Origin of the sequence: Methylobacterium marchantiae, assembly GCF_042679825.1 — a bacterium.
Taxonomy (GTDB): Bacteria; Pseudomonadota; Alphaproteobacteria; order Rhizobiales; family Beijerinckiaceae; genus Methylobacterium; species Methylobacterium marchantiae.
In genome coordinates this window covers 1-54271 of sequence record NZ_JBHTND010000025.1, presented here as the reverse complement: position 1 = coordinate 54271, position 54271 = coordinate 1, and the positions used below count along the sequence as shown (strand labels likewise).

The 54271-nt window shown below is 65.9% G+C and carries 56 protein-coding genes, 1 tRNA gene and 1 pseudogene; 28 read left to right on the top strand and 30 right to left on the bottom strand.

Annotated features, from left to right (window positions below):
- Positions 1 to 9: 9 nt before the first annotated feature.
- The 5 genes from ACFQ4G_RS16870 to ACFQ4G_RS16850 all read right to left on the bottom strand — a co-directional run bounded on the left by ACFQ4G_RS16870 (position 10) and on the right by ACFQ4G_RS16850 (position 4658).
- Complete coding sequence (locus tag ACFQ4G_RS16870; RefSeq protein ID WP_238208984.1) at positions 10 to 663, bottom strand: L,D-transpeptidase; 654 nt, start codon at positions 661 to 663, stop codon at positions 10 to 12.
- A gap of 110 nt (positions 664 to 773) precedes the next feature.
- Complete coding sequence (locus ACFQ4G_RS16865) at positions 774 to 1580, bottom strand: transglutaminase-like domain-containing protein (RefSeq protein ID WP_238208985.1); 807 nt, start codon at positions 1578 to 1580, stop codon at positions 774 to 776.
- Between the two features lie 73 nt (positions 1581 to 1653).
- Positions 1654 to 2574 carry a transglutaminase family protein gene (locus tag ACFQ4G_RS16860; RefSeq protein WP_238208986.1) on the bottom strand — a complete coding sequence of 307 codons (921 nt, stop codon included), beginning with the start codon at positions 2572 to 2574 and terminating at the stop codon, positions 1654 to 1656.
- Between the two features lie 121 nt (positions 2575 to 2695).
- Positions 2696 to 3289, bottom strand: coding sequence for a response regulator (locus ACFQ4G_RS16855; protein ID WP_379040667.1), 594 nt, complete (start codon positions 3287 to 3289; stop codon positions 2696 to 2698).
- 226 nt (positions 3290 to 3515) lie between these two features.
- Positions 3516 to 4658, bottom strand: coding sequence for a transglycosylase SLT domain-containing protein (locus ACFQ4G_RS16850; protein ID WP_238208987.1), 1143 nt, complete (start codon positions 4656 to 4658; stop codon positions 3516 to 3518).
- 259 nt (positions 4659 to 4917) lie between these two features.
- On the opposite strand from ACFQ4G_RS16850, the pseudogene ACFQ4G_RS16845 reads away from it, so the two are divergent.
- A pseudogene (locus ACFQ4G_RS16845) lies at positions 4918 to 5121 on the top strand (HEAT repeat domain-containing protein); the annotation flags it as partial.
- 107 nt (positions 5122 to 5228) lie between these two features.
- Here the strand turns inward: ACFQ4G_RS16845 and ACFQ4G_RS16840 are convergent.
- Entirely contained in the window at positions 5229 to 5480 is a 252-nt protein-coding gene (locus tag ACFQ4G_RS16840) for a hypothetical protein (protein ID WP_238208988.1), read from the bottom strand.
- Positions 5481 to 5735: 255 nt separating this feature from the next.
- Positions 5736 to 5812: transfer RNA gene (locus ACFQ4G_RS16835), tRNA-His, on the bottom strand.
- Positions 5813 to 6039: 227 nt separating this feature from the next.
- Between ACFQ4G_RS16835 and ACFQ4G_RS16830 the strand changes: the two genes are divergently transcribed.
- Positions 6040 to 7872 (top strand): chloride channel protein, encoded by a 1833-nt coding sequence (locus tag ACFQ4G_RS16830; RefSeq protein ID WP_379040659.1) that lies wholly within the window; start codon positions 6040 to 6042, stop codon positions 7870 to 7872.
- Positions 7873 to 7887: 15 nt separating this feature from the next.
- On the opposite strand, the gene ACFQ4G_RS16825 is transcribed toward ACFQ4G_RS16830, so the two are convergent.
- The 3 genes from ACFQ4G_RS16825 to ACFQ4G_RS16815 all read right to left on the bottom strand — a co-directional run bounded on the left by ACFQ4G_RS16825 (position 7888) and on the right by ACFQ4G_RS16815 (position 10629).
- Entirely contained in the window at positions 7888 to 8088 is a 201-nt protein-coding gene (locus ACFQ4G_RS16825; protein ID WP_238208990.1) for a hypothetical protein, read from the bottom strand.
- 120 nt (positions 8089 to 8208) lie between these two features.
- Positions 8209 to 9003 (bottom strand): YfdX family protein, encoded by a 795-nt coding sequence (locus ACFQ4G_RS16820; RefSeq protein WP_238208991.1) that lies wholly within the window; start codon positions 9001 to 9003, stop codon positions 8209 to 8211.
- Between the two features lie 264 nt (positions 9004 to 9267).
- Positions 9268 to 10629 carry an MFS family transporter gene (locus ACFQ4G_RS16815; RefSeq protein WP_238208992.1) on the bottom strand — a complete coding sequence of 454 codons (1362 nt, stop codon included), beginning with the start codon at positions 10627 to 10629 and terminating at the stop codon, positions 9268 to 9270.
- 415 nt (positions 10630 to 11044) lie between these two features.
- On the opposite strand from ACFQ4G_RS16815, the gene ACFQ4G_RS16810 reads away from it, so the two are divergent.
- Together ACFQ4G_RS16810 and ACFQ4G_RS16805 are read left to right on the top strand one after the other, a co-directional pair.
- Positions 11045 to 11512 (top strand): hypothetical protein, encoded by a 468-nt coding sequence (locus ACFQ4G_RS16810; RefSeq protein WP_379040656.1) that lies wholly within the window; start codon positions 11045 to 11047, stop codon positions 11510 to 11512.
- Complete coding sequence (locus ACFQ4G_RS16805) at positions 11509 to 11895, top strand: DUF1236 domain-containing protein (protein WP_379040654.1); 387 nt, start codon at positions 11509 to 11511, stop codon at positions 11893 to 11895. The genes ACFQ4G_RS16810 and ACFQ4G_RS16805 overlap by 4 nt, the downstream gene beginning before the upstream one ends.
- Before the next feature lie 191 nt (positions 11896 to 12086).
- Here ACFQ4G_RS16805 and ACFQ4G_RS16800 read toward each other — a convergent pair whose 3' ends face one another.
- Entirely contained in the window at positions 12087 to 12377 is a 291-nt protein-coding gene (locus tag ACFQ4G_RS16800) for a hypothetical protein (protein ID WP_238208994.1), read from the bottom strand.
- 244 nt (positions 12378 to 12621) lie between these two features.
- Between ACFQ4G_RS16800 and ACFQ4G_RS16795 the strand changes: the two genes are divergently transcribed.
- On the top strand, positions 12622 to 13623 hold the full coding sequence (locus ACFQ4G_RS16795) for an AraC family transcriptional regulator (protein WP_238208995.1): 1002 nt from the start codon (positions 12622 to 12624) through the stop codon (positions 13621 to 13623).
- Between the two features lie 21 nt (positions 13624 to 13644).
- Here the strand turns inward: ACFQ4G_RS16795 and hrcA are convergent, their stop codons facing one another.
- Positions 13645 to 14742, bottom strand: coding sequence for a heat-inducible transcriptional repressor HrcA (gene hrcA, locus ACFQ4G_RS16790; RefSeq protein ID WP_238208996.1), 1098 nt, complete (start codon positions 14740 to 14742; stop codon positions 13645 to 13647).
- A gap of 203 nt (positions 14743 to 14945) precedes the next feature.
- On the opposite strand from hrcA, the gene ACFQ4G_RS16785 reads away from it, so the two are divergent.
- On the top strand, positions 14946 to 15875 hold the full coding sequence (locus ACFQ4G_RS16785) for a glutaminase (RefSeq protein WP_238208997.1): 930 nt from the start codon (positions 14946 to 14948) through the stop codon (positions 15873 to 15875).
- Between the two features lie 21 nt (positions 15876 to 15896).
- Here the strand turns inward: ACFQ4G_RS16785 and ACFQ4G_RS16780 are convergent, their stop codons facing one another.
- Positions 15897 to 16601 carry a helix-turn-helix transcriptional regulator gene (locus ACFQ4G_RS16780; protein WP_238208998.1) on the bottom strand — a complete coding sequence of 235 codons (705 nt, stop codon included), beginning with the start codon at positions 16599 to 16601 and terminating at the stop codon, positions 15897 to 15899.
- A gap of 77 nt (positions 16602 to 16678) precedes the next feature.
- Here ACFQ4G_RS16780 and ACFQ4G_RS16775 point away from each other — a divergent pair, with 77 nt between their 5' ends.
- Positions 16679 to 17281 (top strand): glutathione S-transferase family protein, encoded by a 603-nt coding sequence (locus ACFQ4G_RS16775; protein WP_238208999.1) that lies wholly within the window; start codon positions 16679 to 16681, stop codon positions 17279 to 17281.
- 130 nt (positions 17282 to 17411) lie between these two features.
- Here ACFQ4G_RS16775 and ACFQ4G_RS16770 read toward each other — a convergent pair whose 3' ends face one another.
- Positions 17412 to 18452 carry a glutamine synthetase beta-grasp domain-containing protein gene (locus tag ACFQ4G_RS16770; protein WP_238209000.1) on the bottom strand — a complete coding sequence of 347 codons (1041 nt, stop codon included), beginning with the start codon at positions 18450 to 18452 and terminating at the stop codon, positions 17412 to 17414.
- A gap of 490 nt (positions 18453 to 18942) precedes the next feature.
- Between ACFQ4G_RS16770 and ACFQ4G_RS16765 the strand changes: the two genes are divergently transcribed.
- The 4 genes from ACFQ4G_RS16765 (at position 18943) to hemW (ending at position 22108) form a co-directional block, all read left to right on the top strand.
- Positions 18943 to 19260, top strand: coding sequence for a hypothetical protein (locus ACFQ4G_RS16765; protein WP_238209001.1), 318 nt, complete (start codon positions 18943 to 18945; stop codon positions 19258 to 19260).
- Between the two features lie 116 nt (positions 19261 to 19376).
- Complete coding sequence (gene rph / locus ACFQ4G_RS16760; RefSeq protein WP_238209002.1) at positions 19377 to 20090, top strand: ribonuclease PH; 714 nt, start codon at positions 19377 to 19379, stop codon at positions 20088 to 20090.
- Entirely contained in the window at positions 20087 to 20722 is a 636-nt protein-coding gene (gene rdgB / locus ACFQ4G_RS16755) for an RdgB/HAM1 family non-canonical purine NTP pyrophosphatase (protein WP_238209003.1), read from the top strand. The genes rph and rdgB overlap by 4 nt, the downstream gene beginning before the upstream one ends.
- A 207-nt stretch (positions 20723 to 20929) precedes the next feature.
- A complete protein-coding gene (gene hemW / locus ACFQ4G_RS16750; RefSeq protein ID WP_238209004.1) occupies positions 20930 to 22108 on the top strand; it encodes a radical SAM family heme chaperone HemW in 1179 nt (392 codons plus the stop codon).
- Between the two features lie 25 nt (positions 22109 to 22133).
- Here the strand turns inward: hemW and ACFQ4G_RS16745 are convergent, their stop codons facing one another.
- Positions 22134 to 23375, bottom strand: a complete 1242-nt coding sequence (locus ACFQ4G_RS16745; RefSeq protein ID WP_238209005.1) for a penicillin-binding protein activator — start codon at positions 23373 to 23375, stop codon at positions 22134 to 22136.
- Positions 23376 to 23513: 138 nt separating this feature from the next.
- On the opposite strand from ACFQ4G_RS16745, the gene rsmI reads away from it, so the two are divergent.
- Positions 23514 to 24476 (top strand): 16S rRNA (cytidine(1402)-2'-O)-methyltransferase, encoded by a 963-nt coding sequence (gene rsmI / locus ACFQ4G_RS16740; RefSeq protein WP_238209006.1) that lies wholly within the window; start codon positions 23514 to 23516, stop codon positions 24474 to 24476.
- On the top strand, positions 24463 to 24855 hold the full coding sequence (locus ACFQ4G_RS16735; protein WP_238209007.1) for a YraN family protein: 393 nt from the start codon (positions 24463 to 24465) through the stop codon (positions 24853 to 24855). The genes rsmI and ACFQ4G_RS16735 overlap by 14 nt, the downstream gene beginning before the upstream one ends.
- A 225-nt stretch (positions 24856 to 25080) precedes the next feature.
- Here the strand turns inward: ACFQ4G_RS16735 and ACFQ4G_RS16730 are convergent, their stop codons facing one another.
- Positions 25081 to 25470: a response regulator gene (locus ACFQ4G_RS16730; protein ID WP_027172092.1), complete on the bottom strand. Its 390-nt coding sequence runs from the start codon at positions 25468 to 25470 to the stop codon at positions 25081 to 25083.
- Positions 25471 to 25756: 286 nt separating this feature from the next.
- On the opposite strand from ACFQ4G_RS16730, the gene ACFQ4G_RS16725 reads away from it, so the two are divergent.
- Genes ACFQ4G_RS16725 through ACFQ4G_RS16715 form a run of 3 tightly spaced genes read left to right on the top strand, consistent with a single transcriptional unit; the run spans position 25757 to position 28565 of the window.
- Positions 25757 to 26650, top strand: coding sequence for a glycine betaine ABC transporter substrate-binding protein (locus tag ACFQ4G_RS16725; protein WP_379040647.1), 894 nt, complete (start codon positions 25757 to 25759; stop codon positions 26648 to 26650).
- Positions 26647 to 27831 (top strand): ABC transporter permease, encoded by a 1185-nt coding sequence (locus tag ACFQ4G_RS16720; protein ID WP_238209008.1) that lies wholly within the window; start codon positions 26647 to 26649, stop codon positions 27829 to 27831. Before ACFQ4G_RS16725 ends, ACFQ4G_RS16720 begins: the two co-directional genes overlap by 4 nt.
- Positions 27828 to 28565 carry an ABC transporter permease gene (locus tag ACFQ4G_RS16715; RefSeq protein ID WP_238209009.1) on the top strand — a complete coding sequence of 246 codons (738 nt, stop codon included), beginning with the start codon at positions 27828 to 27830 and terminating at the stop codon, positions 28563 to 28565. Before ACFQ4G_RS16720 ends, ACFQ4G_RS16715 begins: the two co-directional genes overlap by 4 nt.
- Before the next feature lie 8 nt (positions 28566 to 28573).
- On the opposite strand, the gene ACFQ4G_RS16710 is transcribed toward ACFQ4G_RS16715, so the two are convergent.
- The 6 genes from ACFQ4G_RS16710 to ACFQ4G_RS16685 form a co-directional block, all read right to left on the bottom strand.
- Positions 28574 to 29779 carry a L,D-transpeptidase family protein gene (locus ACFQ4G_RS16710; protein WP_238209010.1) on the bottom strand — a complete coding sequence of 402 codons (1206 nt, stop codon included), beginning with the start codon at positions 29777 to 29779 and terminating at the stop codon, positions 28574 to 28576.
- A gap of 77 nt (positions 29780 to 29856) precedes the next feature.
- Positions 29857 to 30789, bottom strand: a complete 933-nt coding sequence (locus ACFQ4G_RS16705; protein ID WP_238209011.1) for an extensin-like domain-containing protein — start codon at positions 30787 to 30789, stop codon at positions 29857 to 29859.
- 78 nt (positions 30790 to 30867) lie between these two features.
- The gene (locus ACFQ4G_RS16700) at positions 30868 to 31059 is read right to left on the bottom strand and encodes a hypothetical protein (RefSeq protein ID WP_238209012.1); all 192 of its coding nucleotides are present in this window, start codon (positions 31057 to 31059) and stop codon (positions 30868 to 30870) included.
- A gap of 123 nt (positions 31060 to 31182) precedes the next feature.
- Positions 31183 to 32508, bottom strand: a complete 1326-nt coding sequence (locus tag ACFQ4G_RS16695; protein ID WP_238209037.1) for an ATP-binding protein — start codon at positions 32506 to 32508, stop codon at positions 31183 to 31185.
- 181 nt (positions 32509 to 32689) lie between these two features.
- Positions 32690 to 33415, bottom strand: a complete 726-nt coding sequence (locus tag ACFQ4G_RS16690; RefSeq protein WP_238209013.1) for a response regulator — start codon at positions 33413 to 33415, stop codon at positions 32690 to 32692.
- A gap of 1 nt (position 33416) precedes the next feature.
- Entirely contained in the window at positions 33417 to 33938 is a 522-nt protein-coding gene (locus tag ACFQ4G_RS16685) for a MarR family winged helix-turn-helix transcriptional regulator (protein WP_238209014.1), read from the bottom strand.
- 303 nt (positions 33939 to 34241) lie between these two features.
- Between ACFQ4G_RS16685 and ACFQ4G_RS16680 the strand changes: the two genes are divergently transcribed.
- From ACFQ4G_RS16680 to ACFQ4G_RS16670, 3 genes are all read left to right on the top strand, one after another.
- Positions 34242 to 35129 (top strand): branched-chain amino acid aminotransferase, encoded by an 888-nt coding sequence (locus ACFQ4G_RS16680; protein WP_238209038.1) that lies wholly within the window; start codon positions 34242 to 34244, stop codon positions 35127 to 35129.
- A gap of 100 nt (positions 35130 to 35229) precedes the next feature.
- Positions 35230 to 35475: a DUF3072 domain-containing protein gene (locus ACFQ4G_RS16675; RefSeq protein ID WP_238209015.1), complete on the top strand. Its 246-nt coding sequence runs from the start codon at positions 35230 to 35232 to the stop codon at positions 35473 to 35475.
- Positions 35476 to 35758: 283 nt separating this feature from the next.
- Entirely contained in the window at positions 35759 to 35884 is a 126-nt protein-coding gene (locus ACFQ4G_RS16670; protein WP_379040642.1) for a hypothetical protein, read from the top strand.
- A gap of 117 nt (positions 35885 to 36001) precedes the next feature.
- Here the strand turns inward: ACFQ4G_RS16670 and ACFQ4G_RS16665 are convergent, their stop codons facing one another.
- From ACFQ4G_RS16665 to ACFQ4G_RS16645, 5 genes are all read right to left on the bottom strand, one after another.
- A complete protein-coding gene (locus ACFQ4G_RS16665; protein ID WP_238209017.1) occupies positions 36002 to 36787 on the bottom strand; it encodes a DUF937 domain-containing protein in 786 nt (261 codons plus the stop codon).
- A 118-nt stretch (positions 36788 to 36905) separates the two neighbouring features.
- Complete coding sequence (locus ACFQ4G_RS16660; RefSeq protein ID WP_238209018.1) at positions 36906 to 38363, bottom strand: MATE family efflux transporter; 1458 nt, start codon at positions 38361 to 38363, stop codon at positions 36906 to 36908.
- The gene (locus ACFQ4G_RS16655) at positions 38356 to 40248 is read right to left on the bottom strand and encodes a monovalent cation:proton antiporter-2 (CPA2) family protein (protein ID WP_238209019.1); all 1893 of its coding nucleotides are present in this window, start codon (positions 40246 to 40248) and stop codon (positions 38356 to 38358) included. Before ACFQ4G_RS16655 ends, ACFQ4G_RS16660 begins: the two co-directional genes overlap by 8 nt.
- A gap of 152 nt (positions 40249 to 40400) precedes the next feature.
- The gene (locus ACFQ4G_RS16650) at positions 40401 to 40730 is read right to left on the bottom strand and encodes a DUF1127 domain-containing protein (protein ID WP_238209020.1); all 330 of its coding nucleotides are present in this window, start codon (positions 40728 to 40730) and stop codon (positions 40401 to 40403) included.
- A 159-nt stretch (positions 40731 to 40889) separates the two neighbouring features.
- Positions 40890 to 41186 carry a DUF1127 domain-containing protein gene (locus tag ACFQ4G_RS16645; RefSeq protein ID WP_238209021.1) on the bottom strand — a complete coding sequence of 99 codons (297 nt, stop codon included), beginning with the start codon at positions 41184 to 41186 and terminating at the stop codon, positions 40890 to 40892.
- A gap of 112 nt (positions 41187 to 41298) precedes the next feature.
- On the opposite strand from ACFQ4G_RS16645, the gene ACFQ4G_RS16640 reads away from it, so the two are divergent.
- The 4 genes from ACFQ4G_RS16640 (at position 41299) to ACFQ4G_RS16625 (ending at position 45269) form a co-directional block, all read left to right on the top strand.
- On the top strand, positions 41299 to 42711 hold the full coding sequence (locus tag ACFQ4G_RS16640; RefSeq protein ID WP_238209022.1) for an aminotransferase-like domain-containing protein: 1413 nt from the start codon (positions 41299 to 41301) through the stop codon (positions 42709 to 42711).
- Between the two features lie 105 nt (positions 42712 to 42816).
- On the top strand, positions 42817 to 44043 hold the full coding sequence (locus ACFQ4G_RS16635; RefSeq protein WP_238209023.1) for an acyl-CoA dehydrogenase family protein: 1227 nt from the start codon (positions 42817 to 42819) through the stop codon (positions 44041 to 44043).
- Between the two features lie 269 nt (positions 44044 to 44312).
- A complete protein-coding gene (locus ACFQ4G_RS16630) occupies positions 44313 to 44780 on the top strand; it encodes a hypothetical protein (protein ID WP_238209024.1) in 468 nt (155 codons plus the stop codon).
- Between the two features lie 36 nt (positions 44781 to 44816).
- Positions 44817 to 45269, top strand: a complete 453-nt coding sequence (locus ACFQ4G_RS16625) for a GNAT family N-acetyltransferase (protein ID WP_238209025.1) — start codon at positions 44817 to 44819, stop codon at positions 45267 to 45269.
- A 39-nt stretch (positions 45270 to 45308) separates the two neighbouring features.
- Here the strand turns inward: ACFQ4G_RS16625 and ACFQ4G_RS16620 are convergent, their stop codons facing one another.
- Positions 45309 to 45848 carry a GrpB family protein gene (locus ACFQ4G_RS16620; RefSeq protein WP_238209026.1) on the bottom strand — a complete coding sequence of 180 codons (540 nt, stop codon included), beginning with the start codon at positions 45846 to 45848 and terminating at the stop codon, positions 45309 to 45311.
- Between the two features lie 1027 nt (positions 45849 to 46875).
- On the opposite strand from ACFQ4G_RS16620, the gene ACFQ4G_RS16615 reads away from it, so the two are divergent.
- Positions 46876 to 47076: a hypothetical protein gene (locus tag ACFQ4G_RS16615; protein ID WP_238209027.1), complete on the top strand. Its 201-nt coding sequence runs from the start codon at positions 46876 to 46878 to the stop codon at positions 47074 to 47076.
- Between the two features lie 44 nt (positions 47077 to 47120).
- Here the strand turns inward: ACFQ4G_RS16615 and ACFQ4G_RS16610 are convergent, their stop codons facing one another.
- Positions 47121 to 47786 (bottom strand): metallophosphoesterase family protein, encoded by a 666-nt coding sequence (locus tag ACFQ4G_RS16610; RefSeq protein ID WP_238209028.1) that lies wholly within the window; start codon positions 47784 to 47786, stop codon positions 47121 to 47123.
- Positions 47783 to 49924, bottom strand: coding sequence for a helicase-related protein (locus ACFQ4G_RS16605; RefSeq protein WP_238209029.1), 2142 nt, complete (start codon positions 49922 to 49924; stop codon positions 47783 to 47785). Before ACFQ4G_RS16605 ends, ACFQ4G_RS16610 begins: the two co-directional genes overlap by 4 nt.
- Positions 49925 to 50390: 466 nt before the next feature.
- On the opposite strand from ACFQ4G_RS16605, the gene ACFQ4G_RS16600 reads away from it, so the two are divergent.
- The 4 genes from ACFQ4G_RS16600 (at position 50391) to ACFQ4G_RS16585 (ending at position 53601) form a co-directional block, all read left to right on the top strand.
- Positions 50391 to 51545 (top strand): acyl-CoA dehydrogenase family protein, encoded by a 1155-nt coding sequence (locus ACFQ4G_RS16600; RefSeq protein WP_238209030.1) that lies wholly within the window; start codon positions 50391 to 50393, stop codon positions 51543 to 51545.
- A complete protein-coding gene (locus tag ACFQ4G_RS16595) occupies positions 51542 to 52129 on the top strand; it encodes a class I SAM-dependent DNA methyltransferase (RefSeq protein WP_238209031.1) in 588 nt (195 codons plus the stop codon). The genes ACFQ4G_RS16600 and ACFQ4G_RS16595 overlap by 4 nt, the downstream gene beginning before the upstream one ends.
- A gap of 64 nt (positions 52130 to 52193) precedes the next feature.
- Positions 52194 to 52868 carry a cytochrome b/b6 domain-containing protein gene (locus ACFQ4G_RS16590; RefSeq protein WP_238209032.1) on the top strand — a complete coding sequence of 225 codons (675 nt, stop codon included), beginning with the start codon at positions 52194 to 52196 and terminating at the stop codon, positions 52866 to 52868.
- Entirely contained in the window at positions 52861 to 53601 is a 741-nt protein-coding gene (locus tag ACFQ4G_RS16585) for a molybdopterin-dependent oxidoreductase (protein WP_238209033.1), read from the top strand. Before ACFQ4G_RS16590 ends, ACFQ4G_RS16585 begins: the two co-directional genes overlap by 8 nt.
- Positions 53602 to 54271: the final 670 nt, after the last annotated feature.

The following is a 54271-nucleotide window of genomic DNA, read 5'->3' as shown; positions in this document are numbered from 1 at the left end:
AGTTTCGGATCAGTTCAGCACGACGACCTTGGCGCCGACCTTCACACGCTCGTAGAGGTCGGTGACGTCGTCGTTCGTCATGCGGATGCAACCGGAGGAGACCGCCTGACCGATCGTGTCGGGCTCGTTCGAACCATGGATCCGATACTCGGTATTGCCGATATACATGGCGCGGGCGCCGAGCGGATTTTCAACACCGCCGGCCATGTAACGCGGCAGGTCGGGGCGACGGGCGATCATCGCGGCCGGCGGGGTCCATGACGGCCATTCGCGCTTGGCGGTGACGGTCTTGGTGCCGGACCAAGTAAAGCCCGGGCGACCGACACCGACGCCGTAGCGGATGGCCTCGCCATTCGGGAGGACGAAGTAGAGGCGTCGCTCTGCCGTCGAGACCACCACCGTCCCCGGCTTGTACTCGCTGCGGAAGCTCACGATCTCGCGCGGGATCGGGGCGACCTGTGCCTGGGGAGCAGCCTGCGCTCCCTGGCCGACCGTACCCTGGTAGCCGTAGGGGTCGTAAGCCGGCTGGCTGTACTCGGTCTCGGGATAGTAATCGTCGCCACCCGTGCCGAACGGGTCGTAGGAGGAGGCGGCGAGGACGGGGGTGGAAGCGAGAACACAAGCACCGAGGATGCCTGCAAGAGCGGTGGCCATCGTCTTCATGGTGGAATGCCTTACCTGTGCGGTAACCTTTGCTATACAAGCGTAGGCGTAGGCCAGTGGTTCCACCCCCTTTTGCAGATTTCACATCTCGTTAACGTGAGCTTGCGAGCTTAGAACACCTCGTCGGTATGCACGTCGAAGCGTGCGAGGTGCGAGTACCCAAAGTTGGTGGTGATCGCGACGTCGGTGGCGTCGCGCCCGCGCGCCATGACGATGCGCCCGATACGCGGCGTGTTGTGGCGGGCATCGAACGTGTACCAGCGCCCGTCGAGATAGACTTCGAACCAGGCCGAGAAATCCATCGGGTCCGGCACCGGCGGAATGCCGATATCGCCGAGATAGCCCGTGCAGTAGCGCGCCGGGATGTTCATGCAGCGGCAGAAGGCGACGGCGAGGTGCGCGAAGTCGCGGCAGACGCCCTGGCGCTGCATGAAGCCGTCCCAGGCCGTGCGGGTCGCATCGGCGCACATGTAGTCGAACCGGATCCGGTCGTGGACGTAGTCGCAGATCGCCTGCACCCGCGACCAGCCCGGCATCGTTCCACCGAACAGCGACCACGCGGTCTCGGAGAGTTTGTCGGTGTCGCAGTAGCGACTCCCCAGCAGGTAGACGAGGACGTCGTTAGGCAGGTTCTGCACGTCGATCTGCTGGGCATGCGGAGCGTATTCGTCGGGCAGGCCCGAATCGTAGACGGTGAAATCGGCCGAAATGTCGAGCCGGCCCACCGGTGTGACGATGCGCGTGCAGATGTTGTCGTAGACGTCCCTGTATTCCACGTACGGGATCGGCGGATTGAAGCTGATGACGTGCGGGGTCATCACGTCCGGCATCCGTGACGGATGCACGCTCAATTCGAGGATCATGGGTGTCGGCTGAACCGATTCGAAGGCGATGTCGAACCCAGTTCTGATCTTCATCGTCGTGGCCCCATATGCAAAACGTATTGATCTGAACCCGTCCGCGTCCGACGCGATCCGGGTCTGTTCGCCGTCAACGCACCAGCATCGGATCCGGTGTGCGCTGTTCGAGAGAGCTCGCCTCGACCTCGTCGACCTCGACGCTGACGGACATGCCGAGATCGTCCGCCGGGAACCCGAAGAACGAGCCGTGCAGGGGCACCGCCTGGCGCGGATCGCGGGCCACGGCGACGCGGATGAGGTCGCGGTTGCCGACGATGCCGTTGGTGGGGTCGAACTCGATCCAGCCCGCACCGGGCAGGTAGACCTGCACCCAGGCATGGGTCGAGCCGCCGCCCACATGGCGGTCGCGATCGCCGCGGGGGTTATAGAGGTAGCCGGAGACGAAACGGGCGGCCATGCCGAGGGCACGCACGGCCTCGATCATCAGCACCGCGAAGTCGCGGCAGCTTCCACGCTTGAGGCGCAGGGTGGTGACGGGATCCTGCACGCCCTTCTCGGAACGGGCGAGATAGGCGAAGTTGCGCCGGACATGGCGCGTCATCTCGGCGAGCAACTCCTGCGTGCCGATGCGGCCGGCAGGCGGAACGAAGCTGCGCGCCCACGCATCGACCTCGTTCTTCGGATCGCGATGCTCACGCTCGATGGAGCGGCTGAGATCGGGCATGTCGTCGGCGCCGTAGCCGAACGGGTAGAAGGCCGCGTGCGGCGCGATCGGGAATTCCGGCGCCAGTTCGGGCGTGTGGTCGAGGGTGATCGAGCATTCGAAGGTCAGGGAGGAGGCCCGTCCCTGGAACGTCGCCACTGCGACGCAATTGCCGAACACGTCGTGCAGCCAGCGCAGTGAGGACGGTTCGGGCGTGATCTTCAGGGTCGCGGCCAGCAGGCGCTGGTCGTAGCTATCACGCGGCCGGAACATGATCCGGTGCTCGCCCAGACCCACGGGCTGTCGATAGCGGTAGGTGGTGATGTGACGGACGGACAGGATCGGCACGTTCACGGGCTCCGCGGCACCGGTCGGTACCACTCTCTCGTATCGATGCAATGCAAGAGGTGCGCCCAAGGCCCTCTCCGCCCGTGATTTCTTCCGGGTCCCCCACGAAGCGGGGCGCTCCTCAGGGTACCGCCGGAGGGGGAGCGCTGGTGGCGCGCTCGGCCTCCACCAACACGTCCTGGGGCCGCCACGGCTTGGGGATGAACACGACCCTCTCGGGCAGCAGGTCGGGACGGGGCGAGCGTCGTCCCGAGGTGACCACCATCCGCGCCGTCGGCCACAGCATGGCGACGGCGCGCGCCAGTTGCAGCCCGTCCATTACGCCGGAGAGCTGGATATCGGCGAAGACGAGGGCGACGTCGCCGCCCCGGTCGCGCATCACCGCGAGGGCCTCTTCCGCCGTGGCGCATCCGACGGCCTCGAGTTCGGTCTCGTCGAGGAGAGAGACCGCGACTTCCTGGGTCGCCGCATCGTCCTCGACCACCAGAGCGATGCGGCCGGACTTGCGGATCGGCGCCGCGGCGACAGGATCGGGCTCGCTCACCGGCTCCGGCTGGTGGACCTGGCGCACGAGGGCGGCGAGGTTCTCGGGAATGCCTTCGGCGATCAGGTCGTCGTAGAAGGATGCGAGCGCTTCGCCGATCTGATCCAAGGCGAGACCCGGCGCCAGCGTGTCCTGGCTGGCACGCGTCGCCGACCTGTCCTTGATGGGAATGGGCGAGCGATGGTTAGACGGGCTTTTCGGGTCGAGCACGTCATCCCTCCGACTTTCGTAATTCGCACCCGCACCATGGCGTGCGGCCGCAAGCTCAACGTCGGGACTTCGGCGTCAGTTGCTCTCCGGCAGTCAACAAGTACACGCTGACGACTGGTTCGATCCGGCCAGGCGGGACGTTGGCGCGAGGCGCGCGGATCGGCGAGCGAGAGGAACTCGCCTCGGCTCACTCCGCCGAGGCGTCGGCATAGGCCATAACGCCCGAGAGCGAACGGACGTCGCGGTAGCGGGCTCCGCGGGTGCTCATCATGGTCTCGAACTTCTCGTGGACCTGGGCCACCGAGAGGCTCGCCGCCTTCCGGCGACCGCGCTGTGCCGCGAAGAAGATGGTGCGGTTGGCACGCGCCGGGCCGGGCAGCATCTGCGCGGCGGCGGATTTCGGCTTGTCGACCACGGTGGCGAGAAATTCCTCGGCATCGTCCGGGCCGAGGAAGTGGGCGAGATAGACCTCGCCGAGGGTGAGTTCGCGCCCGATACGCAGGGCGATTCGCGCCGCATCGCGCTTCAGCATCTCGCCCGCCATCAGGGCGGCGAGATAGGGGTCGCGCCGTAGTTCGAGGATGCGGGTCCGCTCGGCGGCATCCGTCACTGCCGGCTTGCCGTTATCGCCGGAGACCACGAGGGCGGCTTCCTGGGTCAGGCCGTATTTCGGGCCGAAATCGCGCACGACACCGAGCCAGGTCCGTTCGATGAACTGGAACAGGCCGGTCGCCGAGGAGGTCTTGGCCTGCACTTCGGTGATGAAGCTCGATTCCTTGTCGGCCACCGCCATCAGCAGGACCGGGTCGGTCTGCACCGCCTGTGCGGCACGGACGATCTTCTGCACCAGGTGGCGGCGGATCTTCATCGGCCCGAATTCGAGGATGTCGTTCGGGTCGCCGACCGCGCTCTCGGTCAGCAGATAATCGTAGGACACCCGGTCGACGGCGTTGGAGCCGATCTCGGTGTCGAGGTCGTGGACGGGAGCGAAGGCCGAGGAAGCGGTGAGGACGGTCGGCGCATCGAGGACCGCCGGGACCGCCGAGTGGATCCTGGGCTTGGGCATCGAGAGCTCGGTCATCGCCTGAGCCGATTGCACCACCGCGCCGAAGCCGCCGGCACCGGTGCCGTTGAGGACGACGGCGCTGAGACCGCCGACGACCAGTGTCATCGCGAAGAGCGAGCGGGTGATGGCGGGGCGGCTGCCATGGTCGCGGCCGACGCGGGTCTTGAGGGTCAGTGCATCGGAGGACGACACCGTATCACCGCCGGCGCCGAAGCGGCGCGGGGGAGGGGCTATCCGTGATGATCCAACCTGTTGACCCCGCATCTGATCGACTCGTCTCCGTGTGATGGCGCACATCCGCATTTGCGAGGACAGATGTGGCGACAAAACGGCTAGGCTTGTGGTCTTCTGGTGACACCGGTGTCCGCTTTGCGGCAGCTTGGCCATTGAGCCGTGGATAAGCGTCGGTTTTCGGGGGAGGGAGGAGACCGTCGGCGGGGCGAATTAGGGTGGCGGCAAGGAACGGGAGACGGCAGAAGGCAGGGCACGGCAAGTAATTGCTGTCTGAGGCCGTCAGTCTCCTATCCTATGGGATCACCGATGGACCCCGGTCGGACGCATCAAGGCGACTTCCGGCATCGGCACGCTCGGGCGGGCACTCGATTCGGATGTCAGTAACCTGCGCAATGAGGCCGCGGAGGCACTCGCGGAGATCGCCGACCCGCGTGCCCTGTCCCAACTCGAACCCGCAGCCGAGAAACCGGACCCGGACGTGCGTAAGCTCGTCCTTTGGGCCATCGGGCGCTGTCGGGCGGAGGTCCGAGGCCGGTACGCGCACTTTCGAGGGCGCCGGCCGTACGGCAGATCGCCCGCTGTCGCGAGGATACCGATCGCTCAGACCAAGCGGAGGATCGGCGGCGGCATGTCCTGGCGTCGGCCTTCGTCAGGGTGTGGGGCGGTCGGCCTGAAATGGAGGAAGCTGCGGTCCCCGGTGGCAACCTCCGCCACCGCGTCGATCGTGTTCAGCAGTTCGCCGATATCCTTCGCCACCAGGACGGCGGGGTCGATGCGCTTCTTCGAGATCAACCCGGCCGCGATCTGGGCCTCGCTGAGCCTGTCGAAATCGCGACGGCTACGTCCGGTCATGGCCTCTCCTCTTTCGAGGCAGCGTGCCCGCGACATGGTTGATGAAAGGTTAACGTCGCCGACCGGCATGGATCGGCAGGGCCAGACTATGCCCCGCCATCGTCGGCACCGGGCACAATCCGCCCGGCAGAATTATCGTTGGGGCGGCCTCCACCCGGCATCGCGGCGTCGCGCAAGCTCATGAAGGCTGCGTCAGTGCCGGGCAACAAGGGGAAGCAGATCGACCCGATCTCGAAACCGGATCCTGAAGGCGAATGGTACCACTGCCCCGGCTCGAACGGGGGACCTCTTGATCCACAATCAAGCGCTCTAACCAACTGAGCTACAGCGGCACTCGGGCTGCGATGTATCCCGAGGCCGCCGGCATTTCAAGCGCCGTCGGCACGGGGAATGCAGAATGGGGAAAACTCCACGGTCCCGCGATCGAGCGGCAGGCGAAACCGGGTCGACTGCCGTCGCCTCCCGACCGTAAGGTGCCGCTTCGTTTCCCGTCCTCAGCTCTCCCTTCCAGTCGATGAAGCCAGACAGCGCGCCGCGGCGCGGTTTCCCAGCGGGCCAGATGCTGGTTCAGGCGCCCGGCCGCCTGCGTGCCCTGGTGCGCGGCAGCGAGTTCGGCCTCGTGACCCTGGCCGCCTGCGTCGGCGGTGTCGCCGGGATCGCCGTCTCGGTCATGAGCCTCACGACGCAGGCCCTGCGCGAGATTCTCTACCGGCTGCCGCACGGGGCACGGCTCAGCGCGTCGACGGATGTGGCGCCGCTCCTGATCCTGTTCGGCCCGGCCCTGGGCGGCCTCGTCCTCGGGCTGATCGCCTTCTCCCTCGCCCGCTGGCGGGGCAGGCCGCAGCGGCCCATCGTCGATCCGATCGAGGCCAACGCCCTGCATGGGGGGCGGCTCTCGGTGAAGGGCTCGGCCGCAGTTGCGGCGCAGAACGTGATCTCCAACGGCAGCGGTGCCTCGGTGGGCCTCGAGGCCGGCTATACCCAGATCTGCGCCGGCATCGCTTCGCGGCTCGGCCTCGCCTTCGAACTGCGCCGCTCGGACCTGCGCACCCTGGTCGGCTGCGGCTCGGCGGCCGCCATCGCCGCCGCCTTCGGTGCACCGCTCACGGGCGCGTTCTACGCCTTCGAGCTCATCATCGGCACCTATTCCATCGCCACCCTGACGCCGGTAGTGGTGGCCGCCCTGTGCGGCAGCCTCGTCGCCAAGGCGCTGGTGACGCAGAGTCCCCTCGTCACCGCCAACGGGCTCGATGCCCTGACGACGCGGGCGATCACCGGCATCGACACCCTGCCGAGTCTCGTCCTCGGTCTCGCCTGTGCCGGGCTCGGCATCCTGATCATGCGCGGCGTCACCCTGGTGGAGCAGGGCGTGCGGGCGAGCCACCTGCCGTCCTTCCTCGCGCCCGCCTTCGGCGGCCTCTGCGTCGGCGCCCTGGCGCTGGAAGTCTCGCCGCAGATCCTCTCGGGCGGGCACGGCGCGCTCCATCTCCATCTCGATGCCGACATGCCCGCCATGGGGATCGGCGCCCTGGCGCTGCTGTTCGTCGCCAAGGCTTCTGCCTCCGCGATCTCCATCGGCTCGGGCTTCCGCGGCGGCCTGTTCTTCGCCTCGCTGTTCCTCGGCGCGCTGGCGGGCAAGCTCTTCGCCGCGTCGATGGCGGAGGCGATTCCCCTCCTGTCCGGTATCCACGGCCTGTCCGGCCTGCAGAGCCTCACCGTCTTCGGCCTCACGCCGGTCGCCTATGCGGTGATCGGCATGAGCGCTCTCGCGGTGGCCGTCATCGGTGGCCCGCTGACGATGACCTTCCTGGCGCTGGAACTCACCGGCAGCTTTCCCATCACCGGCCTCGTCCTCGTGGCGGTGATCGCTTCGTCCCTCACCGTGCGCAAGACCTTCGGCTATTCCTTCGCCACCTGGCGGTTCCATCTGCGCGGCGAGAGCATCCGCAGCGCGCACGATATCGGCTGGATCCGGTCGCTCACCGTCGGGGCGCTGATGCGCCGCGAGGTCGAGACCGTGCCGGTGGCCATGCCGCTCTGCGACTTCCTCAAGGCCCATCCCCTCGGGTCGCCCTCGCGGGTGGTTCTGGTCGACGGGGGAGGGCGCTATGCCGGGATCGTCCTGGTACCCGAGGCCCATGCCCTGGCGACGGCCAATGGCGCGGCGACCCTCTCGGAGGCGATGCGCTACGCCGACGTGTTCCTCACCGCCGGGATGAACGCCAAACAGGCGGCCTCGGCCTTCGACGGCGCCGAGAGCGAGGCGCTGGCGGTGGTGGACGATCCGGTCTCGCGGCGGGTGGTCGGGCTGCTCACCGAGAGCCACACGCTCAAGCGCTACAGCGAGGAACTCGACCGGCAGCGCCGGGCGATCATGGGCGAGGCGAACTGAAAGCGGGCCGCAGGATCAGGCCCGACCGGTGATCCGGCGCCAGCCGAAATATCCGAAGGCGAGCAGACTCGCGGTACCCATCATGACGAGGCTCAAGCCCCAGTCGCTCGGCAATTGTCCGTAGACCGGATGCCCGGCCAGGCCCGAGGCGAACACGATCCCGAATCCGGTGACGATCGCGGAGACCAGAAGCCCGAGACTGATCCCGATACCCATGGGACGGCTTCCTTCTATGGACTGCGTGCTGCGCTCCGGCCACCGCGTGGCGACCGGCCGTGCGAGGACCGGCGCCGCGTCCCGGTGAGGAGGCCGCGCCGGCGGGGTCGGGTCAGGACGTCACTTCTTCGGCGCGGTCGCGGCCGGGGCCGTCCCGGTCGTGGCGGCCGCCGCAGCCGAGGTCTTCTGCGGCGTACCGACCATATCGACCACGTCGAAGCGCACGCCGTCCTCGACCCGCTTGAGGAGGGCATTGCCCTCGTAATACTTGCCCTGGCCGATGAGGTTCGCAGCCTGGTCGACGTCGGTCGCCGTCTGGTTCAGGGGAACGACGGCGAGCACGAAGCTCATATCCACGCCGGCCAGCTTCAGCTGGTCGACGGCTCCCTTGCGGTCGCCCTTCTCCAGGCTCTTGTTGGCGGTCGCCACCGCGGCGGCTTTGGCCGGCGTCGCCACGAAGTCCTCGCCGAGGGTCAGTTGCCCGTCGACAGGCAGCCAGGCGGTGGGCTGAGCTGTCGCCCTGGCCGCATCGGTGGACTTTCCAGCATCCGCCGCCTTGGCGCCATTCGCCGATTTGGCCGCGTAGGAATGCTTGGCCGGGGCGCGCAGATCCGCCTCCGCCTTCGTGTAGACCGCCTCGTCGGTCTTGGCCGTGGCGAGCAACGCCTGCGCCTTGCCGATCAGGTCCTTGGCGAGAGTCGGGTCGGCATCGAAGATGGCGATGCGGGCGAGGTGCAGGTCGCGGAACGCCTGGGCGCCATCCTTCGACAGTTTCCCGACATCCTGGTCCGCTGCCTGCTGTGCGGCCGTGATCGGCGCCACCGCCTGGGCCTTCACCGCGTCGTTGGCGAGGGCAACCCCACTGAGAAGCGATGTTGCGGCAAGGAAAACGGCGACCGTTCTTGTCTTTGTCATGGCAATACCTCTGAAGCCGAGCGGCGCCTTAGCCTCTGATCTTCCAGATCTGTCCGCGCCGAAGCTCTCTTCGGTCATGAACTTGATATCGCCCGATGCTGGTGTCACCTTAAATGATGGTTAGATTCATTTAATCAAACAATCCTTGACAGATGTCGGTATTAGGAGGCCGTTAAAGGCGGATTCGATTCTGGCGCCCTCGAAACGAAAACGCACGCGGTGCGCCTGCACCACGTGCGTTTCGTCGAACCGAAGGGCGCCCTGTCAGGCTGGCAGGACCCGTCGCGACTTGCGCATCAGCGCTTCCTCGACGGTGCCGTCGCCGTCGAGATAACCGTGGCGCTTCGGGTTCGGCATGATCAGCGAACCGATGAAGGCGATGGCGAGCATCACCGTGACGTACCAGAAGAAGCTGCTCTCCGAGCCGATCTGCTTCAGGTAGAGGGCCACCGCCTCCGCCGTGCCGCCGAACAGCGAGTTCGCCACCGCGTAGGAGAGGCCGACGCCCAGCGCGCGGACCTGGGTCGGAAACAGCTCGGCTTTCACGATGCCGCTGATGCCGGTGTAGAAGCTGATCACCGTGAGGCCGATCATGATCAGCCCGAAGGAAAGGTAGGGGTTGGTGGTGGAGCCGATGGCGGTCATCAGCGGCACCACCATCAGTGTGCCGAGGCCGCTATAGAGCAGCATGTTGGTCTTGCGGCCGATCCGGTCCGAGAGCCAGCCGAAGAAGGGCTGGATCACCATGTAGACGAGCAGCGCCGCCGTGGAGATCTGCGAGGCGGTGATCTTGTCGATATGCGCCGTGTTGAAGAGATATTTCGGCATGTAGGTGGTGAAGGTGTAGAAGCTCAGGGAGCCGCCGGCCGTGTAGGCGAGCACCACGCAGAACGCCCGCCAGTGCTTGAACAGGGCGGCGAAGGTGCCGGATTCCTTCGAGGCCATGTCCTCCTTGGTGGCGGTCTCGGCGAGCGACGAGCGCAGGAAAAGGGCGACCACGGCCGCCATCGCACCGATGAAGAAGGGAATGCGCCAACCCCAGGCGGTGAGCTGCTGCGCGGTGAGGAAGCTCTGCAGGATGATGAGGACCAGCGAGGCGAGGAGCTGGCCGCCGATCAGCGTGACATACTGGAACGAGGCGAAGAATCCTCGCTGACCCTTCAGCGCGACCTCGCTCATGTAGGTGGCGCTGGTGCCGTACTCTCCGCCCACCGAGAGGCCCTGGATCATGCGGGCGAGGAGCAGCAGGGCGGGGGCCCAATGCCCGACGGTGGCATAGGTCGGCAGCACGGCGATCATCAGCGAGCCGGCGCACATCATCAGCACCGAGATCATCATCGAGGTCTTGCGGCCGAGCCGGTCGGCGATGCGGCCGAACAGCCAGCCGCCGATGGGACGCATGAAGAACCCGACCGCGAACACCGCTGCGGATTTCAGCAACTGGCTGGTATCGTCGCCTTCGGGAAAGAAGACGGGCGCGAAGTAGAGTGCGAAAAAGGCGTAGCAGTAGAAGTCGAACCACTCGACGAGATTGCCCGAAGACGAGCCAACGATGGCGAAGATGCGCCGGCGGCGATCATCCGGATCATCGGAACTCGAAGGATCGATAGCGATGGCATCAGACATATGAACTCCCGGCCGTTTCCCCGGGCCCCTCTCCGGGCCTCTTGCGGGCGACGTTAAGCAGCGGTTCGAAATTCACAAGAGCTCGAACGCGGCTTTCTGACAGGGCACCGAAAATGTCCGTCACTCGCCCCAGGGTCGTCGCGCGGCCTCATCGTCGCTGAAGCAAAGCTTCATGCTGATTCACAATGAAAACACTCTGCCTGCAAGCTTGAGCATGGGTATGTCCGGACCGATCCATGAAAACGCAGAGCATAGTCAAAAATTGAGGAACGGTTTCGCTGGTCTTTCCGTTTGGGCCTCGCATCGACGTCAGATGGCGTCAGATTTCCACACGGGAATGGACTACGCGACATGAACAAGCTCTTGCGGAGTACGATGACGGCGGCCGTGCTGGTCGTCGGCGCGGCGACGGCCTTTGCTCAAGGCGGGCCCGGCGCAGGCGGTGGTGCTGGTGGAGGCGCCGCGGGCGGCGGTGCGGCGGGTGTCGGCGGTGGTGCCGGAGCCGGTGGTCCAGGTGCTGGCGGCGCAGGTGCAGGTGCTGGCGGTATGCGCGGCGGTGGTGCCGGGGCTGAACGCGGTGGCGCCGGAGGCGGGATGGAGCGAGGTGGCGCGGGCACCGAGCGTGGCGGTCCGGCAGGAGAGCGCGGAGGCGCCGCCGGGATGGGGCGCGGTGGTGACGATGCCGGTGGCGAGCGTGGTGGCCGGGTGGATCGTGGCGACCGACCCGATGCGGGCGGCAAGCCGGACCGGGATGGCAAGGCGGACCGGGATGGTAAGGCGGCCCGGGATGGTAAGGCGGACCGGGATGGTAAGCCGGATCGCGGCGATCGGATGGACCGTGACGGCAAAGGCGATCGTGGCGGCAAGGCCGACCGCGACATGAAGGACGGCGCCGACGGCAGGGCGGACCGGGGCGACCGCATGGATCGCGACCGGGGCGACCGCGGTGACAAGACAGGTCGCGCCGAGCGGGGTGGGCGTGGCGATCGCGTCGCCGTGCGCGGTGTCTATGGGCGCCTCGGCGCTCCCCAGCGCACCGAATTCCGTCAGAGCGTTTTTCGCCGCGGGGTGCCACGTCTCGCTGCGGGAGCCTTCGCCCTGACCGTCGGTGCCGCCATCGCCCGAAGCTACACACTTTACGATCTGCCGCCGGACATCGTGCGCATCGCACCGGAATACGAGGATTACCGCTACGTCCTCGTCGATGACGACATCGTCATCGTCGATCCCGACACCTACGAGATCGTGGACGTCATTCGCGGCTGATCTCGACCGATGCCGTCCCTGGACGGTCGCCCTGGACATCGCATCCGGGGCGGCCGTCCGACTTCTGTTTTCACATCGGCCTTTCCGGGATCCGGCGTCCCCTTCCCGGACGGTCGTTCCAAAGTTTGCCGTCTCCGAGCAGGGCTGGCGCCTGCGACCCGGGAATCCGACATGGCGGGACGCGTCCGAAACTACTTACCGGTCTTCATTTCCTGGTTGAGGGATTCCGCCGCCTGAACCGCTTGTTCGCTGAGGAACAGCTTGACCTGAGGGGGCGTGACCGCCCATGCGGCGGAAACGAGGAAGGCGACGGTGGCCAATCCATAGGCAAATCCTTGCATGATACCCAGCCAGCCGAGCAGCAACGGCACCAGGCTGACGACGAATGCAGCGCTGAAGCTCTTCGTGAGATAGAAAACCGACACGGCGCAGATCGCCGAAAGCGCGACGGGTTTTAAAAATTTAATAATATAGCTTTCCATGATCCATGCTTTCTACGCAAAATACTCATACGGAAGCTTGCCGTCGACGGCTGAAACACCTTCGCCGGTGATTGCTACCTCGAATAGACTGATGAGATCGGAATTGAGGGGCCGTCAATCGGTCCGCTGGTCGACCGGACAAAACGACTTGTTATTCCGCTAAATTGGGACGAATTGTCCGTTGGCGTTCCGGCTGGAAATCTCCGCCCATGAGTTCGGCTACGGTCCCATGAGTTCGGCCACGGTGAGACAGTCCATTCGGCTGATCGACGGTGATGCGGCCTATAGGGTCGCCGCCTGGCAGGAACTCATGGAAACGTCGGGCGAGGTCCGCGTGACGCCCGAGGAGGCCCGGCGTTTCACGAGCGACTCGTCGTGGCGGCTGCTCGGCCCGGTGATGGTCGGGCGCATCACGGCGACCGCCTTCTCCCTCGTGCGCAACGAAGAGGTCGCCAAGCGGCCCGGCCTCGACCACGTCTTCTTCAACGGTTACGAGGCAGGCCGGGGTATGGGTGTCTGCGGCCGGCGCCAGATGACCTTCGAGGTCGGCTCACTCTCCGTCACGAAACTGTCCAGCACCGCGAACTATCGCCTCGAAGACATCACCTTCACCGCGCTGGTCGTGCCGCGCCGGCTCCTCGAAGCCGGGATGGGACCGGTCGATCCGATCGACGGACGGGTCTTCAAGCCGGACACTCCCGAGGCGATGATTATCGGTGCGCATATCCGTGCCCTGCTCGATCTGCCGGAGACGCTCACGCCCGCCAAGGCCGCGCTGGCGGGCCGCGCCAGCCTCCTCCTCCTCGCGGCCTGCTTCAGCCGGTCGGCTCCGCAACTCGTGAGCGGCGCCGACCCGGAGGCCGAGACCACGAAGGCGATCCGCCGGTTCATCGACGATCACCTCGCCGATCCCGATCTCGATGCCGCCCTGATCTGCCGGCATTTCGGCCTGTCGCGGTCGCGGCTCTACCGTCTGACGAGCGCGACCGGCGACGTCGCCCGCGTCATCCGGCGGCTGCGCCTGACGCGGGCACATCGCGAGATCGCGGCGCGGCGAAAGACCGACGTTCCGATGACCGAGATCGCGGCCCGTTTCGGCTTCCGCCAGGAGCGCAGCTTCCGCAGGGCCTTCCAACAGGCTTTCGGCTACTCGCCCGCCGAGCTCAGGGCGAGGGCCCGCTCCGGCGCTTCGATCTCGCTCCCCGATGCCGGGGCCGTCGTCGACGATTGGTTCAACGAACTCTAGCTCGCCCGAGGCCGGTCTCCCTCAGCGGCCGCCCCGATCGAGCATCTTCGAGACCACCCGCGCCGTGTAATCCACCATCGGGACGATGCGCGCGTAGTTGAGCCGCGTCGGGCCGATGACGCCGACGACGCCGACGATCTTCTGGGAGCCGTCCCGGAACGGCGCCGCGATCATCGAGGAGCCGGAGAGCGAGAACAGCTTGTTCTCCGAACCGATGAAGATCCGCACGCCCTCGCCGCCCTCGGCCCGGGAGAGGAGCTCGATCACGTCCTTCTGCGTCTCGAGATCGTTGAACAGCAGGCGGATGCGCTCGAGGTCCTCCACCGCACGCAGGTCGTCGAGGAGGTTGGCCTGGCCGCGCACGATGAGCTGGCGCGCGTCCGACGGTCCGACGGTAGTGGCGAGGCCGGCATCGACCAGGCGTTCGGTGATGGCGTCGAGCTCGCGCTTCATCGCCTCGCGGCCGGCCTCGATCTCCGCCCGCAGATTCCCGAGGGTGCGCCCCTGGAGCCTGGCATTAAGATAGTTCGAGGCTTCCTGCAGGGCGCTGGCCGGCAGGCCCAGAGGTAGGTCGAGGATCCGGTTCTCCACCGAACCGTCGTCGGAGACGAGGACCACCAGAGCGCGGGCAGGGTCGAGCCGGACGAACTCGATGTGCTTAAGATGCACGTTGGTCTTGGTGGTGAGGACCACGCCGGCCCCCCGCGAGATGCCGGACAGCAGGGTCGAGGCCTCTGCCAGCGCGCTCTCGAAGGTGTGGCCCGAGGCGGCGGCACGCATCTGCGCCTCGATCCGCTCCTGCTCCTCGATGCCGACATCGCCGATCTCCAGCATGGCGTCGACGAAGAAGCGCAGGCCCATCTCGGTGGGCAGGCGGCCGGCGGAGGTATGCGGCGCGAAGATCAGGCCAGAATGCTCCAGATCCGCCATCACGTTGCGGATCGAGGCTGGGGACAGGGCCATGGGCAGGATGCGCGCGAGGTTGCGCGATCCCACCGGCTCGCCCGTGGTGAGGTAGCTCTCGACGATCTGCCGGAAGATCTCTCGGGTGCGCTCGTTCAGGGCCGAAAGGGCCTGGAGCTGCTGCTGGGATGAGAAGGGGCGCGCGCGTTCGGTCAATGGGTTCTTCCTGAACCGCGATTGTGTCCGGCTCCGCGCCCGCGCACAACCTTTACCGCCGCGGCATCGACACCATCCCCAGACGCGCCGCCGCAAAGCGGAATGCCCTTTGCGTTGCGCTGCCGCCTTCGCGCCGCCACGAGTCTTCGCGGGTCCCGGGCCGGCGCGCATCGAACCCCTGTCCCGCAGAGATGAGCGACGCCGTGCCAGACCTCGACCGTGTGGTGAAGGAGATTGCCGAGGAGATGGCCGACCGGCAGGACCGGGGCGAGGTCGCCACCTACATTCCCGAACTCGCCCGCGTCGACCCGAAGGCGTTCGGCATCGTGGTGATCGATGCCGACGGGCAGGTGGCGGCGGGCGGCGACAGCGACACGCCGTTCTCGATCCAGAGCATCTCGAAGGTCTTCACCCTCACCCTGGCGCTCGGCATGGTCGGCGACCGGCTGTGGCGAAGGGTCGGGCGCGAGCCCTCGGGCAGCCCGTTCAATTCCATCGTTCAGTTGGAGCGCGAGCGCGGCATCCCGCGCAATCCCTTCATCAATGCCGGCGCCATCGCGGTCACCGACGTGATCCTGTCGGGCCACCAGCCGCGCGAGGCGCTGGGCGAGATCCTGCGCTTCATGCAGTTCCTGGCCCAGGACCCGACCATCACCATCGACGAGGCGGTGGCGGCCTCCGAACTGCGCACGGGTTTCCGCAACATCGCCCTCGCCAATTACATGAAATCCTTCGGCGTCATCGACAACCCGGTCGATTTCACCCTCGGCGTCTATTTTCACCACTGCGCCATCGGCATGTCGTGCCGGCAGCTCGCAACGGCGAGCCGCTTCCTGGCCCATTCCGGCCGTCACCCGCTGACCGGACATTCCGTGGTCTCTCCGGAGCGCGCCAAGCGCATCAACGCGGTGATGCTCACCTGCGGGCATTACGACGGCTCCGGCGAATTCGCCTATCGGGTCGGCCTGCCGGGCAAGAGCGGCGTCGGCGGCGGCATCATCGCGGTGGCGCCGGAGCGGGCGTCGATCGCAGTCTGGTCACCGGGGCTCGATGCCTCGGGCAATTCGCATCTCGGCCGGATCGCCCTCGAAATGCTGACGAAGCGCCTCGGCTGGTCGATCTTCGGAGTCTGACTCTTTCCCGGGGAAGACCCATCACGCCTTCGGCGCGACCGAAGGTCCGCGCTTCAGCAGGGCGAGGTAGTCGCGCAGCAGCCCGACCCGTTTCGGCCGGTAGCTCGTCCCCTCCAGTTCGGCGGCGGCGATCCGGTCCACGCGGAACATCCGATGGGCCTCGCGCAGGCAGCACCAGGCGAGGACCACCAGCCTGCGGTCGAGATAGACGATCGCCAGCGGCCAGATCGTGCGATCGGTGCTCCGGTCGTCACTGTCCGTGTAGCGGATCGTCACCGCTTCCTCGCGCCAACATCCTTGGCGGATCACCGGCGTCGCGGGCGAGGGCGCGAAGCGCGTCTCGAACCGGCGGACCTGCGACACCGCGTGGAGAAGGTGCTGCTGCCCGGCATCGGGCAGGGTCGCCGCCACCTTGCCGAGCACCGCGGCAGCGGCCTTAGCCAGGGCCGGATCTCCCATATGCGCCACTTCGGACAGGCCCAGTACCAGCGCTTCGATCTCGATCCGGTCGAACATCTGAGGCGGCAGCGCCCCGTCCTCGACCAGGCGATAGCCGTAGCCGCGCTCGCCCTCGATATGGGCCCCGGCGGCGCGGAGGCTGTCGATGTCGCGGTAGAGCGAGCGGAGCGACACGCCGGTCTCGTCCGCCAGCCGGGCCGCCGTCACCGGTGCCGGCAGTACGCGCAGGGCCTGGAGCAATCGGAAGAGACGGTCCGTCCGGGGCATCGTCCAACTGACGTAAAGTGGCAGTTGAGGTCGACTATAGACGGCGGCGTCGAACCCGCCAACAGGAACGCCTCCCGATGCTGACGCTCAATCATTCCTCCAAGAGCCGCTCGACCCGCGTCGTCGCGCTGCTGCACGAACTCGGTGCCCTCGACGACGTAGCGATCGGGATCGTCGCTATCCCCCGTCAGGACGGTTCCGGTCGGCGCGATCCCGGCAACCTCCATCCCGAAGGCAAGGTGCCGTTCCTCGTCCATGACGGAGCCGAGATCTGGGAGAGCAGCGCGATCATGCTGTATCTGGCCGACCTGTTCCCGAAGGCGGGCCTCAGCATCCCGCCGGGGCATTCGCAGCGCGGGGCCTATCTCAGCTGGTTCGCGTGGTATTCGGGCGTGGTGGAGCCGGTCATGCTGCTGGAAGCGATCGGGCTCTCGCATCCCGCCATCACGTCGACCTTTCGAAGCGGCGCGGAGGTGAGACAGCGCCTCGTCTCGGCCCTCGCCGAGGGACCGTTCCTGTTCGGCGAGCGCTTCACGGCGGCGGACATGCTGCTGCACTCGCCCTATGCCTGGTTCGGCAACCCGGGCGAGCCGATCCTCGACGCCTGGGTCGATCGCTGCAAGGCTCGTCCCGGACCGACTTTCGCCACCGAGTTCGACTCCCGGCACGCGTTGGCGTGAGGTGAGGAGGCAGCAGGGCTACGCGGGCATTTAAGTCGCCCATGGAAAAGGCAAAAAGAAAACCTGCCGTGAATTTCACGGCAGGTTATGATGTCGAACTAGGCACATTGCCTCGTTGCTAGCCTAAGATTTAGGCGGCTGCCTTGGCCGAATCCTCGGTGGGGACCATCGAGACCGTTTTCAGGATCTGCGAAGCAATCTGGTAGGGGTCCCCCTGGCTGTTGGGACGGCGGTCTTCCAGGTAGCCCTTGTACTCGTTGTTGACGAAGCTGTGGGGCACGCGGATCGAGGCGCCGCGATCGGCGACGCCGTAGCTGAACTCGTTGATCGCGGCGGTCTCGTGCTTGCCGGTCAGACGCATGTGGTTGTCCGGGCCGTAGACGGCGATGTGGTCGTCCAGGTTTTCCTTGAACGCGGCCATGAGCGCTTCGAAATAGGCCTTGCCGCCCACCGTCCGGAGATGATCCGTCGAGAAGTTGGCATGCATGCCCGAGCCGTTCCAGTCGGTCGCGCCGAGCGGCTTGCAATGGTATTCGACGTCGATCTCGTAGGTCTCGCAGAGGCGCTGCAGCAGGTAGCGGGCGACCCACATCTCATCGGCGGCCTTCTTGGAGCCCTTGCCGAAGATCTGGAATTCCCACTGGCCCTTGGCCACCTCGGCATTGATGCCTTCGTGGTTTATGCCGGCGTCGAGGCAGAGGTCGAGATGTTCCTCGACGATCTTGCGGGCGATGCTGCCGACTTCCTTGTAGCCGACGCCGCAATAATATGGGCCCTGCGGAGCGGGGTATCCGGCGGTCGGGAAGCCGAGCGGACGACCGTCCTTGTAGAAGAAATACTCCTGCTCGAAGCCGAACCAAGCGCCGTCATCATCGAGGATGGTGGCGCGCTTGTTGGAGGCATGCGGGGTGACGCCGTCCGGCATCATCACTTCGCAGAGGACGAGTACGCCGTTTTTGCGGGTGCTGTCGGGGAAGTGGCGGACGGGCTTCAACATGCAGTCGGAGCTGCCGCCCTCGGCCTGCATCGTCGAGCTGCCGTCGAAACCCCAGAGCGGGAGCTGCTCAAGGGTCGGGAAGCCGTCGAATTCCTTGATCTGGGTCTTGCCACGCAGGTTCGGCACCGGCGTGTATCCATCGAGCCATAGATACTCGAGTTTATACTTCGTCATTTCGAGCCTCTCGTCCCTTGAGCGATACGACGGCCGGGTCTCCCCTCTCGTCGGTCGCGGCCGTTCGTAGCCGGATTCGCCGTTAGCATATCGTGTGCCAGCGAACCTTGGCTCATCCTGAGGAGAAGCGCCCGACAGTCGACGAGGCCGAGGAACGCGCCGGCAGGTCCGAACGGGGCGAACCGAGGAACCGGGAAGACTGCCTATCGAATAGGCAATGCGTGCGCCGAACACCTAGGAATGTATGGCCTTCACGTTGGATGGACCGGCATCGCACCGGTGCCGATCTTCCCGACCCGGAGAGCAAGGATGAAATTTTCCTTCGTCTAGGAAGAATGCCAGCCCGCCGCGGGCACCGTGCTTAATCCCAAAACAAAAAATATAAATTCGAGGCAGAGCGTGCGGCCATTCCGCGAGGACGCGCGTTCCAGAGGGCTTCCGCACCAAGCGGTCGGTGACACCTACAACCTTCGGAACGGAGCCTGCCCTGATGAAGAACCCAACCCTGTCCGCCATGGCGAAGACCTTCGCCATCGTGGTCGCCCTGGTGGGCGCGATGATCCTCGGCGCCCCCCGCAGCGCGGACGCTGCGCCGATGGCGATGTCGACCGAAGTCGCGGGCTCGGCCAACGTGGCGGCCACCCAGGTCCAATATGCCGGCGGTCACTGGCGCCACCACGGCCGTCATCATCGCCGTCACTTCGGCCACCATCGCGGTCGGCATTTCGGCCACCACTACGGTCGTCGCTTCGGCCATCACCACCATCACCGCCGTGGCGTCTACCACGGTCGCGCCTACCGTTACTGAGACGTGAGGCGGGGGCGCGTCGCTCGGCGCGCCCCTCCCCCTCCTGCGCTTGCCGGTGAACGAGCCGGAGCCTAAGAGCCCGGACGACCAATCCGGAACATCTGAGGAGAGTGCCCATGCGGCCCTCGAAGCGCGCAAACGACGAATTGCGCAACGTGACCCTGGAGCGCGCGGTCGCCCGCTATGCCGAGGGTTCCTGCCTCGTCACCTTCGGGCAAACCAAGGTGCTCTGCACCGCCTCCCTCGAAGAACGCGGCCCGCCATGGCTGCGCGGCTCGGGTAAGGGCTGGGTCACAGCAGAATATTCCATGCTGCCCCGCGCCACCCACGAGCGCACCCGCCGCGAGGTGAATTCGGGCAAGCCCTCCGGGCGGACCCAGGAAATCCAGCGCCTCATCGGCCGCTCGCTCCGCGCGGTCACTAACCTCCCGGCCATCGGCGAGCGCCAGATCACCGTCGATTGCGACGTGATCCAGGCCGATGGCGGCACCCGCACCGCCGCGATCACCGGAGCATGGGTCGCCCTGCACGATTGCTTCGCCTGGATGCGGAGCCGCTCGATCATCTCCGTCGATCCCCTGCGCGAGCACGTTGCCGCCATTTCCTGCGGGATATACAAGGGCGTTCCGGTGCTCGACCTCGAATATGCCGAAGATTCGGCGGCTGAGACCGACGCGAACTTCGTCATGACCGGCTCCGGCGGGATCGTCGAAGTGCAGGGCACCGCCGAGGGCAAGCCCTTCTCCGAGGCCGAACTAATCGAGTTGCTGCGCCTCGCGCGCGGCGGTGTCGAGCAACTCGTCGCCCTGCAGAAGAAGACCGTCGCGTGACCGGGCCGCGCATCCTCTCCGGGCGGGTCGTCATCGCCACCCACAATGCCGGCAAGCTCGTGGAGATGCGCGAGCTTTTGGCACCGTTCGGCGTCGAGGCGGTCTCGGCCGGCGAGCTCGGTCTGCCCGAGCCCGACGAGACCGGGACGATGTTCTCCGAGAACGCGTCGATCAAGGCCATCGCCGCCGCGCAGGCCTCGGGCCTGCCGGCCTTTGCCGATGATTCCGGCCTCTGCGTCAATGCTCTCGACGGCGCGCCCGGCCTGTTCTCCGCCCGCTGGGCCGGTCCGAACAAGGATTTTTCCGGCGCGATGGCCCGCATCATGGCCGAACTCGACAAGCGCGGCGCCACGACCCGGCGGGCTCACTTCGTCTCCGCTCTGGTCATCGCCTGGCCCGATGGCCACACTGAGACCTTCGAGGGCCGCGTCTTCGGCGATCTGGTGGAGCCGCGAGGCTCGCAGGGCTTCGGCTACGATCCGATGTTCCTGCCCGACGGCTATGACCGCACCTTCGGCGAGATCTCGTCCGAGGAGAAGCACGGCGTCGACTGGCAGAGCGGTAACGCGTTGTCGCACCGCGCCCGCGCCTTCGTGATCCTGGCCGGACGCTGCCTGCGTCGGCCGGGCTGAGCGGGCGGGATGCAGAGTTTCGAACTCTGTGTAAGCCGTCTAAGGCATATCTGAAGCCACCACGGTTTTTGAAAACAGACCCGTCGTTCCGGTGCGCCCAAGGCGAGTCCGGAATCCAGAAACTCAGGATGTGCATGGCTTAGCACGACTTGTGGTCATGGATTCCGGGTCTGCTCCTCAGTACCGGAATGACGGAGGAGCGCTCCGATGACCGACCGTTCAGGCCTGGACCACCCGACCCGCGATGCCGGGTTCGGTGTCTATGTCCATTGGCCCTTCTGCGCCTCGAAGTGCCCCTATTGCGACTTCAACAGCCATGTCCGCCATGCACCCGTGGACGAGGGCCGCTTCCTCGCGGCCTTCCGCGCCGAGATCGCCCATGTGGCGGCGCAGGTTCCGGGGCGGACCGTATCGAGCATCTTCCTCGGCGGCGGCACCCCGTCCCTGATGCAGCCTGCCACCGTGGCGGGTCTGCTCGACGCCATCGGCGAATCCTGGGCAACGGCGCCGGACATTGAGGTGACGCTGGAGGCCAACCCGACGAGCGTCGAGGCCGGCCGTTTCCGCGGCTACCGCGCGGCCGGCGTCAACCGCGTCTCGCTCGGCGTCCAGGCCATGGACGATGCCTCCCTGAAGGCGCTGGGGCGTCTCCACACCGCCGCCGAGGCGATGGCGGCGGTGGAGACGGCGGCCGCGCATTTCGAGCGCTATTCCTTCGACCTGATCTACGCCCGGCCGAACCAGAGCGCAGCGTCATGGCGGGCCGAGCTGAAGGAGGCGATCGCGCGGGCTGCCGAGCATCTGTCGCTCTACCAGCTGACCATCGAGCCGGGGACGCCGTTCTTCGGCCTCCATGCCGCCGGCAAGCTCGTGCCGCCCGACAACGACATGGCGCGAGCGCTCTACGACGTGACGCAGGAGGTCTGCGACGCGGCCGGGCTCGCCTCCTACGAGATCTCCAACCATGCCCGGCCCGGCGCGCAGTCGCGTCACAACCTCCTGTACTGGCGCTACGGCGAATATGCCGGCATCGGTCCCGGCGCGCATGGGCGGCTGGTGACCGAGGCGGGTCGGACCGGTACCGTCACGGAGCGGGTGCCCGAGGCGTGGCTGGAACGGGTCGAGCGCGACGGCCACGGCATCGTCGAGACCGAGATTCTGTCGGCCGCCGACCAGGGCGACGAGTTCCTGATGATGGGTCTGCGTCTGGCCGAGGGAATCGATCCGAAACGCTACGCAATCCTGAAAGAACAGCCCCTGAATCCGGTACGGATCGAGGCTCTGATCCGGTACGGTTTCGTGGTTCGTCTGGACAACGGGCGCATCGCCGCGACCCCGCGCGGAGCCCCCGTGCTGAACGCCATCGTAGCCGAACTCGCGGCCTGATCCGCCATATCCGAGAAGCGGCGGATCAGGTGCCCGAAGGCCCGAGCGTGCGGGGTGCCGGGCTGACGATGGTCGGCGCGCCGCTGCGGATTTCGTAGATGGCCAGCGCCCGGTCGCTCAGGCCCTCGGACCGGAACCGGAACGTCCCGTCGATGCCGGAAAAGCCGGCCTGAGTGGTCAATGTCGCATCGGCAAAGCGCTGCGATCCGTATTGTCTGGTCAACGCCGCCATCAGTGACACGGCATCGTAGGCCAATGTCGCCACGCGGGGTGGCACCGATCCGAAGCGTGCCTGGTAGCGCTGCGAGAAGCCGTTGAAACCATTGGCATCCGCCGCCGCGAACCAGCCGCCCTGCAGGGCAGGCAGGGCGTAGACCCGCGGATCGTTCCACACCGCCGTTCCGATCGGCTTCACGCGACCAGGCGAGAAACCGGCCTTTGTGAGCGCCGGTGCCACATTGGCGAGTCCTTCCGGGCTTTCCGGTAGGAAGAGAGCATCGGCCTGAGCGCCCGGACCATTGATCAGGCCGGAAAGACGCATGATGGCCGGAGTTGGCGTGCCCGGCGCGTAACGCTCGATCGCCACCAGTCGAGCGCCCTTCCTGGCCACGGCCTCGCGGAACTGCGCCTCCACGGCGTTTCCGTAGCTACTCTCGGGGATCAACGCAGCGAAGGACCGACGGCCCGCCGCCACCGCCTCGTCGACCACGCGGTCGACCTCGGTCTGCGGCAGGAAGCTCAAGAGGTACACGCTGCGCGCAGCGACGCTCGCATCCGTGGAGAAGGCGATGATCGGCTTGCCGCCACCGCGCGCCACCCCGGCCGCGACCTTGACATTAGCCGCGAAGAGCGGACCGAGCACGAGCTCAGCACCTTCGGACACGGCGGCTTGCGCCGCCTCGCGAGCGCCATCGGGCGAGCCGCGATCGTCTTTCACCAGGATCTGCAGGTCGGGCTTCTGAAAATCCTCGATGGCGAGTTCGGCAGCATTGCGCATGGCCGCACCGACCATGGAGCCGGGACCGCTCAGCGGCAGGATGAGAGCGATCTTGACCGAGCCCGTCCCGATCTTGATGGCGCCGGCCGAGGGCACCTGCGGATCGGCGGTGGGCACTGTATCCGTGATGGCGGCGCCTCTCGTAGCACGCGGGCCGCCATCGGGGCCGCCGATGCACGCGCCGAGGCCGGCGGTGAACAGGACAACGGCCGCCACTCTCGCCCAGCGCATCGCGGCTGGATCGTCGTCCGTTGCGAGGCTCTTCACCATTGCGAGGCCCTCCTTGTCGCCCGCGCAACCCGTAGCTCGACGTCTGCACGGTTAAGGCCTGGATATGAAAAGTAAATGTGCCGGGTGATCCGCCGCAGGCATTCCTCCGGACTGTGTCTCCGTGGCAAGGTCGCGACCATGAATCAGAGAATCGACAATAGGACGCGGCGCATCAAGGCGGGACATGACCCGGCCAAACCCGTGTCCACCTTCACGGCCTTCGGCTTGGCGGCGGAGGCCGTGCCTCTTGACCCTGGACTCCACGTGGTCGCGACCCCGATCGGCAATCTCAAGGATGTGTCGTTTCGCGCGCTGGCGACACTGGCTGCCGCCGACACTGTGCTCGCCGAGGATACCCGCGTCACACGCACCTTGCTCATGCATTACGGCATCACGACTCCCCTGGTCGCCTATCACGAACATTCGAACGTGGCGGTGCGCGAGCGGATGATCGCCCGGATGCAGAACGGCGACGCACTGGCCCTGGTCTCGGATGCGGGAACGCCGCTGGTCTCGGACCCCGGATTCAAGCTCGTCCAAGCGGCGATCGAGGCTGGGATCGCGGTGACTCCGATCCCAGGTCCATCAGCGGTCATGACCGCCATCGTCGCTGCCGGTCTGCCCACAGACCGCTTTTTCTTCGAAGGGTTTCTGCCTCAGAAGTCGGGTGCACGGCGCAACCGGCTTGCGACGCTCGGACAGATTCCTGGAACACTGGTCTTGTTCGAATCGCCTCATCGCCTGCCCGAGATGCTGGCCGATGCCGCCGCGATCCTCGGGGGAGCCCGGCCCGCGGCTGTCGCCCGCGAACTTACGAAGCTCTACGAGACCATCCGGCGTGGCACCCTCGCCACGCTCGCAGAGACCTTTGCGGACGAGGGGGCTCCCAAGGGCGAGGTCGTGGTCGTGATCGGCACCAGTCCCGAGGAGCCCCCGGACGAGGAGGTCGAAGCCGGGCTCGATGCGGCGATCGAGACGGCACTTGCCCGCCACTCGATTAAGGATGCCGCCGCCCTCGTGGCTGACGCGACCGGCCAGCCGCGTCGGGTGGTCTACGCGCGCGCCCTCGTCCTGGCTCGGCGCAACGATGCGAACATCTAAGCCCGTCGATGCGAAGGGTCGGCGGCGCGCCACCTACCTTCGTGGCCAATCGGGCGAGACCTTCGCCCTGCTCGCCATGATGCTCAAAGGCTATCGCCCCCTGGGTCGGCGCTTCAGTGCTAACGGCGGTGAAATCGACCTGATCCTGCGCCGGGGTGACACCATCGCTTTTGTCGAGGTGAAAGCGAGAGCGTCGCTCGATGCGGCAAGGATCGCCATTGATGCAAAGAAGCAAGTCCGCTTCTCCCGCGCGGTGCGCGCCTGGATCGCACGCAACCCGCGCCATAAGGCCATGACGTTCAGGGCCGATGCGGTCTTCGTTGCGCCTCGTACTTGGCCTCGCCACCTCCCTGATGCCTTCGCGATCGAAGGGATGTGAAGGTTGGGTGCCATGGAGCGGCGCACTCCATCCCCGAATCCGTTTTCTTCACAGCTTCAAGCGCGACGGTAACCGGATCTTCGACACGGCACGACGCCTTGCAAAGCAGGCGACATCGTTGCTTCTACCGTGGGAACTATCAATCCTGACAGTCGTCCGCTCACGCTTCGGCCGTTCGTGAAAGGCGGGCCATCCAGCAGACGACCCCCTCGATGGAAGCAGAGTCTACTTCCGTGCCGCCGCAAGGGCAGCGATCAGCGTGCGCTTCAGGTCGGCTTGGCTGAACGGCTTCTGGACTACGGGGCGGTCGCGAAACGGCTCACGGATTCCGGCGCCGCCATAGCCCGTCGAGAAGACGATGGGCAGGTCGCGCTCGGTAATCGCTTCGGCCACCGGATAGATCGGTTCGCCGGCGACATTGACGTCGAGGATCGCGACCTCGAAGGTCTCGGTCCGGGCCATCTCCAGAGCCGTCGCCAAACGCGCTGCCGGCCCGACGACGGTGCACCCGAAATCGAGCAGCATGTCCTCGAGCAGCATCGAAATGGCCGCTTCGTCCTCGACCACCAGAACCCTGGCGCCGTCGAGGAGAGTGTCGTTCTGTTCAGCACTCACGCTGGGGATTCTTCCCTTCGATTCATTTTTGCTCGGAACGATGCCGTTATCTGAACCCTTTCGGGCTTGCCGTCCGAGGGATAGGCAAAAACGACGTACAGCGCTCGCAACAGCGATCGAGCCGTCGCCCGTTCCGATGGGCGTGTCAAGGCGCAGAAACATGTAGCGGGGGTTCAGGATCGGGTTAATGTTATTGCACGATACATTTTCGCGTGTCAGGCCTTTGCCTGCGACATTGGGTGCTGGCGACCGGCACAAACCTGCGCGCGTCAGCCGGCGCAGGGCCATGGCGATGTCGGGCGTCGCGACCCTTACGCGGATCCTTCCCGCATGGGCCGATCGACCTCTCGTGGTCGCCTCCAAGAGCGATACCGAGGGGGCGCTGACGGGAGCGATGATCGCTCTGGTCCTGCAGCATCTCGGCGTGCCCGTGACGCGCAAGCTCGGGCTCGGACCGACCCTGATCGTCCGCAACGCGCTGCTGTCCGGGGAGGTCGACATCTACCCGGAATATACCGGCAATGGCGCCTTCTTCACAGGAACCGAGACTGATCCTGCCTGGAAGCTGGCCCTGAACGCTTACGACACCATTCGGCGCAAGGACGCCGAGCGCGGGATCGTCTGGCTCGAAAAGGCGCCGGCCAACAACACTTGGCTCATCGCCCTCAACGGTGCCTTCGCACGGACGCGTCGCCTGGCGACGATGGTGGATTTTGCCAGGGTCGCGAATGAGGGCTTCATCCTCCTCGCGGCCTCCACCGAGTTCGTGGAGAGCCCGGCGGCACTTCCGTCCTTCGAGGCGGCCTATCGTTTCAGCCTCCCCCTCGATCGGATCATCAGCCTGCCCGGAGGGGATACGGCAGTGACGGCCCGGGCTGCAGCGCAAGGGATCAGCGGAGTGAACGCGGGCATGGTCTATGGCACCGATGGGGCGCTCTCCGCTCTCGACCTGATCGTCATGAGCGACCCGCTCGGGGCTCAGATCGTCTACGAGGTCGCGCCCGTCATCCGCGCGTCGGCCCTGCAGCGATTTCCGTCGATCCGACCGGCTCTGGGCCGCGTCTTCGCCAGCCTCGACGCTCCGACCCTGCGCAGACTCAACGCCCGGATCACCGTGGACGGAGAGGTCGCAGACGTCGTCGCGCGGCGATACCTCATCGAGCGTGGACTGATCGAGTGAGGACGAAACCGACCCTCGCCATCCCGCTTCGGACCTTCTCTTTCCGCCATGCCATGGCGGGGCTGCCGGTCGCCGGCCTGCTCCTCGCCGCACTCCATGGCCTGCCTCTGCTCAACCTCGCAGCCAACCGGCTGCTTCCCGGCGATCCCGTCTACGCATCTGCCTTCGTGAATCCGTCGATCGGAATCGTCTCGATCCTGTCCATTGCAGCATCGGGCTTTCTCGTGAGGACGCAACGCGGCATCGGCGGCCTTCTCACATCGATCCTCTTCCTGGCAGCCTGGTCGGTGCTCCTGCTCGGCCTGGGTGCGCAGGCGGCTCACCTCGTCACGTCCCAGCCACCGGCGGCGAGTGCCAGCCTCGGTTCAGGCTTCTGGATTGCTTCGGTTTCGCTCTTGGTGCTGACGGGCATCAGCATCGGACATACGCATCGCCGTTGCCTCGGCGCGATCGCTGCGATGTGCGGATTGGGCCTCCCGATGGCGGCTTGGCACAGCGGTGGCCTCAACCACCTTTCGCTGGCCGTGGAATATGCAGGACGACAAGCGGCATTGCATGATGCCGTCGTCGAACACCTGCTCCTGTCGGGCGGGGCGGTGTGCCTCGCTCTCTTCGCAGCGATCCTTCTCTCCCTCTGGCGCTCCGGCCAGAGTATCGTCGGTCTCCTCGTCAGCGGCGTGCAGGTGATCCCCGCCGTCGCTCTGCTCGGAGGCCTCGTCGCTCTCGTTTCCGGGCTCGTTCGCGCCGTGCCCGCTTTGCGCGATCACGGTATCTCGGCCCTCGGACCGTGCCCTGCCGTCATTGGCATCGCCGCCTACCTGCTTCTCCCTCTCTGGCGAGGCATCGGCGCGGCCCTTCGTTCGGCCGACCCCGCGTCCATTGACGTTGCGGAAGCCCTCGGTCTGACGAAATTTCAGATTCTCAGAGATGTCCGGCTTCCGCTCGGCGCATCCGTGCTGGTCGGGTCTCTGAGGGTGGCTGTGGTCCAGAGCCTCGGCCTCGCGACGCTCGGCGCCATCATCGGCGCAGGCGGTCTCGGGCGGCTCGTCTTCGATGGCATGGCGCAGTTCGCTTCCGATCTGATCCTCATCGGTGCCATCCCCATCATCGTCATGTCGCTGGCTGCGGAATGGGTCCTGAGCGCAATCGAGGCCCGTTGCCGGCTCAGGTGGCGTGCATGAGAGTTCGCCAGCATCCTGCCCTGGCTGTCGGTCTCGTCGGCGTTGCGCTCGCCGCGATGAGCCACCCGACCGCCGCCGCCTGGATCGTCGGCGGGTTTGGCGAAGAGCCGCGACGCGGTCTGAACCCGGACCGTCTCCTGACACTCGGAATCCACCATCTCTCTCTCTCGGCGGTCGGTCTCGCCCTGGTGGCGTTACTCGGTCTCGGTCTCGGGATTCTGGTTACGCGCGCATTTGCCGAGTCCGTACGGGGAGGCGTCGATGGCCTCGCAGCCGCCGCACAGGCGGTGCCGCCGGTGGTGATGGTCGCTCTCGCCCTCCCTATCCTCGGTTTCGGTGGACCACCGACCCTACTGGCGCTGGTCGCCTACGGCGTCATGCCGGTCCTGCGCGGGACGGTCAGCGCCCTGGAATCCGTCTCGGTCGAGGCGCGCGAGGCTGCCGAAGCCCTCGGCTTCACGAAGCTTCAGATATTGTTGCGGGTGGAACTACCGTTGGCGATGCCGGGCCTCGTCGATGCCCTGCGCACGGCCGTTGTTCTCGCAATCGCCACCACGGCGGTCGGTGCGCTTGCCGGAGCTTCGACCCTCGGCACGCCCATCGTCGCCGGGCTTCAGAACCAGAACGTCCTGCCGATGTTGCAGGGAGTTCTCGCGACCGCCGCACTGGCCTTCCTCTGCGACGCGGCGATGCTCGCCCTCGCAGATCTGGCGCCAGGAGGAACGGCGAGGTGATAACGCCCTCACTCGTCCTTGAACATCACCGTGGAGCCGCGCTCGATGCGGCTGGCGAGGTCGCGGGCGTCCCAGTTGGTCAAGCGGATGCAGCCATGAGATTCGGTCTTGCCGACCTTCTCCGGCTCGGGCGTGCCGTGGATGCCATAGGAAGGAATCGACAGGTCGATCCAGACGATGCCGACCGGATTGTTCGGACCGGGACGGATCGAAAACTTCTTCTTCGCGCTCACGCCCTTGAAGCGATATTTCGGGTTGTAGGTGTACCAGGGTTCGAAGGCGATGCCCTTCACCTTGGCTTCGCCGGAAGGAGCCGGCTTCTCCTCGCTACCGATCGAAGCGGGATAATAGGCGAGCAGAGTGCCGTCCTCGCCAAAGCCTCGAACGTGGCGTGTCGCCTTGTCGACCTCGATCCGCACGATGTCCTTTTTCGGAGTGTCTTCCGCCTTGTCGAAGCCGGACTTTCGTTCCGCCTTGATATCGGTCTTCGTCTGAGGCGCTGGTTTTCCGGTCTCCAAGGGCGGGACCGCCGCCACGACGATGACGGTGCCAGCTTTGTCGAGGGCGGCATCGGGATTCAGCGCGGTGACGAGATCGCGCGACATGTGGAACCGCTCGGCCAGCATCTCGCGCAGATTGGTGTAGCTCATGGCTCCGAGATCGGCCTGCTCTTCCATCTTGGGAGGAATCCGATCGACGAAGGGACCCGCGACGTCGGCGTCGGTGATCGTGTAGGACATCACGACCGGATCGCTACTGGACGCGACCAGCCTGTCAAAGAGATCTTGGTTCAACGACTTCGCCGGCGGCAATCCTCGCGCCACGGCGAAGGCCGAAAGAGCGCCGCGCATGTTCTCACCGTCGCGGCCATCAATGGCGCCGGGAGAGAAGCGAGCACGGTCCAGCAACACCTGCACCTTCACCAAGAGCGGCTGCGGAGGCTTTTCGGCCTTGCCCTCGGTCTTCCGCACGTCCTTTGCCCGCTTGTCCTCCTTCGTCTTCTCGGCGGCGGGTTTCCCCTTACTTTCCGGGGCGTCGGTGGATGTGAAGATGGCTGCATTGATGACGTCCGGCGTCAGCCTATCGATGGGAGCATCCCGGCTCGCTGTCTTCGCCTCTGCGCTCACGGCCGGCGATACCTCCGCCGATGATGGACCCGCGAGCCAGAACAGAGCCGTGAGCGCGATGGCGCTCGGCACGGGTAGATGGGCCATTTTCGGTTCAACTCTCGCCGGGGGATCGACATGTCCGCTCCTTCAAGCGTGACCGAGCCATCGGCGTTCCACCGCTCTTACTGACAGAGGCGATGCCCGGCATTTCGGTCGCGCTCGTCGAGGTGGAGGTGGTTGCCATGGGAGGCATCCGACCCGGGCCCGAGCACGGTGCGGAAGAAGCCGCAGGCCTTCGCGCGCACGGCGGTCTGGAACGTCGCCTCCGGCGTGCCGTCGAGACCCGCGCCGACCTGGATCGGCGCACGACCGTCGAAACCGAAGCCCATCACATCGACACCGTTGGCGAAGCTGTGTTCGCTGAGCTTGGCATCGGGATCATGATTCTGGCCGCGACATTCGTAGGATGTGCCGATCGACAGGCTCCTGAGCGGGGCTTTGAGGATCTGACCGGCGGCTTCCTGAGCCTCGGTCGCCCAGCGCGCGAGGGCTTCGGCGGAATTGCAGACGAGGGTCGCCGGTGGGCTGAGCGCCAGGTCGCCGTGAAGCCGTGAGAGCTTCAGCGGCCTTTCGGCACCGCATTGGCCGTTCGCGATCGGCGGCAAAGGCTCGAACGTCGCGCCGAGGCGTTCGAGACGCTTGCGGCAGGCGGTGTCGTCGATCGGGGTCACCGTCAGGACGAGCGGGGGCGATACGACAGCCGGTGTCGTAAGATCGGTGGGGCGTGGAGGTGGCGTCGGCATCTCGGAGGCCACACCCGGTTCAGGCGAGACCGGCGAGGAGGGCGACAGTTCCGCGGGCCTCTCGGGCGGCGCGGGAGCGTCCGGCAATGCCGGAGCGGTCGCAGGCGTCGGTGCCGGTTCGGGCTTCAGTTCGGCGGGACGTGCCGGCGGCTCGGGCATCGCCGGCGAAGCGGAAACCGAACGATCCTCGGCGGACAGCGCCGGGTGATTCAGCCGGACAGTCCCGAGGAAGAGCGCCGCGAGACCTGCACCGACGATGAGTCTGGTCCAGTGCCGGCCAGGCATGAAGACGTTGGCGAGGGCGGCCTTCATGTCGTCCTCGATCCACCAACCACTCTGTCATCGCCGAAAGGCCGAGCCCGCGACGGACTCGGCCCCTTGGATGGACGCTCAGCCTTCCGAGCGAGCCGCAAGGCGGCTTGCGCCGAACGACAGGATTCCGGCGACGACGAACAGCGCGACGAATGTCTTCACCGTAGCGGTGAAGAGCGTCGGTTCGATACCTGTATCCGTGTAGAGCAAGATGCCGATGGCTGCGATCGGGATGAGCAGGACGATCAGGACGGGGCCCAGCGGGTTCATGGCGTACTCGCGTTTGTCGGGGCCGAGGTTCGGCCCTTCTCTCTAAAAGCGGCACCGGTCATAGCATCACTGCGCACAGGTGGGACACCTTAGGACGCAACAAATTTCATCGAACTTCGCTGGTCAGGCCGGAATGCGCACGGTTGCCCGCAAACCACCAAGCGGGCTGTCGTGAAGGCTGACATCGCCGCCATGGGCGCGGGCGATGTCACGGGCGATGGAGAGGCCGAGGCCCGATCCGCCCGCATCCTGGCGCGCATCGTCGAGGCGGACGAAGGGTTTGAACACCTCTTCGCGATTCTCGTTGGCGATACCTGGCCCGTCGTCGTCGATGGAGACGAGAAACGAGCGTGCCTCGGTCCGGCCGTGGATCGCGACCGTATCACCATAGCGAGCAGCGTTCGCGGCGAGGTTGAACAGACAGCGCCGGAACGCGTCCGGCCGTAAGGTGACTGTCGTGCGGCCGTCGAGCCCGACTTCCGCCACATGGGCGCCGAGCCGCTCGACGTCGGTCCGCAGATCTTCCAGCATCGCTCGCATGTCGGTCGGCACGGCGGCTTCGCCGGAATCGCCGCGGGCGAAGGCCAGGTAGGCCTCCAGCATTCGGCTCATCTCGTCGACGTCGCGCTGCAGGTCTTCTACCTCCGCGGTCTGTTCTACGAGGGCGAGGGAGAGCTTGAACCGGGTGATGATGGTGCGCAGATCGTGGCTGACTCCGTTGAGCATGGTCGTGCGCTGTTCCATGGCGCGTTCGATGCGCCGCTTCATCTCGATGAAGGCGTGACCGGCCTGGCGCACTTCGCGGGCGCCACGTGGCCGGAACTCGATCTCACGACCTTTGCCGAAACTCTCGGCCACGGCAGCGAGACGTAGGATCGGCTTGATCTGATTGCGCAGGAAGAGGATCGCGACGCCGAGCAGAACGAGGGACGAGCCGCTCATCCAGAGAAGGAAGATGTGCGAATTCGAGGCATAGGCCATGCTCCGCCGGGCGGTCACCCGCAGCACCCCGTCGGGGATCTCGACACGGATTTCGATCAGGCTGGAGCGACCCACCGTATCGATCCAGAACGGCCGGCCGATCTGCTTGGCGAGTTCTTCGGAAAGAGCTTCGTCGAGGATCGAGAAGAATGGGCGCGGACCCGGGAGCGGAAGCTTGGCCCCCTTCAGGATGTCGAGGTCGAGGTTCAGCCGCGTCCCGGCAATGCGTGTGAGCGTGTCGGCGTCCTTGTCCTGCGGATAGCTCTCGTAGATGTCGATGAGGGCTGCCACGTCGGCCGTCACGGCGGCCGACAAGCGTCGGGTCACCAGTTGCCAGTGCCGCTCCATGAAGGTGTAGGCGATCACCGATTGCAGCAGCACGACCGGAGCGATGATGATGATCAACGAACGGGCATAGAGGCCCTTCGGCAGGGCATTGCCGATGGCGCGTGCAACCGTCTTCCACATTCGGCGCGGATTTGGCCGGGCGCGGCTTAGGGCCGTGATTTTCTTGACGATCTGCCACAGCGTCAGGTCAGCTAGCGCCATCGCGCGATCCGTAGGAAACACCCAATCCGTCCGGTGCTCCAGGCTCGCGCGATCGCATGGCGTCGCGCGGAAAACCCAAAACCACTCTTCGGCTTCATGCTCAATCTATCGCGAGGCGGTAGCCGACACCGCGGACCGTCTGGAGGAAGAGGGGATTGCCGGGATCGACTTCGGTCTTGCGCCGCAGACGATTGATCTGCACGTCTATGGTGCGCTCGGCGGCGAGACCACCGTTCCCCGCTAGCACTTCCCGCTCGACATTGCCGCCTTTGGCCTCTGCCAAGATCGTGAGGATTTCGCGCTCGCGCTCCGTGATTCGGATGGCTTCATCGTCGCGGCGCAACTCGCCCCTGTCGATGCGGTAAGAGAACGGCCCGAACGTCACCGTGGCGATGGTGCGGTCCGAGGGAGGGGTGCCTTCGGGCCGGCGCTTGATGATGTTGTTGAGACGGAGGATGAGCTCACGCGGCTCGAACGGTTTTGGCAGGTAATCGTCCGCCCCGATCTCGAGCCCCATCACCCGGTCGTTCGGGTTCGAGCGTGCGGTGAGCATGAGAATTGGCACGCGCGAGGTTTCGCGGACCTGCCGGGCATAGTCGAAACCATTCTCGCCCGGCATCATCACATCGAGAACGAGGGCATCGAAAACGAAGCTCTGCGCCCTCTGTCGCGCCTCATTGACATTGCCGGCGGCGGTGACGCGAAACCCCTGCTCGAAGAGGTAGCGCGACAAGAGTTCGCGGACGCGCCGGTCATCGTCGACCACGAGGACGTGGGGAGCGTGATCGGGAAGTTCCGTCCGAACCTTCAGGTCGGAAGAGGCCATCTCAGCTACGGTCCCGGATACGGCGGGCCATCAGGCTGCGAACGGCGGCGCGCTCTTCGGGTTCGATCATCGCCATGAGAAACCCTTGTGCTGCGGCATGGGCGCCCTTCGGTTCGTCCGCGACGGGGTCGGCTATGGCACGGGCGACCCGTCGTACCTGGACCCGTGTCAATTCGGCCGTGAGCGTCGCTCCGGTCTTCGAGCAAAAGAGCAATCGCTGCCGGCGATCGCTCTTGCCGGTTTTCTGCACGATGTAGCCCTGCTCGATCAAATCCTTGAGCACCCGGTTCAGACTCTGCTTCGTGATCTGGAGAATGTCGAGGAGTTCGGCGATCGTCAGACCCGGATAGTGATAGACGAAATGCAGGACTCGGTGATGCGCTCGGCCGAAGCCGTAATCCGCCAGCATCCGGTCCGGATCGCCGACGAAGTCGCGGTATGCGAAAAAGAGCAGTTCGACCAGATCGTTGGTCACGCTCTCCTCGACCACGGGAGCGTTCTGCGGGGACGCAAGGGCGTCCATCGGCTCGCGCTCCCCGTCGGATAGGGGAATGGCGGACGCGTCCGTTTCCGCGGTCGGTTGTCGAGTCACGTCCGGCAAGACCCTCGATATACGTCAGTGATGTTGACATATCTCAGGGGCATTGATAGTCGTCAAGCCTCGTTGGTGCTGCGACCGCGACAGGTCAATGGTCTCGCAGACCTCAAGCCTTGCAGCCTCCATTCCTCGCGGATATTGCGCGAGGAATGGCCGGCTATCGAGCCAATCCGATCGATCGACCCCGCAGACTCGATTGCGCGAGCCCGCGGATTCAAGGAATTCGTCATGTCCGTGATCCCGTTCGACGAGCGCGAGGGCACCATCTGGTTCGATGGTGTGCTGGTTCCGTGGCGCGAGGCCAAGATCCACGTACTCAGCCATGGCCTGCATTACGGCTCGGCGGTGTTCGAAGGCGAACGGGCCTATGGCGGACAGATCTTCAAGAGCCGCGAGCATGCCGAGCGCCTGCTCCGCTCGGCCCAGTACCTCGACTTCACGATTCCTTACGGCGTTGCCGAGATCGAGGCAGCCAAGGAACTCGTGCTCAAGACCAGCGGCTTGAGCGACGCCTACCTCCGACCCGTCGCCTGGCGCGGTTCGGAGATGATGGGCGTCTCGGCGCAGAACAACACCATCCACCTCGCCATCGCCGCCTGGGAATGGCCGAGCTACTTCGATCCTGAAACCAAGATGAAAGGCATCCGCCTGGACATGGCCGATTATCGTCGGCCCGATCCGCGGACCATTCCTTCCGCGTCGAAGGCGGCCGGCCTCTATATGATCTGCACGATCTCGAAACACCGGGCCGAGAACAAGGGATATGCAGACGCCCTGATGCTCGACTGGGAGGACAACGTCGCCGAATGCACCGGCGCGAACATTTTCTTCATCAAAGACGGCGTGGTCCACACACCGCTCGCCGACCGGTTCCTCAATGGTATCACGCGTCAGACCGTCGTCGATCTCGCCCACCGACGCGGTTTCGACGTGATCGAGCGCCGGATCAGACCCGAAGAGATGGAGGGCTTCTCGGAATGTTTCATCACCGGCTCTGCCGCCGAAGTGACGCCCGTATCCGAGATCGGCCCCTACCGATTTACCCCCGCCGACATGACGAAGACACTCATGGACGACTATAGCGCCGAGGTTCAGCCGAAAGCGATCGCCGCCTGAGCCGAACTCCGTCGCCCCGAACACAGGGGCGACGGAGTTCGGAACCTGCCGCGCCACTTCCCGTTATGAATAGAACAATTCATGAACGAGGTTGCCGGCGATGACGAAGAATCAGTCTGCGAGCGAGAATGCGAACCCCAAGACGGCGGGCGGCGACGCTTCGAACCGCATCAAGGATCCGAGTGAGTGGACCACCGGCGACGAGCCGATGACAGGCGCGCAGGCTTCGTATCTCAAGACGCTGTCCGAGGAAGCCAAGTCGCCCGACTCGTTCGAACCCGATCTCGACAAGGCCGAGGCATCTAAGCGAATCGATGCTCTGCGCAAGGAAGCGGGACGGGATTGATCGTTGGGGAGAAGGCCCGTAGCGGCCCGGCCCCCAGGAGGGCCGATCACCGCCAACGGGCTTTCACTCGCTTGATCCTAGATCGTCCTTGCGTTTGGCGAGTTGCATTAAGCCATCCGCAACGATCGAGGTTCTAATTTGGGCTCAGACGACTTCGTCGAGGATCGAGATACCCATGACGAGGCGGGCGCCTACCGACCAGACAGAGACCGGTTTTGGAGCGGATGGATGGCGCCTATCAAGCGCCGTTGGTCGCTTCGGCCGCGATACGAGCGGCGCGACGATGATCGAATATGGTCTGATCGCCGGCCTGACCTTCCTCGCCATCGTCGGAGCGCTTCGGTACTACGCCGAGCGCCTGGAGGTGATGTATCAGATCATCGGTGCCGCGGTCATGAAGTCGACCTGAACTGACCCGGTACCATTCGACGTATCAAGCACTTCCACCATATGACGATGGCGAAGCCGTCGATCCGGTGCTCGATGGGTCGAACGAATACGATCTGACGTAACCACGCGTAGCGGATCAGCGCTTCTGCGGCCCAGCCGTACGCGAACGTGAGGTCGGCGCCTTCGATGCATCCGACTCCGTGGTTCCACCGCGCCAGAGGCTGTCGAACAGACTCTGCATCGTTTTTGCATTCTCCTGCTGAGCGTCCAGCCCGGACTGGAACATCTGCTGCAGGAGATCGAATGGGTTTAGTACGGACGCTTGAGACGCGGCAGTCGCGGCTGCCTTCGTCTCCACGGCATGACGCGCCGACGGAAGGCTTCTCTGGGGCGTTGTCGTCGCGGATGAAGGTGTCAGCACGGAACTGCCAGGCCCCATGAACGCATTCATCATGTCGGTCCAATAAGGCGGGGTCGGGATGCCGATTGGTGAAGGTGGAGGGGCTGCCGGGGCCGGAGCCGGCGATGCCGGGTTCATCATGACATGAACGATGCCAGCCACGACCATGCCGGCCATGACGGGAAGCATCTGCCTCAATGCCGGTGTCGCCACGCCACTCACCGCCGCTGCCTGCTGCAGAACGGCCTGGCTGAGATGCTGTGAACCGAACAGTTGGCGGATCATCGCATCCATTTGCGGCTTTCCCGCCGCGGAGCCGACCGTTGTCGGATCCATCAAGCTGAACATCTGTGTGAAATCGCTCGGATCGGCGCCGGCGTTACGCTGGAGGCCGAGGGTCAGGGCCGGCATCAAGGCTTCCATCGCCCGACGTGTCTGGTCCGGCGACAAGCCGAATTGCTGACCGAAACCGTTGGCACCCATGCCGCCCTGCGCTTGCAGGAGATCGAACAGGTTGAACATGGCGGCGGCCTCATGATCCCATCACGGGCAGATCGAGATACTCCGGCCTGCCATCGAGATGTGAACTCTGTCGCATCGCCGCGCGACTTACCAGCCCGCCATTTTCCTCATCCCAGCCCTATACCAACGCGTTGGGCCTCTCCGACGCCGGAACATCGCCTCCGCAGGCATCCGCATCGGTGATAGCGGCTGGCGTCGAGGGGGCAACGAGCGTCCGGTTCTCGAGCGTCGTGACGGTCCGGAACGCCAGAACGATGCCTATGACGCCGAAAGCGACCGAGCCCAAGCCGACACCGGCGATGACGCCCTTCGGGCCGTAGAAATGCGCTCCGACGAGGGCCGGGAGCACCGTCCCGATCGTGGCGCGGCCCCAGTTGAGGAGCGTGGATAGGAATGGAAAGCCAAGATTGTTGAACGATGCGTTCGACAGGAACAGGAGCCCGGTGAAGAACCATACCCCGCCGCTCACGAGGCAGAAAAAGACGAAGAGATCGGCAGCCGTGCCGCTCAGCTCGAACAGGTCCGTCAGCGGCCCGCGAAGGGCGACGAGCGCCGCCCAGACCACGACGACGTAGAGGCCCGTCACCAGAGCGCCGTCCCGCAGCACGCCGCGCATGCGGTCGAAGCGCCCCGCCCCCCAATTCTGGCCGAGGATGGGGCCAATCGAGCCGGACATGGCGAAGAGGCCGCCGAAGGCGACCGGCGTCAGCCTATCGATCACCACGTTACCGGCGACTGCCACGGCACCGAACTTGGCGAGGGCATGAGCAATGAAAGCACTCGCGACCGACGGTGCCAAATTCGTGAGTACCGCGGGCAACGCGATCCTGAGGACGATCGGGGCGTCCGAAACCACATCCGCGACGCTCGGCACGGTGAGCATCCGATGCTGTCGGATCCCCCACAGCCCAATGAGGGCGAACGTCGCACGGGCGACGCAGGTGGTGATGGCGGCTCCGTCGATCCCGAGCCCCGCCGTGAAGATGAGCAAAGGGTCGAGCCCCGCCGTGACGATGGCTCCGCCCAACGTCACGTACATAGCCTGTCGGGCCGCACCGATCGCGCGCAGCAGGCCCGAGAACATCATGCCCGGCCCCATGAGCAAGTTCGAGGGCAGGGCGATCCATAGAAAGCGCTCGGCGACGGGCAGCGTCTCGGCGTCGGCGCCGATCCAGGACAGGATTGCGGGGAGGAAAGGCAGCATCGCCAGGACGAGGATACCCGACACGATGATTCCGTGAATCGAAGCCGAGGTCGCCAGACGTCTCGCGCCCGCATCGTCGCCCGCTCCGATAGACCGCGAGACCAGGGCGCCCGCAGCGATCATCAGGCCGATATTGATGGCGATGGCGAAGAATTGGACGATGGTGGCGAAACCGACCGCTGCGGTGAGCTTTGGGTCGCCGAGCTTCGAGACGTAGATCAGCGACAGCAGATCGACGACGAAGATGGCCATCAGGCCGATCGAGCCCGTTCCGCTCATCACCACTACGTGCCGGAGGATCGAGCCCGTGACGAACTGCCCGCCCTCTCGTCGCACGGCAGGGTTTTTCGACGTCGCGCTCAATTCAGGCATCCGATGGAGTGTCCTGAAGTTGGAGCGTGCGGGTCGCGGCCTCACGCCTCTCGAGGCCGATGATGTCGCGGGTCTCGGGACTGAGCGCTCGCGACGGTCGCTGAGGAAGGGTCAGTGGCTCGGGCTTGATCTCGGGACTGCCGCCGATGTAGCGCGATTCCTCGGGCATGGCGCCGGCCTGCTGCAGGACGAGCCGTGCGACGTCGCGCTTTCTCACGTCCTGGGCCGTGGCCGCGGCGGCCTCGGTCGAGATGCCGAGACCTTCGAGCGTGGCGCGCCCGAAGGCGATCGCGGATTCCACTGTCTCACGGAGCTGGTAATCCACGTCCCGGTTCATCAGCTCCACGGAATGCATGCGGTCGTAGGCACGAACGTAGGTGCGCACCCCGGTGAACTCCTCGTGGACGATATCGACGATCTTGAGCGCGGCCTGTGGATCGTCGACGCAGATGCATAGCAGTTCGACCCGGCCTATACCGGCCGCACGCAGCACGTCGAGGCGCGTGCCGTCGCCATAATAGATGCGAAAGCCGAAGCGCGAAGCGCTGCGGATCTGCTCGACGTCCTTGTCGATGACCGTGACACTGATGCCCTCGGCGAGGAGCACCTGGGTCAGGATCTGGCCGAACCGACCGAAGCCGACGACGAGAACGCGGGCTTCGGTACTCTCGATCTGGTCGGGCACCTGTTCGGCGACCTCCGCCCGCCGGCGGGATAGAAAGCCCTCGAGGGCTTTGGCCGCGACCGGGCCCACGAGCATCGTCAGAGCAGCGAGTGCCACGGCGAAGCGGGTCGCTGATTGATCGATCAAGCCGAGTTCGGCACCCGCCGGAAGGAGCACGAAAGCGAACTCGCCGGCCGGCGCCAGGATCGCCGCGCCGCGGACTGCATCGAGCCAGGGTGAGCCGAACAGGCGGAACAGACCGGCGACGATGGCGACCTTGATGAGGATCGCCGCCACCGTCGCCCCCAGGAGAGCCGGCCAGGCACTCTTCAGGAGGCCGCCGTCGATGGACATCCCCACGCTCATGAAGAAGAGGCCGAGGAGCATGCCGCGGAAGGGCTCGATATCCGCCTCGAGCTGGTGCCGGAAATTTGACTCGGCGAGCAGCACGCCGGCGAGGAAGGCGCCCATCGCCATCGACAAGCCGACATGCTCCATCAGCATCGCGGTGCCGAGGACGACAAGGAGGGCCGCAGCCGTCATCACCTCTCGCGCGCCGCTGGCCGCGAGCAGGCCGAAGAACGGGTTGAGGCCGTAGCGACCCACCAGCACGACGGCGAGGATGGCCGCACCGACCATTCCCGTCGATTGCAACGCGTGTCCAAGCCAAGCACCGTCGCCGGTGCGGCCGGTGGAAGCGAGCAGAGGCATCAGGGCGAGGATCGCCACCACGGAGATGTCCTGGAACAGGAGCACCGCGAAGGCGCGTCCGCCGTAAGGCGTGCCGAGGTCGCCGCGCTCCTCGAGCAGTTGCAGGGCTACAGCGGTGGCGGAAAGAGCGAGGGCGACGCCGATGACGAGGCTCGCAGCCGGGCTCAACCCGAACAGGGTGCCGGCTCCGGCCAGCACCATCGTGCACAGGATAAGCTGCGCCGTGCCGAGCCCGAAGATGTCGCGCCGCATCGAGATCAGCCGAGAGATCTCGAGTTCCAGGCCTACGATGAAGAGAAGCAGGACGACGCCGAGCTCGGCGACACTCACCGCCGTCTCGGGCTCGGCAATGAGCGAAAAGCCGAAGGGACCGATCACCACACCGGCGACGAGGTAACCGAGCACCGCGCTCTGCCCGATGAGGCGGAAAATCGGAACGCCGATCACCGCCGCCGACAGGAAGGTCAGCACCGGCGGCAGGAAGCTCACATGGGTGGAGGCGCTCGCCATGTCGATCCAGGCTTTGAGGAGTGGGACCGCCTACGGACGAGACCGCAGCGCGTCGCCGCGCTCTCCTCTTAGCCCAGGGGCACTGCCCCCGCCACGCCTGCAGGGCGTGGACGAGCCGTCAGGCATGGCATTCGTGCGGATCGGCACAAAGATCAGGCGAGGCGCCGGGAGACCTGCCGCACGGCGCGATGGGCCAGGATGATCTTCGAGGCTTCGGCCGGCGAGGTGGCTTCGGCCGCATCGAGGACGTCCCAGCGGGTGAGGCCGATATCGTTGAGCTCGCGCTCGGACAGGGAGCCGAGCTCGTCGAGGCCGCGCCGGTCGTCGTCCTGACGTGAGACGACGGAAGCGGCCTTCGAGAAGAGACGGCCGATCAAGCGGGTTGCCTGCGTGACCTGTTCCGCAGCCGAGTCGCCGGGGGTCCAATTGAGGGTGCTGTTCATGATCCTGGACTTCGTGTGGCTGAAAGGGGTGAGCACCATGTGCGCTCCCTCTCCCGGCAAAGACGTGCGATAGAGCACTTAGACTAGTTAGACTTGCGGTGCCTGCAGGTCTGGTAGAACCGGACCGCGCTTAAAGCCTCGACCTCCAAGTCATGATCAATAATTCCGAAGCCATGACTTTCCTGGCTCATTAAGGAATCATGACGCACGGGCGCCGCGCCGTTCATCGCGCCGGGCCAGCAGCAGCAGCGAGGCGTCCCCGACGCCGGAGCCCGCATCCTCCACGTCCTGGCGAACGAGGCCGATATCCTTCAACTCGCGGTCGGACATGACCGCGAGCTTCCTGACGACTCGACGGTTGATCGCTTGGCGCGACAGGCCGGATGCGATCTGCGCGAGCAGGCGGCGCAGGGCAGTCGACACCTTCGCGAGGGGCCCGGTCGGGAAGGGCGTGAGGGTCCGATGGACGGTCTGGCGGTGCACGATGGGGGTCATCGCTCGTTCTGTGTTCGTGATCGGGCGGCTGTAATGAACCCGACAGCCCTAGCGCTGACAGGGACAATCCAGTACGATCCGGGAGAATTGTCCGGACGAGAGACCAGTACAGATGGCGGTATCGGCGCGGACGACGCAGACCCTCGTGGAGACCGTGTCGTCCGCGATCATGGAACGGATCGCCGGGCGCCAGCTCATGCCCGGGGCAAGGTTGCCCTCGGTGCGGGCCTTCGCAGATTCCATGGGCGTATCGAAATCCACCGTGGTGGAGGCTTACGAGCGCCTCGGCGCGGAGGGCGCCATCGTCGCGCGTCGGGGCTCGGGCTTCTACGTCGCCGGCAAGACCCGTCCGCTCTGCCTGAAGGAGGTCGGGCCGCAGCTCGATCGGGCGGTCGATCCGCTCTGGATCACCCGGCAGTCGATGCAGGCGGGGCCGGATTTGCTGAAGCCCGGATCGGGCTGGCTGCCGTCCTCGTGGATGCCGGAGGAGGCGATCCGGCGCGCTCTGCGCCAGATCGCCCGCGAGCCGGAATCGAATCTCACCTGCTACGACCAGCCCCTCGGCCTGCCGCCGCTGCGCAGCCAGATCGCCCGGCGGCTCGCCGAAAAGGGCGTCGAGGCGGAGGCCGACCAGATCGTCCTGACGGATTCGGCGACCCAGGCCGTCGACCTCCTGTGCCGCTTCCTGCTCGACCCCGGCGACACCGTCGTCGTTGATGATCCTTGCTATTTCAACTTCAGCGCCCTGCTGCGGGCGAACCGCGCGAAGGTGGTGGGCGTGCCGTTCACGCCGTCCGGGCCGGACGTAGCGGCCCTCGAACGGGTGATCGTCGAGCACCGGCCGCGCTTCTATCTGACCAACTCGGCGCTCCATAACCCCACCGGCGCCACCTTGACTCCGACCGTGGCCCACCGCGTCCTCAAGCTCGCCGAGGCGCATGACGTGCTGATTATCGAGGACGATATTTTCGCCGATCTCGAGCCCGATCCGGCCCCCCGTTATGCAGGATTCGACGGCCTGAATCGGGTGATTGCGGTGGGAAGCTTCTCGAAGACGCTATCGGCCTCGATTCGCTGTGGTTACATCGCCTTGAGGCCCGATTGGGTCGAAGGACTGGTCGATCTCAAGCTCGCCCTCAGTCTCGGCAACGGGCATCTCTCGGCCGCGCTGATGCATCGGCTCATTACCGACGGGGCCTACCGCCGGCATCTCGCCGAAATTCGCGAAAAGCTCGCGCGGGGCATGGGCCAGACCGCCCGGCGGCTGGAGGAATGCGGCCTGACGATCTGGACCGAGCCGCGCGGCGGCCTGTTCCTGTGGGCGCGCCTGCCGGACGGGCTTGATTCGGCCGATGTCGCCCGCGCCGCCCTGGCGCGGGACGTGGTCCTGGCCCCGGGTGCCGCCTTCAGCACCGGGGAGGCCGGCCGCGACTTCCTGCGCTTCAATGTGGGCCATTGCGCCGATCCCGCGATCTTCCGCGTGCTGCAGGATTCCATGGCGACGGTCGCCAAGGGAGCGGTCTGACGGGACGTCGCCGGGCGCCGGCGTGGAACTCCCCGGCCATGGCGGGGCTTTGCTGAATCACGGCAAAGCTCGAGAATGCTCTGCAAGAACAAACCGGGAGGAACCATGTCGAAGCCCGAGTTGAAGCAGCCGCGTCCGCCCGAGCTGTTCTCGCCCTGGCGCACCGAGGCGCGCGCCAGGCTCCAGCAGGAGGCCCGCGACTTCGCCCGCGACGTGGTGCTGCCGATGGCCGACGAGCTCGACCGGCAGAAGGCCGAGATGCCGCGCTCGCTCATCGACCGGATGGCCGAGAAGGGCTGGTTCGGCATCACCATCCCCGCCGAACATGGCGGCCTCGGCCTCGGCGTGTTCGAATATTGCCTCGTCTCCGAGGAACTCGCCCGCGCCTGGCTCTCCGTCGGCAGCATCCTGGCGCGGGGGCAGGGGCTCGGCACCCAGACCCTCGACGACGAGCGCCGCGCCACGCTCCTGCGCAAATCCGCCCGCGGCGAGTGGATCGGCGGCATCGCCCTGTCCGAGCCCACCGCCGGCTCCGACCTCGCCGGCGTCCAGACCCGCGCGGTGCGCGACGGCGACGAGTGGGTCCTCACTGGCACCAAGCGCTGGGCCGGCTTCGCCCTCGCCGCCGATTTCGTCGAGGTCCTGGCCCGCACCCGCGAGCCGGAGCCGGGCGAGCCGCGCTCGGCCGGGCTGGAGCCGTTCCTCGTGGTCAAGACGCCCGGCACCTTCCCCGAGGGCATGACCGGGCACGTCATCGACAAGATCGGCTATCACGGCTTCCTCACCTTCGAGCTCGCCCTCGACGGCGTCCGCGTTCCCGAGGGCGACCGCCTCACCGGGCTCTACGGCGATGGCGGGGCGGATGCGGATTCCGGCGGCTTCGCCTCGGTGCAGCGAGGCCTCAACATCGCCCGCGTCCACACGGCGGCCCGCGCGGTCGGCGTCGCCCGCGCGGCGGTGGAGGATTGCCAGCTCTACCTGCAGGAGCGCGAGCAGTTCGGCCATCCGATCGGCGAGTTCCAGGCCCTGCGCTTCGCGCTGGCCGACATGTCGGCCGAGGTCGACCAGGCCCGCGCCTACTGGCAGCAGGTGGCCCATCTCCTCGACGAGGGCGAGCCGGCCGAGGGCGAATCCGCCAAGGTGAAGCTCCTCGCCACCGAAATGGCGGTCCGCGTCACCAACCAGGCGATGCAGCTCCACGGCGGCAACGGCTACACCACCGAACGGCGGGTGGAACGCTACTGGCGCGACGCGCGCCTGACCACGATCTTCGAGGGCACCAGCGAAATCCAGCGCCGGATCATCAGCGACCGGATGCTCGGTCGGGGGTGAGGTCCGCAATGACCCTGACCCGGCGAATTGGTCCACGCTGAGCGCGACCTGTTCGAGCATCCTGAACCCTGGAAGAGGGTAGATGCCATGCCTCGCCATCACTCCAAGAACGAAGAGATCGCCTTCGCCCGATGGCAGGCGTAAACCGTGCTTCGACGGGTTCCGGGCGCTGGAGTCGCCTAATGGCGGAAATGCGACTTGGGGTACTTACCCGCAACGATTGATTTGGGTGGTTTGCAGGCCGCGGCGGCTCCGGCATGATCTGCAGCATGAAAGACTGGATCGAGCACTTTCGGGAAGCAGCCGAGGGGTTGGTGGTCGCCGACGTCTGGCGCGGCTACGGATCGGCGTTGTTCATCGAATTCGGCAAACTGACACCTGCAGACGGCACACGCAAAGATGGCACTCCTGGTGCGCCTTCGGGTGCGATCGGCCTGATGATCGAGGCTGACTGGCGCATCGAAGACGCGCACGCCATCGTGTGCGGAAGTAGCAGCGACGAAGAACTTTGGGAGCCGACGTTCGCGCGGCTCGTTGGAAAGCATGTCGTCGATGTCGCTACGTTCGGACGTTTGCCCGAAGTGCTGATCTCGCTCTCAGATCGCTTCCACGTTGCGTCGTTCTCAACTTTGGAGGGCGATCCCGGGTGGTCGCTGTTTGACCGGCGAGGCGCCGCACCGATCACGGTCGGGTGCTGGTCCGGCGTGATCACAGAAGAGCAAGTCAATTCTGCTTAGGGTGGTTTGCGGACGGCCCATAGGTATGTTGGACCGATGAAATATACTCTCATCCGCATTGCCGACGCTGCCGACTGGCAGGTTTACCACGCCATCCGTCGTTCCTCGCTCTGGGAGGAGAGAGGTCTTGATGGCTACGACGATGCTCGCCCGCAGGAGCGTTTTGCTCATCATCACGCGCTGCTTCTTAAACTGAATGAGAAGGGGATCGGCACAACGCGGCTGGACGACCTGCGGGACGGGACGGGCATCGTAAGGCTGGTCGCCATCACAGCGTCCCTGCGGAGGCAGGGGCACGGCCGTGTGCTAGACACGATGGTCGAAGACTATGCACGAGGGATTGGGCTGAGCGGACTGTTCGTGAGTGCGGCTTCAGACGCCGAGAGGTTCTATACGGCGACAGGCTGGACCCGTGTCACGACGCAGGCGCCAGAACTGCTTGGAGACGCCGATGGCTGCGTTCGGATGACCAAGTCCATCGTCCCCTGAGCGTCGTTAGCTGCCATATGGTCTAGATGAATGGTCCCCTCACAATGAGGAGCGCCGCCAATCAGCCAGAGCGGCCGTTTCAACGGCCTCGATCCATGCACTCTTGCATGCGCCATACGCGTGAGAGTCGTCGGGGTAGAGCGCCCGGCAGCGAGCTTTCTCATGCTCGTAGGAGGCAACGATCTCTGGTCGCTCCCGAAGGTAGTCGCGAAAAGCGAGATGTCGGTCGATGTCCGGCGCACCGATTTCATAGCAGTGCACTTGGACAAGACGCCGCCCGGTGCCCGGCTCGTCCTTTGTGACGTAACGCCGCCCAGGAAGCCCAAACTCACCCCACCAGTCGTAACCGATCTGTTCGAGGTTCGTCTTCCTCAAATCCATTTCGTCGATGCTTCGGACGACAGGCAGGAGATCAAGGATCGGCTTTGCCCTCAAGCCTGGGATGGCCGTTGATCCGATGTGATGGACGATCAACAGGGCTGAACCGAGCACATCATGAAGAACGGACGCTTCCGCGAGTGCCGCTGCCGACCAATGTGGATTGTGTTCGGCCAATTCGACCTTGAAGGGTGGAGGCATCGTGTTCGACAATCAGGGCGACTGATACGAAGTTTCTAACGTCCAATCACATGTTCGCAATGGGTCCAGGCTGTGTGAAAACGCGGTAGCGGTAGAAGGACTTCCCCTCGACTCCCTGGGCAGCGCTGGCACGGACGTGCGAATGCCATCCGAACCGCCGTGTCAGATGTCTGGACGCCTACCGCATAGAAGATCGTTCCACGATTTCAGAGCCGCCCTGCGTTTTCACACAGCCTGGGTCGAAACCAGACCCGGAACATAGGTGCCATCCGTTCGATCCAGACGACGAGGGCGCGGCTTGGATGCCCGATTTCGCACTATGCGCAGGAAACTTCTTCCCCCGATCCCGTGGCGCATGATTGTGCTTGTTCGGGGAGGGGACGACCGTTAAAAGCCCAGTCCTGGACAAAAAAAGGCCGCCCCGGTGAGGGAGCGGCCCGAAGTCTAGGGAGGAAACGCCCAAGAAGGGCTGCAGGACCGCGACGCCATCGCGGTCTCACTCCACTCTTGTCGGACGCTGCACCGCACAATGCAAGCGCCGAAAGGCCATAGTGGTATGCCAAGCCTGCATAGGGCAGGGCCACGCGACTGGCTCCACACTCCCCGGTGATCCGAACGGGCGCCGATCGCGCCAAGGATCCGGGCTCATGTCCGCTCGCTGACGCTTCAGCAAGGCGTGTTCGGTCGGACTTGTCAGCAGATGCGCATGCCGGAATGAAGCATCCCATCAGACCACCTCATCCTGAGGTGCCGTTTGCGAAAGCAAAGGGCCTCGAAGGAGCCCTCCAGGCACCGAAGCGATCCCTGGAAGTCTCCTTCGAGGCCGCTTCGCGGCACCTCAGGATGAGGTAAATTCTTGGGAATACAGATCGAACAGGCGCTGAGACTATAAAGTCGCTTGCTGAGGCCGCGAATGTGCGCCGCAGCACCCCCGTCGCCGCTCCGCCCGTTCCGGAAACATAGCCGCAAAACACGCGCGTCATGGTTCGTCCTGCCCCGATCGATCCGGCGGCCGGACATTTCGAGCATGAGCCTCTCACCCTATCTGCAACGTCTCAGCATGGTCCTCATCGCGGCCGCCCTCGTCATGGGGCCGATCGCCGATCCGATGCCGGTGCTGCTCGCCTACGTCACCGCCGGGTTGCTGCTCGCCTATTGCAGCGTCGTCGATCTGATCTCCCCCCGTGATCGGTCACGGAAGGGGAGGGGGGTCGGCGCAGGGGCCTAGGCCGGTCGGGCGATCACATACTCCGGGGCGATCATTGCGCGACATCATTTCGCGACCTGGAGAAAATCCACGGCCGGGCCGGCTTCGTCCGTGAAGACGCCTGCCGTGAGGACACGGCCGAAGACGCAGGCCGTGTCGAGATTCGTGCGGAAGGGGCGGACATCCGGCCTACCGTCCTTCTGGGGCGTGTGCCCGTGAACGACGTGCTTGCCGAAGTCGAAATCCTCGGTGAGGAACGGCTTCCGGATCCAGAGCCGCGCCTCCACGTCCGGATCGATGCCGGTCCGTCCGGGGTGGAACCCCGCATGGACGTAGTAGCGCCGCGCGTCCTCGTGGACGGTGGCGAGGACGGACATCCAGTTGAGGACGCCGCGCGGCAGGTTCTCAGGGTCCTGGATTCCGAACGAGGCGAGGGTGCTCTCGCCGCCATTCTCGAGCCAGGCCGTGACCCCGAACGGCTTCTCGTAGGCGTCGAGCACCATCCGTTCGTGGTTGCCCATGAGGAAGGTGGCGCTGCCGTTCCCGGCGCGGTCGAGATCCCGCAGAATCTCGAGGACGCCGGCACTGTCCGGTCCGCGATCGACGTAGTCGCCGAGGAAAACGAGACGGCGCGGGCGGCCGTCGCCGTGGCGCTCGATCTCGGCGAGGAGCCGGACGAGGGCATCGGCGCAGCCATGGATGTCGCCGATCGCGTAGGTCAGGTCAGTCATCGGGCTCCCGGCCGCGCCCGGCGGCGCTCGGCCTTGCGGGTCGCCGTCTCGCGCAGGTGCTGCTCGATGACCGCGTTGGCGCGGCCCCGCATAACACGGATCTGCTCGTCGTCGTCGAAGGTTTCGGGGAACCGGCGCGACAACCACAGATAGGCGCTGGCGAGGCGGACGGTCCGCTCCTGATAATCGAGTTCGCCGCCGAGATTGGCGCGCAGGGCCGGGACGGTGGTGCGGGCGGCGCGGGCCTGGGCCCAGCGTTCCAGCATGGCGATGGCGATCTCGTCGCGCCGGTTCACCGGGCAGACCGAGAAGGCGAATTTCTCCTCGATCGGCAGGCGGGCGCGATCGATGACCTTGGCCACGTCGAGGATCTCGTCGAGGGCCGAGGGTTGGAACGGCGACCCGGCATAGAAGGTGGCGCGGGCGAAATGCGTCATCACCTCGCGCAGGCTCTCCGTCCGCATTTCCTCGGCGACGGAGCGGATCGCGATGAGGTCGGGCCGGACGAAGAACCGCGTATCGGCGGCGGGTGCGGTCGGGGCGCCGCCGAGGGCCGCCCGGATCGGCTCGATGCCGGTGGCCTCGGTGGCGGCGACATAGCCGACATCCTGATGGCCGAAGCGGCCGGCGCGGCCGGCGATCTGGCGGATCTCGGAGTTGGTCAGGGCCCGCTCGCCGACACCGTCGAATTTCCGCGTGGCGGAGAAGACGATGCGCTTCAACGGCCCGAGATTGAGGCCCATGCCGATGGCGTCGGTGGTCACCAGCACGGTGGCCTCGCCGGTGCGGAAGCGGGCGGCTTCGGCGCGCCGCACTTCCGGGGAGAGGGCGCCGTAGATCGTCGCCACGCTGTGTCCGGCGGCCACCAGGATCTCGCGGTTCTCGTGGACCGCGCGCCGCGAGAATGCCACGACCGCATCACCCGGCTCGACCTTCTCCAGGGGGACCGGCTCGTCGAGGAGGACGAGGGGCGTCTTGCGCACGAAGGTGACCACCTCCAGCGATTCGTTGGCCGCCTCCGCCGCACGGCGCACGGCGGCGAGCGCATCGTCGGAGCCGCAGACGACCACGAGCCGCGCCGGGATGCCGAACAGCGCGTTGGTCCAGGCCCAGCCGCGATCGGGGTCCGAGAGCATCTGGATCTCGTCGATCACCGCCACGTCGACGGGACGCGACAGGTCGGCGGTCTCGATGGTCCGCGAGGTATGGGTCGGCCTGTCCTCGCCGAGCACCTCCTCGCCGGTGACCATGCCGGCCTTGAGGCCGCGCTCGGCCAGCCCCTCGTAATTCTCGAGGGCGAGGAGGCGCAGGGGCGCGAGATAGGTCCCCGTCGGGGCAGCCGCCAGCAATTGCAGGGCGGCGTAGGTCTTGCCGGAGTTCGTCGGGCCCATATGGAAGACGATGCGGCGGCCGAGGCGCCGGGCGGCCGTGAACTTCTCGATATAGGCGCCGAAGCCGACCTGGTCGCGCAGCCGGCGCAGGCGCGAATCCTCCCGTGCGACGACCTTGGCGCGCTTGCGCACCGGGGCGAGCGTATCGCCCATGGAACGCCCGAGCTGCGGCCCGGCATGGAACACCCGCGAGCGGAGCGAGCGGTCCATATGGTCGATATAGGTGACGGCATCGGCGCCGACCTCGCGCAGATCCGCCGCCACCGCCTCCCGAAGCCGTTCGAGGGAGGGGCGCAGCACCCGCGCCGTCTGCGCGGTGATCTCCGCCACCGCATTCCGAAGGGTCTCGATGCGCCAGGCCGGATCGTTGCGCTCGGCCATGCCGGAGAGGATATCGCCGGCCACACCGTCGGGGGGGACGTCGACGCGCACGTCCATGCGCCCGCCATCGAGGAGGGGCAGGACGACACGGACGCGCCAGACGAGGGTGTCGTTCGCCGCGACCGTGACCTTCAGGCCGGGGACGCTCCGGGCCACCGCCTCCGCTCCGGTCCTGGTGAAGGCGCCCTGCGCCCTCATCCGCCGCAGCGCCTTGCCGACGCGCGAATCCTCGACGAAGCCGCCGAATTCCGGAAGGTCGAGCTGCGCCCGCAACGCCTCGATATCCACGGAACGCGGCGGCAGGCCGAGCCGGGCCACGGCCTCCATCAGCAGTTCGGCGGTGGGCTGAACGCGCTTTCGCGCCATGGGCGATCGATCCTCGGACGGGTATGGCAGCGGCGGCGCCATCGCCCCACGAGCCACGGGCAGGCTGCCCGATCCCGGACCCGGCGCCTATCCCGGATATGTGGATAAGGCCGGCATTTCTGGGGAGCGGCCTTCCGTCTCGGGTGCGGGACGAAGCTTTTCGTCGATCCGCTCTTGAACCGCCGAAGCTCTCGCCGGTTGACACCCTGTCTCACGGCCAATCCGGGCGACCTGCCGCAGAGATCGATGCGTCTTCATCGGGGTGCGCGACAGCCGGAATCTGGTTTCACTGCAACGGACATCGAATGTCTTCATTCGACGGGACGGGGAAGGCGGATCTCTTGCGAAATGGCGTCGCTCGCGGCCGCAGCGATCCAGTACAAAGCGGAATGTTTCGACGCTTTCGCGCTTGTGGAATGAGTGTTCGAGGCATGAGCGCGACGGCCGCTCGGGGAGGATGAACAGCGTGGACCAGCCGACACCGGTCGCTCACGTCGTCGATGCCACGGATGCCGCGAGGATCGCCGCACGGGTCGCGGCCTCGCGGGCGGCCGAACACGATCACGACGGCGGGTTTCCCGAGGCGGATGTGGATCATCTCCGGACGCTCGGTCTGCTCGCCGCGCCGATCCCGCGGGACGAGGGCGGGGCCGGCCTCGGCGAGGAGCCGGGTGCGGCGAGCCTGTGCGACGTGCTGCGCCTCGTCGGCAGCGGCAGTCTCGCCCTCGGCCGGATCTACGAGGGCCATGTCAACGCCCTGCAGCTCGTCGCCCGCTACGGCGACGCCTCCCAGCGCTCCCGGCTCTTCGCCGATGCGCGGCACGGGCATCTGTTCGGAGTCTGGAACACCGAGCGCGCCGATGACGGGCTGAAGCTCGTGGAAGGCCCCGACGGGTATCGCCTGAAATCCGGCAAGATCCTCGCCTCCGGCGCCGGCTACGTCACCCGCCCCCTGGTCACCGCCCGCACGATCCCCGGCGACCTCGCCTACATGGTGGTGGCGGATCTCGCCCCCTTCACGCGCGCCGATCTCTCCGATTGGCGGGCCCATGGCATGCGTGCCTCGGCCACGGGCACTGTCGATCTGACCGGCCTCGCCCTCACGCGGGACGACCTGCTGGGCGAGCCCGATTCCTACGGCCGGCAGCCCTATTTCTTCGGCGGCGCCTGGCGTTTCGCCGCCGTCCAGCTCGGCGGGGTCGAGGCCGTGCTCGACATCTGGCGCGATCACCTCCGCCGGACCGGCCGGGGGCACGATCCGCATCAATCGGCGCGGCTGGGGGAAGGGCTCGCCGCCGCCGAGACCGCACGCCTCTGGGTCGAGCGCGCGGCCCGCATCGTGTTCGAGGACGATCTCCATCCCGACCGGATCGTGGCCTATGTCCATCTGGCGCGAACCGCTGTGGAAGCGGCGGGGCTGACCGTGCTGCAGCTCGCCCAGCGCTCGGTGGGATTGCAGGGGTTCCTGCGCGATCATCCCCTCGAACGGGCCTCGCGCGATCTCGCCACCTATCTGCGTCAGCCGGCACCGGATTTCGCGCTGACCTCCGCCGCGCGCTATGTTCTCGGTGAGACCGTCGCCGCCGGAGATCTCTGGCGCGACGCCGGAGATGTGCCATGACGCGCCACTCGCAGACGATGCCGCCGGACTATTTCGAGGACCGCTACGCCGGCGATCCCGATCCCTGGCAATTCACCACCAGCCCCTACGAGGCCGGCAAATACGCCGCCACCCTGGAGGCCCTGCCGAAATCGCATTACGCCTCCGCCCTCGAAATCGGCTGTTCCATCGGAATCTTCACCGAGGCGCTGGCGCCCCGCTGCGACGCCCTCATCTCCGTCGACACGGCGGAAAAGGCCCTCGAACAGGCGCGCGAGCGCTGCGAGGCGGTCCCGCAGGTGAGATTCGAGCGCCTGCACGTCCCCGACGGATGGCCGGAAGGCCGGTTCGACCTGATCCTGATGTCGGAAGTGATCTATTTTCTCGATCCCGACGACATGGCCCGGCTGGCCGAACGCATCCTCGAAACCCTTCGCCCGGACGGCGATCTCGTCCTCGTCCACTGGACGGGGCCGACCCACTATCCTCAGAGCGGGGACGAGGCCTCCGACATGCTGATCGGCATCCTCGACGGGTCCATCCGCATCGTCCACCATCATCGCACCGACCGGTACCGGCTCGATGTCCTCACCCGCATCGCGTGAATCCTCATTCCTGAAGGTAGAGGCCGGCCAGAAGCGGGAGGCCGGTGCGGATCGAGGCCGGACCGTGTTTCGCCATCCCGCCTGGCTCCGCCTGACCCATTGGCTGAACGCCATCGCCTTCGGCACCCTGCTCGTCAGCGGAATCGCCATCCTCCTCGCTCTGCCGCGCCTGTTCTGGGGAGAGACCGGGGCGCTCGGCGCACCGGCCTGGCTCGATCTGCCCCTGCCGGTCGATCTCGAACAGACCGGCTGGGGCCGAAACCTCCACTTCCTCGCTGGCTGGATCCTCGTCCTCAACGGGCTCGCCTATCTCGTCCTCATCCTGGTGAGCGGGCATCTGCACAAGGCCCTGATACCGGATGGCGACCAGCTCACGCCCAGGCATCTCGCGGGAGAGATCGGCGATCATCTCCGTCTGAAGAAGGCCCGCGGCCGGGAGGCCCTCCGCTACAACGCCCTGCAGAAATTCGCGTATCTCGGCGTCGTCCTGGTGCTGTTCCCGCTCATGGTGCTCACCGGCCTCACCATGTCGCCGGGCGTGACGGCAGCCTATCCCGAACTCTTCAGCCTGTTCGGCGGCCGCCAATCGGCGCGCACGATCCATTTCCTCGTGGCCTGCCTGCTCGTTATGTTCCTGCTGGTCCATGTGATGCAGGTCTTCGTCGGGGGCGCCGGCAACCTCATGCGCTCGATGATCACCGGACGCTTCGCGATTCCCTCGGAGACGGGCGATGACTGAGCTCTCCCGCCGGAGGCTTCTCACCGGTTCGGCCGGTCTCGTCGGGGCCGGTCTTCTCGGCGGCTGCGAGGCCCCCTCGCTCAGCCGCCTCGCGACGCCCTACGATTGGAGCAACGGGCTGACCTTCGCGGTACAGCGATGGCTCCTTCGCAACCAGCCGCTGGTGCGCGAGTTCGGACCGGAGGCGATTTCCTCCGTCTTCCCGACGATCAACACCACCGATCCGGACGATCCCGGCTACAGGACATCGAAGGCCGTGGCCTTCGCCGATTGGAAGCTGCCCGTGACCGGCCTGGTCGAGCGGCCGGACGCCTTCTCCCTCGCCGATCTCAAGGCGATGCCGGCCCGCACCCAGATCACGCTGCATAGCTGCGAGCAGGGCTGGTCGGCCATCGCCGGATGGACCGGCGTTCCCCTGGCACATCTCCTCGCCAAGGTCGGCCTGAAGCCCGAGGCCCGCTTCATCGTGATGCGAAGCGTCGATGGCTGGTGGGACAGCTACGACCTGTTCGATGCCCTGCATCCGCAGACCATCCTCGCCTACGGCATGAACGGGCAGGATCTCCCCATCGCCCATGGTGCCCCCCTGCGCCTGCGGGTGGAGCGACAGCTCGGCTACAAGAGCCTGAAATACCTGACGCGGATCGAGGCGGTGGACCGCGTCGACGGCTTGGGGAAGGGGAGGGGGAGCATGGTCGCGGAGCTCGGATTCCCCTGGTACGCCGGGATCTGAGCCGGGTCTCATGGGCCGGATCGCGAGGCCGTATGGCCCGTCTCCGTCATCGACCTGTCGTTTTAGGTGTTGACGCGGTCCGGCGCCGTCCGTATATCCCTGTTCATCGGCGGCGGCCAGCGGGGACTTCGGTTCGGCGGGCGTCGTTTGTGTCTCTTGGACAGATCGGATGGGTTGTCCGGCTTAATCGCTGGGTGATCTTCTGTTTTTGTCTTTGTGGGTGTGTCGGTTCCGGCGGTCTGGTTGATCTGGATTGCTGGGGTTGACAGGGGGATTTGGAGGCCTTAGACGGCCCCCACCGCTGAGGCGGCCCACCGGGTGGTGGGTTCGGTATCACGGTTCCTCCAGATCGACAAGAGGGTTTTCACCGAGGTTCGGTGGGGATCGGTTGTTTGGTCTCGCGGATTGGTTTTGGCCGGGCATTGTTGCTTTGGTCGTGTTCTTTGACAAGTGTATCTGAGAAAGAGAAGCGTGGACGGCGTTGTCCTTGCGGATCTGCGAGAGCAGATCGTGTGAGACGATTGCTGACACGTTTCGAGAGCTCACACTGAGATATGCGGAGACGCGATCTTGGTTTGTGTGCTTCCGTTATGATGTGATCAGCTAGATCAACTCTTCAACTTGAGAGTTTGATCCTGGCTCAGAGCGAACGCTGGCGGCAGGCTTAACA

What these genes read in the sequence shown, in the direction of transcription:
- ACFQ4G_RS16870 (WP_238208984.1), bottom strand. Translation starts at nt 663, where the DNA reads ATGAAGACGATGGCCACCGCTCTTGCAGGCATCCTCGGTGCTTGTGTT.
- ACFQ4G_RS16865 (WP_238208985.1), bottom strand. Translation starts at nt 1,580, where the DNA reads ATGAAGATCAGAACTGGGTTCGACATCGCCTTCGAATCGGTTCAGCCG.
- ACFQ4G_RS16850 (WP_238208987.1), bottom strand. Translation starts at nt 4,658, where the DNA reads ATGCGGGGTCAACAGGTTGGATCATCACGGATAGCCCCTCCCCCGCGC.
- ACFQ4G_RS16840 (WP_238208988.1), bottom strand. Translation starts at nt 5,480, where the DNA reads ATGACCGGACGTAGCCGTCGCGATTTCGACAGGCTCAGCGAGGCCCAG.
- ACFQ4G_RS16830 (WP_379040659.1), top strand. Translation starts at nt 6,040, where the DNA reads ATGCTGGTTCAGGCGCCCGGCCGCCTGCGTGCCCTGGTGCGCGGCAGC.
- ACFQ4G_RS16825 (WP_238208990.1), bottom strand. Translation starts at nt 8,088, where the DNA reads ATGGGTATCGGGATCAGTCTCGGGCTTCTGGTCTCCGCGATCGTCACC.
- ACFQ4G_RS16820 (WP_238208991.1), bottom strand. Translation starts at nt 9,003, where the DNA reads ATGACAAAGACAAGAACGGTCGCCGTTTTCCTTGCCGCAACATCGCTT.
- ACFQ4G_RS16815 (WP_238208992.1), bottom strand. Translation starts at nt 10,629, where the DNA reads ATGTCTGATGCCATCGCTATCGATCCTTCGAGTTCCGATGATCCGGAT.
- ACFQ4G_RS16805 (WP_379040654.1), top strand. Translation starts at nt 11,509, where the DNA reads ATGAAGGACGGCGCCGACGGCAGGGCGGACCGGGGCGACCGCATGGAT.
- ACFQ4G_RS16800 (WP_238208994.1), bottom strand. Translation starts at nt 12,377, where the DNA reads ATGGAAAGCTATATTATTAAATTTTTAAAACCCGTCGCGCTTTCGGCG.
- ACFQ4G_RS16780 (WP_238208998.1), bottom strand. Translation starts at nt 16,601, where the DNA reads ATGCCCCGGACGGACCGTCTCTTCCGATTGCTCCAGGCCCTGCGCGTA.
- ACFQ4G_RS16775 (WP_238208999.1), top strand. Translation starts at nt 16,679, where the DNA reads ATGCTGACGCTCAATCATTCCTCCAAGAGCCGCTCGACCCGCGTCGTC.
- ACFQ4G_RS16770 (WP_238209000.1), bottom strand. Translation starts at nt 18,452, where the DNA reads ATGACGAAGTATAAACTCGAGTATCTATGGCTCGATGGATACACGCCG.
- ACFQ4G_RS16765 (WP_238209001.1), top strand. Translation starts at nt 18,943, where the DNA reads ATGAAGAACCCAACCCTGTCCGCCATGGCGAAGACCTTCGCCATCGTG.
- rph (WP_238209002.1), top strand. Translation starts at nt 19,377, where the DNA reads ATGCGGCCCTCGAAGCGCGCAAACGACGAATTGCGCAACGTGACCCTG.
- hemW (WP_238209004.1), top strand. Translation starts at nt 20,930, where the DNA reads ATGACCGACCGTTCAGGCCTGGACCACCCGACCCGCGATGCCGGGTTC.
- ACFQ4G_RS16745 (WP_238209005.1), bottom strand. Translation starts at nt 23,375, where the DNA reads ATGGTGAAGAGCCTCGCAACGGACGACGATCCAGCCGCGATGCGCTGG.
- rsmI (WP_238209006.1), top strand. Translation starts at nt 23,514, where the DNA reads ATGAATCAGAGAATCGACAATAGGACGCGGCGCATCAAGGCGGGACAT.
- ACFQ4G_RS16735 (WP_238209007.1), top strand. Translation starts at nt 24,463, where the DNA reads ATGCGAACATCTAAGCCCGTCGATGCGAAGGGTCGGCGGCGCGCCACC.
- ACFQ4G_RS16725 (WP_379040647.1), top strand. Translation starts at nt 25,757, where the DNA reads ATGGCGATGTCGGGCGTCGCGACCCTTACGCGGATCCTTCCCGCATGG.
- ACFQ4G_RS16715 (WP_238209009.1), top strand. Translation starts at nt 27,828, where the DNA reads ATGAGAGTTCGCCAGCATCCTGCCCTGGCTGTCGGTCTCGTCGGCGTT.
- ACFQ4G_RS16710 (WP_238209010.1), bottom strand. Translation starts at nt 29,779, where the DNA reads ATGGCCCATCTACCCGTGCCGAGCGCCATCGCGCTCACGGCTCTGTTC.
- ACFQ4G_RS16705 (WP_238209011.1), bottom strand. Translation starts at nt 30,789, where the DNA reads ATGAAGGCCGCCCTCGCCAACGTCTTCATGCCTGGCCGGCACTGGACC.
- ACFQ4G_RS16700 (WP_238209012.1), bottom strand. Translation starts at nt 31,059, where the DNA reads ATGAACCCGCTGGGCCCCGTCCTGATCGTCCTGCTCATCCCGATCGCA.
- ACFQ4G_RS16695 (WP_238209037.1), bottom strand. Translation starts at nt 32,508, where the DNA reads ATGTGGAAGACGGTTGCACGCGCCATCGGCAATGCCCTGCCGAAGGGC.
- ACFQ4G_RS16690 (WP_238209013.1), bottom strand. Translation starts at nt 33,415, where the DNA reads ATGGCCTCTTCCGACCTGAAGGTTCGGACGGAACTTCCCGATCACGCT.
- ACFQ4G_RS16685 (WP_238209014.1), bottom strand. Translation starts at nt 33,938, where the DNA reads ATGGACGCCCTTGCGTCCCCGCAGAACGCTCCCGTGGTCGAGGAGAGC.
- ACFQ4G_RS16680 (WP_238209038.1), top strand. Translation starts at nt 34,242, where the DNA reads ATGTCCGTGATCCCGTTCGACGAGCGCGAGGGCACCATCTGGTTCGAT.
- ACFQ4G_RS16675 (WP_238209015.1), top strand. Translation starts at nt 35,230, where the DNA reads ATGACGAAGAATCAGTCTGCGAGCGAGAATGCGAACCCCAAGACGGCG.
- ACFQ4G_RS16670 (WP_379040642.1), top strand. Translation starts at nt 35,759, where the DNA reads ATGATCGAATATGGTCTGATCGCCGGCCTGACCTTCCTCGCCATCGTC.
- ACFQ4G_RS16665 (WP_238209017.1), bottom strand. Translation starts at nt 36,787, where the DNA reads ATGTTCAACCTGTTCGATCTCCTGCAAGCGCAGGGCGGCATGGGTGCC.
- ACFQ4G_RS16660 (WP_238209018.1), bottom strand. Translation starts at nt 38,363, where the DNA reads ATGCCTGAATTGAGCGCGACGTCGAAAAACCCTGCCGTGCGACGAGAG.
- ACFQ4G_RS16655 (WP_238209019.1), bottom strand. Translation starts at nt 40,248, where the DNA reads ATGGCGAGCGCCTCCACCCATGTGAGCTTCCTGCCGCCGGTGCTGACC.
- ACFQ4G_RS16650 (WP_238209020.1), bottom strand. Translation starts at nt 40,730, where the DNA reads ATGGTGCTCACCCCTTTCAGCCACACGAAGTCCAGGATCATGAACAGC.
- ACFQ4G_RS16645 (WP_238209021.1), bottom strand. Translation starts at nt 41,186, where the DNA reads ATGACCCCCATCGTGCACCGCCAGACCGTCCATCGGACCCTCACGCCC.
- ACFQ4G_RS16640 (WP_238209022.1), top strand. Translation starts at nt 41,299, where the DNA reads ATGGCGGTATCGGCGCGGACGACGCAGACCCTCGTGGAGACCGTGTCG.
- ACFQ4G_RS16635 (WP_238209023.1), top strand. Translation starts at nt 42,817, where the DNA reads ATGTCGAAGCCCGAGTTGAAGCAGCCGCGTCCGCCCGAGCTGTTCTCG.
- ACFQ4G_RS16630 (WP_238209024.1), top strand. Translation starts at nt 44,313, where the DNA reads ATGAAAGACTGGATCGAGCACTTTCGGGAAGCAGCCGAGGGGTTGGTG.
- ACFQ4G_RS16625 (WP_238209025.1), top strand. Translation starts at nt 44,817, where the DNA reads ATGAAATATACTCTCATCCGCATTGCCGACGCTGCCGACTGGCAGGTT.
- ACFQ4G_RS16620 (WP_238209026.1), bottom strand. Translation starts at nt 45,848, where the DNA reads ATGCCTCCACCCTTCAAGGTCGAATTGGCCGAACACAATCCACATTGG.
- ACFQ4G_RS16615 (WP_238209027.1), top strand. Translation starts at nt 46,876, where the DNA reads ATGAGCCTCTCACCCTATCTGCAACGTCTCAGCATGGTCCTCATCGCG.
- ACFQ4G_RS16610 (WP_238209028.1), bottom strand. Translation starts at nt 47,786, where the DNA reads ATGACTGACCTGACCTACGCGATCGGCGACATCCATGGCTGCGCCGAT.
- ACFQ4G_RS16605 (WP_238209029.1), bottom strand. Translation starts at nt 49,924, where the DNA reads ATGGCGCGAAAGCGCGTTCAGCCCACCGCCGAACTGCTGATGGAGGCC.
- ACFQ4G_RS16595 (WP_238209031.1), top strand. Translation starts at nt 51,542, where the DNA reads ATGACGCGCCACTCGCAGACGATGCCGCCGGACTATTTCGAGGACCGC.
- ACFQ4G_RS16585 (WP_238209033.1), top strand. Translation starts at nt 52,861, where the DNA reads ATGACTGAGCTCTCCCGCCGGAGGCTTCTCACCGGTTCGGCCGGTCTC.